Annotated in this window: 28 protein-coding genes and 2 pseudogenes; 22 read left to right on the plus strand and 8 right to left on the minus strand. The window is 70.0% G+C overall.

Going from position 1 to position 41,231, the window contains the following annotated elements; translation table 11 throughout:
• Positions 1–104, minus strand: a pseudogene (locus ACFWY9_RS15830) (metal-dependent hydrolase); the annotation flags it as partial.
• A gap of 72 nt (positions 105–176) precedes the next feature.
• On the opposite strand from ACFWY9_RS15830, the gene ACFWY9_RS15835 reads away from it, so the two are divergent.
• From ACFWY9_RS15835 to ACFWY9_RS15850, 4 genes are read left to right on the plus strand one after another with little or no spacing between them, the layout of a single operon-like run.
• Positions 177–1,112 (plus strand): hypothetical protein, encoded by a 936-nt coding sequence (locus ACFWY9_RS15835; protein WP_378339154.1) that lies wholly within the window; start codon positions 177–179, stop codon positions 1,110–1,112.
• Positions 1,113–1,153: 41 nt separating this feature from the next.
• A complete protein-coding gene (locus ACFWY9_RS15840) occupies positions 1,154–2,470 on the plus strand; it encodes a peptidoglycan-binding protein (protein ID WP_378339155.1) in 1,317 nt (438 codons plus the stop codon).
• On the plus strand, positions 2,467–3,156 hold the full coding sequence (locus tag ACFWY9_RS15845) for an ABC transporter ATP-binding protein (protein WP_378326829.1): 690 nt from the start codon (positions 2,467–2,469) through the stop codon (positions 3,154–3,156). The genes ACFWY9_RS15840 and ACFWY9_RS15845 overlap by 4 nt, the downstream gene beginning before the upstream one ends.
• Positions 3,153–4,382, plus strand: a complete 1,230-nt coding sequence (locus tag ACFWY9_RS15850; protein WP_378326828.1) for an ABC transporter permease — start codon at positions 3,153–3,155, stop codon at positions 4,380–4,382. The genes ACFWY9_RS15845 and ACFWY9_RS15850 overlap by 4 nt, the downstream gene beginning before the upstream one ends.
• Before the next feature lie 63 nt (positions 4,383–4,445).
• On the opposite strand, the gene ACFWY9_RS15855 is transcribed toward ACFWY9_RS15850, so the two are convergent.
• On the minus strand, positions 4,446–5,858 hold the full coding sequence (locus tag ACFWY9_RS15855; RefSeq protein WP_378339156.1) for an MFS transporter: 1,413 nt from the start codon (positions 5,856–5,858) through the stop codon (positions 4,446–4,448).
• Positions 5,859–6,103: 245 nt separating this feature from the next.
• Positions 6,104–6,985 (minus strand): cyclase family protein, encoded by an 882-nt coding sequence (locus ACFWY9_RS15860; protein ID WP_378339157.1) that lies wholly within the window; start codon positions 6,983–6,985, stop codon positions 6,104–6,106.
• Positions 6,986–7,198: 213 nt separating this feature from the next.
• Between ACFWY9_RS15860 and ACFWY9_RS15865 the strand changes: the two genes are divergently transcribed.
• A complete protein-coding gene (locus tag ACFWY9_RS15865) occupies positions 7,199–8,674 on the plus strand; it encodes a ketol-acid reductoisomerase (protein ID WP_378339158.1) in 1,476 nt (491 codons plus the stop codon).
• A gap of 12 nt (positions 8,675–8,686) precedes the next feature.
• Here the strand turns inward: ACFWY9_RS15865 and ACFWY9_RS15870 are convergent, their stop codons facing one another.
• Complete coding sequence (locus ACFWY9_RS15870) at positions 8,687–9,412, minus strand: alpha/beta fold hydrolase (protein WP_378326824.1); 726 nt, start codon at positions 9,410–9,412, stop codon at positions 8,687–8,689.
• A 138-nt stretch (positions 9,413–9,550) separates the two neighbouring features.
• Positions 9,551–11,140, minus strand: coding sequence for a glycoside hydrolase family 99-like domain-containing protein (locus ACFWY9_RS15875; RefSeq protein ID WP_378339159.1), 1,590 nt, complete (start codon positions 11,138–11,140; stop codon positions 9,551–9,553).
• Positions 11,141–11,411: 271 nt separating this feature from the next.
• Here ACFWY9_RS15875 and ACFWY9_RS15880 point away from each other — a divergent pair, with 271 nt between their 5' ends.
• From ACFWY9_RS15880 to ACFWY9_RS15960, 17 genes are all read left to right on the plus strand, one after another.
• Positions 11,412–12,446, plus strand: coding sequence for a pyridoxal-phosphate dependent enzyme (locus ACFWY9_RS15880; RefSeq protein WP_378339160.1), 1,035 nt, complete (start codon positions 11,412–11,414; stop codon positions 12,444–12,446).
• A 69-nt stretch (positions 12,447–12,515) separates the two neighbouring features.
• Positions 12,516–13,679, plus strand: a complete 1,164-nt coding sequence (locus ACFWY9_RS15885; protein WP_378339161.1) for an MFS transporter — start codon at positions 12,516–12,518, stop codon at positions 13,677–13,679.
• A gap of 37 nt (positions 13,680–13,716) precedes the next feature.
• Positions 13,717–14,787 (plus strand): ornithine cyclodeaminase family protein, encoded by a 1,071-nt coding sequence (locus ACFWY9_RS15890; RefSeq protein ID WP_378326820.1) that lies wholly within the window; start codon positions 13,717–13,719, stop codon positions 14,785–14,787.
• Between the two features lie 15 nt (positions 14,788–14,802).
• Positions 14,803–15,618 carry a class I SAM-dependent methyltransferase gene (locus tag ACFWY9_RS15895; protein WP_378339162.1) on the plus strand — a complete coding sequence of 272 codons (816 nt, stop codon included), beginning with the start codon at positions 14,803–14,805 and terminating at the stop codon, positions 15,616–15,618.
• Positions 15,615–18,974 (plus strand): amino acid adenylation domain-containing protein, encoded by a 3,360-nt coding sequence (locus tag ACFWY9_RS15900; RefSeq protein ID WP_378339163.1) that lies wholly within the window; start codon positions 15,615–15,617, stop codon positions 18,972–18,974. Before ACFWY9_RS15895 ends, ACFWY9_RS15900 begins: the two co-directional genes overlap by 4 nt.
• A gap of 11 nt (positions 18,975–18,985) precedes the next feature.
• Positions 18,986–20,788 (plus strand): amino acid adenylation domain-containing protein, encoded by a 1,803-nt coding sequence (locus tag ACFWY9_RS15905; RefSeq protein WP_378339164.1) that lies wholly within the window; start codon positions 18,986–18,988, stop codon positions 20,786–20,788.
• A 38-nt stretch (positions 20,789–20,826) separates the two neighbouring features.
• Positions 20,827–22,356 (plus strand): M20/M25/M40 family metallo-hydrolase, encoded by a 1,530-nt coding sequence (locus ACFWY9_RS15910; protein ID WP_378326816.1) that lies wholly within the window; start codon positions 20,827–20,829, stop codon positions 22,354–22,356.
• Positions 22,353–23,786 carry a condensation domain-containing protein gene (locus tag ACFWY9_RS15915; RefSeq protein ID WP_378326815.1) on the plus strand — a complete coding sequence of 478 codons (1,434 nt, stop codon included), beginning with the start codon at positions 22,353–22,355 and terminating at the stop codon, positions 23,784–23,786. Before ACFWY9_RS15910 ends, ACFWY9_RS15915 begins: the two co-directional genes overlap by 4 nt.
• Before the next feature lie 238 nt (positions 23,787–24,024).
• Positions 24,025–24,201, plus strand: a complete 177-nt coding sequence (locus ACFWY9_RS15920; protein ID WP_378326814.1) for a hypothetical protein — start codon at positions 24,025–24,027, stop codon at positions 24,199–24,201.
• A gap of 501 nt (positions 24,202–24,702) precedes the next feature.
• Complete coding sequence (locus tag ACFWY9_RS15925; protein ID WP_378326813.1) at positions 24,703–26,064, plus strand: amidase; 1,362 nt, start codon at positions 24,703–24,705, stop codon at positions 26,062–26,064.
• Complete coding sequence (locus tag ACFWY9_RS15930; protein ID WP_378326812.1) at positions 26,061–27,245, plus strand: MFS transporter; 1,185 nt, start codon at positions 26,061–26,063, stop codon at positions 27,243–27,245. Before ACFWY9_RS15925 ends, ACFWY9_RS15930 begins: the two co-directional genes overlap by 4 nt.
• A gap of 69 nt (positions 27,246–27,314) precedes the next feature.
• Positions 27,315–27,995: a FadR/GntR family transcriptional regulator gene (locus ACFWY9_RS15935; protein WP_378326811.1), complete on the plus strand. Its 681-nt coding sequence runs from the start codon at positions 27,315–27,317 to the stop codon at positions 27,993–27,995.
• A gap of 210 nt (positions 27,996–28,205) precedes the next feature.
• Positions 28,206–30,470, plus strand: coding sequence for an ATP-binding protein (locus ACFWY9_RS15940; RefSeq protein ID WP_378326810.1), 2,265 nt, complete (start codon positions 28,206–28,208; stop codon positions 30,468–30,470).
• Positions 30,471–30,819: 349 nt separating this feature from the next.
• Entirely contained in the window at positions 30,820–31,401 is a 582-nt protein-coding gene (locus tag ACFWY9_RS15945) for a DUF6801 domain-containing protein (protein ID WP_378326809.1), read from the plus strand.
• 79 nt (positions 31,402–31,480) lie between these two features.
• On the plus strand, positions 31,481–32,353 hold the full coding sequence (locus ACFWY9_RS15950; RefSeq protein ID WP_378326808.1) for an alpha/beta hydrolase: 873 nt from the start codon (positions 31,481–31,483) through the stop codon (positions 32,351–32,353).
• A gap of 65 nt (positions 32,354–32,418) precedes the next feature.
• Positions 32,419–34,443: an oxygenase MpaB family protein gene (locus tag ACFWY9_RS15955; RefSeq protein ID WP_378326807.1), complete on the plus strand. Its 2,025-nt coding sequence runs from the start codon at positions 32,419–32,421 to the stop codon at positions 34,441–34,443.
• A gap of 133 nt (positions 34,444–34,576) precedes the next feature.
• Positions 34,577–37,729, plus strand: a complete 3,153-nt coding sequence (locus ACFWY9_RS15960; RefSeq protein ID WP_378339165.1) for a GH92 family glycosyl hydrolase — start codon at positions 34,577–34,579, stop codon at positions 37,727–37,729.
• Positions 37,730–37,762: 33 nt separating this feature from the next.
• Here ACFWY9_RS15960 and ACFWY9_RS15965 read toward each other — a convergent pair whose 3' ends face one another.
• The 3 genes and pseudogenes from ACFWY9_RS15965 to ACFWY9_RS15975 all read right to left on the minus strand — a co-directional run.
• A complete protein-coding gene (locus ACFWY9_RS15965; RefSeq protein ID WP_378326805.1) occupies positions 37,763–39,403 on the minus strand; it encodes an amidohydrolase in 1,641 nt (546 codons plus the stop codon).
• A complete protein-coding gene (locus ACFWY9_RS15970; RefSeq protein ID WP_378326804.1) occupies positions 39,403–40,866 on the minus strand; it encodes a purine-cytosine permease family protein in 1,464 nt (487 codons plus the stop codon). Before ACFWY9_RS15970 ends, ACFWY9_RS15965 begins: the two co-directional genes overlap by 1 nt.
• Before the next feature lie 37 nt (positions 40,867–40,903).
• A pseudogene (locus ACFWY9_RS15975) lies at positions 40,904–41,231 on the minus strand (hypothetical protein); the annotation flags it as partial.

Genomic DNA, 41,231 nt, shown 5'->3' on the forward strand with positions numbered 1-41,231 from the left:
GTGAGCGCGTCTCCCAGGCAATGGGTGATGCACCCTGCCGCCACCGCAAAACCCAGCCAGCCCGAGATCTCCTGCAGTTGTGCGGCGTGGTCGGGGGGGGGGGGGCCGACCCCCCCCGCGCCCGCCGCCCCCCCCCCCCCTCCGCCCGGCCGAAAACACACGAATCGGGGGAGGCCGTGAAAGAACGAGGGAAACGACCGCACGTCTGGCTCATCGGCGGAAGCCTCGCGCTCGTCGGCGCGACGGGCTGCGGGGCGCCCGGTCACGAAGCCGCCGAGCCCGCGATCGTCACGGTGCCGGTCGCCACGGGCACGCTGCTCGACCAGCCGTTGATGGCCTACATCCTCACGCCAGGCCAGTTCGACTTGATCTCCGAGGCGAAGAACATGCTGCAAGCTCAGTGCGTCCGGCGGTTCGGGCTGGAATGGCAGCCGCCGGCGGCGGATCGGACGCCGGACCCGGACCGTCCCGATACCAACCGGCATCGGCCGGACGTCTATGTGTTCCTCGACGAAACGCGGGCGCGGGAATTCGGCTACCAGCCGACACCGGAAGAGCGGCAACAGAAACTCGCGCGGGAGCAACGAGCGAAAGCCGCGGAACGGTCACGCCCGAAGGTGAGCCCTGAGGTGCGTACCGCGCTCACCGGCGAAGGAACCAGCTCGCTCAACGGCCAGCCGGTTCCCCTGAAGGGCTGTATCAGCGAAGCGGATCGGAAACTCCACGAGGGAACCGATCCCGGGTGGGACGCGAACTACCCCAGCACCCTGGCCATCAACCTGCAGCCGAAGATCGAACACGACCGCCGGGTGATGGCCAGGGTCGACCAGTGGGGCGCGTGCATGAAACAGGCGGGCTTCACCTACCGGACACCCCAGGACGCCGAAGGGGATCCGCGGTGGAAGGCGACGGAAACGGCCTCCCCGGAGGAGAAGGCCGTCGCGGTGGCCGAGGCCCGTTGTGGCAGGGAGACCGACCTCGCCGCCCTCGAGAACGCCGTCGAGATCGGTTACCAGAAGCAGGAGATAGAAGCGAAGTCCGCGGAGCTGGCCTCGTTCCAGCAGGGGAAGGAAACCGTGCTCCGTTCCGTCTCGGCGATCCTCGGCAGGTAGCCATGCGCCAGGAGAACACCAGCCCCCGCCAGGGCCGTTCGATGCGGTCGAGACGGCGCGTGCTCGCCGGGTGGACGTTCGGCGCGGCCGCGCTCATCGCGGCGGGGTTCGTCACGGGGTCGTGGATCAGGTCGCCGCAGCAGGTCGCGGCCGACGCGGCGGGCCCGGGCCCGACCACGCTGACCGCCACGGTCGAGCGGCGCGTGCTGACCTCGACGGTCGTCCTGCGCGGGGATGTCGCCGCGGCGCGGCAGGTCGACGTGACGCCGTCGGTCTCGGCACAGTCCGGCTCGGCGAAGGCGCTGGTCACCGGGATCCGGAAGAAGCAGGGCGAAACGATCCGGCCGGGCGAGGTGTTCCTGGAGGTCTCCGGCAGGCCGTTGTTCGCGCTGCCGGGCGACAAGCCGGCCTACCGGGATCTCCGGCCCGGGGCCGAAGGCGCGGACGTCGCCCAGCTCCAGGAGGCGCTGAAGACCGTCGGGCACGATCCGCGAGAACACGACGGCAGGTTGGGCACCGGGACCAAGGCGGCCCTCGCGGCGTTCTACGCGTCGACCGGATACTCGGCACCCAGCGCGGGTGAGAACGATCAACAGACACTCGCCGCGGCCCGCGACCGGATCCAGGCGGCCGAGCGTGCGCTGGAAGACGCGAAGAGCGCCGGGAAGGCGGGGCCCGATCCTCAGGCGCAACGCCTCACCGTGGGCAGGGCCGAGCAGGATCTGAATCAGGCCAGGAAGAACCTCACCGATGTCGAGTCCAGGAGCGGACCGATGCTCCCGCTCGGCGAGGTCGTCTTCCTGCCCGCCTTCCCTGCTCGCGTCGGCGCCGCCAAAGCCGAACTGGGCGCCGAGGTCAAAGGGGCGCTGATGACACTTTCCTCGGGGCCGCTCCTGATCTACGGCAGGCTCAACCCCGGTCAGCGCGGCCTGGTCCGTACCGGCCAGCAGGTGCGGATCACCTCGGAGAACCTCGGGCTGTCCGCCGACGGCACAGTGACCTCGATCGGCGAGCTCACCACCGACCAGGGCACGGGCGCCACCGGGCATCCCGTCGTGATCACGCCCACCGCGCCGCTGGATCCGCGACTTGCCGGGACGAACGTCCGGCTGGGCGTCGCCGCCGCGTCGACCGACGGCGAGGTCCTGGTCGTCCCGGTGTCGGCCCTGTTCGCCACGGCGGGGGGTGGCGCCGCCGTGATCCGGCAGGCCGCGGGCGGCAAGCAGGACACCGTGCCGGTTTCGCCCGGCCTGTCCGCGGACGGCCTTCTCGCGGTGGCGCCCGCCGGCGAAGCACTGCGGCCCGGCGATCAGGTCGTCATCTCCGAGGCCAACGTTCCCGCGCGGAAAACCGGATGACCGCGCCCGCCGTGGTGGAGTTCGACGGCGTCGGCCTGACCTACCCGGCGTCGCCGCCGGTCCACGCCGTCCGGGACTGCGGGCTGGTCGTGCGCCGGGGCGAGCACGTGGCGATCGCCGGCCCGTCCGGATCGGGCAAGTCGTCGCTGCTGAACGTGGTCGGGCTGCTCGACCGGCCGACCGCCGGCCGCTACCTGCTGGACGGCGTGGACACCACCGGGCTCGGGGACGGCGCGCGGACGGCGTTGCGCGCCAACCGGATCGGGTTCGTCTTCCAGGCGTTCCACCTGTTGCCCTACCGCACCGCTCTGGAGAACGTCATGCTCGGCCTGCTCTACCTCGGCACGTCCCGGCGGGCGCGACTGGCCGCGGCCACGGACGCGCTGACGCGGGTGGGGCTCGGGCACCGGTTGTCCGCCGAACCCACCACGCTGTCCGGCGGGGAACGCCAGCGCGTGGCGATCGCGCGGTCGCTGGTTGCCCAGCCTTCGCTTCTCCTGTGCGACGAACCGACCGGAAACCTCGATTCGGCGACCGCGCGGTCGGTCATGGCGCTGATCGGCGGGCTCCACGCCGACGGTGTCACCGTTCTGACGATCACCCACGATCCGGAGGTCGCGGCCGTGGCGGGCCGGGTCGCCCACATGCGCGACGGCGTGCTGAGCGATGAGGAGTCCCCGTCATGAGCCGGTCCGCCGAACGGTCGAAGATCTCTTCCGCCGACCTGCTCGGCGAAGCACTCGCCGGGGTGCTGCAGCGGCCCGGCCGGTCCGCGCTCACGATGCTGGGCGCGGTGCTCGGAGTCGCGACGGTGGTCGCGGTACTGGGGCTGACCGCCAGCGCCGCCGGGCAGGTCTCGCACCGGTTCACCGCGCTCACCTCCACCGAGGTGCAGGTCGAGGAGGCGCCGCTCCCCGCGGGCAGCGGCGCGAACTCGCTGAGCTTCCCTGCCGACGCCGACAGCCGCGCGGGCCGGATCCGCGGCGTCCGCAGCGCCGGGGTCTACTGGCAACTCGCGGCCGGTCGCACCGGCGACGTGACCGGTGTGATCATCCCGGGAGCTCGAAGCCAAGCCGTTCCCGTCTTCGCCGCGTCACCGGGTGTGCTCCCCGCCCTCCGGCCGACGCTGGGCAGCGGGCGGCTGTTCGACGCCGCACTGGACAACCGGGGCGAGCTCGTCGTGGTGCTCGGCGAAGCCGCGGCCCACCGGCTCGGAGTGTCCCGTGTGGACACTCGCCCCGTGGTGTTCCTCGGCGGGACGCCGATGACGGTGATCGGCATCCTCGCCGACGTCGAGCGCAAGGCCGAGCTGCTCTCCTCGATCATCGTGCCTCGCGGGACGGCCGAACGGATCTGGGGCGCGCCGAGCGGACAGGACCAGCCGCCGCGCATGATCGTCGACACCGACCTCGGCGCCGCGCCGACCGTGGCGGGCCGGATCGCCCTGGCGCTGCGCCCCGACGATCCGGGCACCTTCCACGTGATCGCCCCGCCCGACCCGCGCGCCCTGCGAGACGGCGTTTCGACCGATCTCGGCAGCCTCTTCGTCCTCCTCGCCGGCGTATGCCTGGCCATCGGCGCCGTGGGAATCGCGAACACCACGCTGGTTTCGGTTCTCGAGAGGACCGGCGAGATCGGGTTGCGACGGGCACTCGGCGCGGGCAGGCGCCATGTCGCCTGCCAGTTCCTCGTCGAGAGCGGCGTGCTCGGCACAGTGGGCGGTGTCGTCGGCGCGAGCATCGGGGTCATCACCACCGTGGTGGTCGCGCTGGCCCAGCGGTGGACCGCGATCCTGCCGGTCACGCCCGCCCTCGCCGCGCCGTTGATCGGCACCGTGACCGGCCTCCTGGCCGGCGTGTACCCGGCGATCCGCGCGACGAGAATCGAGCCCGCGGACGCGTTCCGGCGCTGACGCCCTGTCCGGCAGGGGCACCCGCTTCCGGGTGTTCGCGGCGCTGTCGCGGCTCGAACGGGTTCAGGGGACCGCCGGTTCGGTGACCTTCGTGGTGGGCGAGGGTTTGGCCACCTGTCGCGCGCTGCCCGGAACGAAGCGGACGATCGCGAGCGGGAGCAGGACGAGTGCCGCGGACAGCAGGAAACCGGCCTGGAAACCTTGCTCGGTGGGAAGATGCGTGCGGGGACTGGTCCCCGCGGAGATGATCGCGGCGGCGATCTGGACCCCGAGTGATGCCCCGATCCCGCGGCTGATGGCGCTGATGGCGGTCGCCACGCCGGTGTCCGCGCGCTCCACCGAGTCGATGACCCCGGTGTAGAGGGCGGTGGAGGCGGCGCCCATGCCGAGACCGATCGTCAGGAGCAGGCTGAGCACGACGTGCCAGGGCGCGCTGTGCCACAGCGTCGCCATCAGGCCGCCCGACGCGGTCAGGAGCAGCCCGCCCGCGACAACCACGCGGGAACCGGCCCTGCGCACGAGCAGCCCGGTCAGCGGGCCGACCGCGATCGCCACGGCGATTCCGGGGAACAGGTACAGGCTGATGGCACTGGACGACGCGCCGAAGCCGAACCCGGCCACCGCCGGCGGCATCGCCAGCAGCTGGGGGAACAGGAAGTAGGGGACGGTGTAGCCCGCCCCGAGCATCCCGGCGACCACACTGGAACTCCAGACGCCCCGCCTGCCCAGCATGCGCAGGTCCACCATGGGATCGGCGGCGCGCCGTTCGACCAGTACCCACGCGGTGCCGAACACGACGGTCAGGACGAGCAGGGCGACGGTGGTGAAGGAAAACCACCCGTTCCGCGGAAGCCAGGACAGGTTCAGCATGATGGTCGCGAGCGTCGCCGCCAGCAGGACGCCACCCGGCCAGTCCAGCCGCGCCGATCGTCCCTTGTGGACGGTCCGGCGCGGGAGCGTGAGGTGCGCGACGACAGCGAGCGCCGCCACGATCAGCGTCGGCAGCAGGAACATCCAGCGCCGGGACAGCGCGTCCGCGAGCGGCCCCGCGGCCAGGACCCCGACACCGCCGCCGATGGTGAAGCACCCGGTGATCACCCCGACCGCCACCGACATCCGCTCCGGGAACAACTCACGCAGTACGACGAACGTCGCCGGGACGATGGCGGCTCCGAGCCCCTGCATGAACTGGCCGAAGAGCATCACCGGCAGCGAGCCGGCGAACGCGGAGAACGCTCCGCCGACCACGATGCACCAGGCGAGCGCGAGGAGCGTTCGCTGCCCGCCGCGGGCGTCGGCGAGCTTGGCGATGGTCGGCATGGTCACCGAGCCGGTGAGCAGCAAAGTGGTGGCCAGCAGGGCGGCCTGGGCCGGATTCAACCCCAGCTCTCGCTGGATGAGCGGGAGAGCGGGCAGCGGCATGCTCTCCAGGGCGCCGATCGCCACGACGAGGGCGGCCAGCACGGCGACGGTCACCGGTGTGGATCGGGCGCGGGCGGAATCCGGGCTGTGCTCAGGTACTCCGGGTCCCGGCGCGCGACCGGGCTCCCGCGACAGGTTCGCGCAGCTCTCGCCTGCCGCTCGGGCCGGCGCTTCGTTCGTGGATTCTCCCAGCACCTGTCCATGACTACGGCCCGGTAATCGACGATCGATGGAGAGCTGATGTCGAGCAGCGGGGCACCGTCGTGGCGATGGCAGCTGCCCGGCACTGTTGCCGCGAATCAGAACACGGCGATGGGGTTGACCGCGATGCCGGTCAGGCCGTGAATGCGTGGCGGGGCAACGGTGAGCAGGAAGCTGTAGCGCCGCAGTTCCACGCACAGGGCCGCGAGGTCGTCGAGCTGCGACCCGTCGATCAGCGGCATCGCCATCCGGCCCAGCGCGACGCCGTGCAGCGGGGATGGTCCAGTAGGGTCGAGTGCCGGGTAGGCGTCGCCCCGGTCGCCCGTGTAGAGCGCGACCCCGCGGCGGTGCATCCAGCGCACCGCGTCGAGGCTGATTCCCGGAGTCGGCCTGCCCGGGAGGAGGGGGTCGGCGGGCCAGCCGAACCGTACGGCCAGCGCGTCGCCGGACCGTACTTCGACGCCCTGCCGCTGCTCGGCGTCCTCGAAGTCACGCGAGGTCACCGCGTGTCCGGACGGGAGCGGTTCCTCGATCGCCAGATCGAGCAGAACCCCGCGCGTCACGATTCCGGCGGCGAAGGCCGTCGTCGAGGCGAAGGTGACGCCTTCGGCTGTCACGACCTCGTTCCTCGGACGACCCGGGTAGACCTCGTCGCCGGTCGACCAGTGCGCCAGCGCGTCGATGTGCGTCGACTTCGCGTGATGGTTCGTGATCAGCATCAGGTCGGCCGCCACGCCCATTCCGGTGTGGGACATCATCTGCTGCACGGGAGAGACGTCCACTGTGGTCGGCGCGAACGGGCTGCTGACCATCGGGTTGGGCGTGATCGGCTGCGCCAGCGACACCCATCGACCGGTCCGCACCTCCGCGGCGGCCTTCGCGCGCACGTCGTCGGTGATGAGGTTGAGTGTGCCGAGCTCGTCGTCGGATCCCCACCGGCCCCAGTTGCCGGGCAGGTCGAGGTCAGTCGGATCTACCACGTGGCCATGATCGCGGACGAGGATCCCGAGGGGAAGCGCATCGGGCATGTTCGGGACTTTTGGCCACCATGACGTCACTCGCAGGGCACACCTCGATGGGAATTCTCGTTCGGCGTCGACGGCATCTGAGCGGTTTGCATTGTTGATCAGCGTGGATTGGCTTCTTGGACAAGTGAGTTGTCGTCGTGCTCGGTGCTATTCCAGAATGAGACGGTGACCGTGGATCTGGATTTCGACACGAAGGTGTTCGACAAGGAGTACATCGCCGTCGCCGACCGGCGGGAGCCGATCGTGCGCGGGGGCAGGCATCTGTTCGACCGGTTGCCTGCGGCCTTCGACGGCGTGCGCCAGGTCGGTGTGATCGGCTGGGGTCCGCAGGGCTCGGCTCAGGCGCGGAACTTGCGGGACTCGCTGGGCGGCGCGGTACGGGTGACCGTCGGGTTGCGCCGGGACTCGGGGTCGTGGGACGCCGCGGTGCGGGCGGGCTTCACGCCGGAGGAGGGCACTCTCGGCGAGATGTACGACGTGATCAGTGGTTCGGACATGGTGATCCTGCTGATCTCGGACGGCGCGATGGCCGAGACGTACCGGGAGGTCTTCGCGGCGCTGCGGCCGGGCACGACGCTCGGGTTGTCGCACGGCTTCCTGCTCGGCCACCTGGACCTGGTCGGCGACGAGTTCCCTGCCGACGTCGACGTGATCGCCGTCTGTCCTAAAGGGATGGGCGCCTCGGTCCGCGCACTTTACTTGCAGGGCAAGGAAATCAACGGTGCCGGGATCAACGCGAGCTTCGCCGTGCACCAGGACGTCTCCGGCCGGGCGGTCGAGCGTGCGTTGGGCTGGTCGGTGGCGCTCGGCGCGCCGTACACGTTCCGTACGACGCTGCGGTCGGAGTATCTTTCGGATCTGTCGGGCGAGCGCGGCATCCTGGCCGGTGCGCTGCACGGCATCGTGGAGAGTCTCTACCGGCGGTTCCGCGATCAGGGCAGGAGTGCCGAGGACGCGTTCCGGCACTCGGCCGAGTCGGTCACCGGCCCGATCTCGCGGGTGATCTCCCGGGACGGCCTGCTCGGTGTCCACCGGCTGCTCGACGCCGGGAGCCGGCGGGTTTTCGCCGAGGCGTACTCCGTCAGTTATCCGGTCGGGCTGGAGCTGATGCACGAGATCTACGACGAGGTGCGCTCCGGCGACGAGCTGCGCAGCGTGGTGCTGGCGGGCAGGCGGCTGGCCCGGTTTCCGATGGGCAGGATCGACCAGGCGGACATGTGGCGGGTCGGCCAGAAGGTGCGCGCGGACCGGGTTCCGGAGGGGATCCCGCTCGATCCGTTCACCGCGGGTGTGTTCGTCGGCGTGATGATGGCGCAGATCGACACGTTGCGGGAGTTCGGTCATCCGTACTCGGAGATCGCGAACGAGTCGGTCATCGAGGCCGTCGACTCGCTCAACCCGTACATGCACGCCCGCGGGATCGCCTACCTGGTGGACAACTGCTCCGTCACGGCCCGGCTCGGCGCGCGCAAGTGGGCGCCGCGGTTCGACTACGCGCTGACGCAGCGTGCCTACCCGGTCATCGACGACGAACGGCCCGTCGACGTCGAAGTCTTCGGCGCCTTCGAGAATCACGTCGTGCACGAGGTGCTGCGAGTCTGCGCGGAAATGCGGCCGTCGGTCGACATTTTCGTCGAATGACGCCGGGCGGCATCAGTCCCTTCCGGCGAGCACGATCTTCTCGGCGAGCAGCCGGGGGTTGGTGAAGACGACCTCGTGGCTGCCGGGCAGTTGCACCAGGCGGTGCAGGCCGAGCCGCCCGGACATCCGCGGGTGCCAGCCCCACTCGCCGGGGGGAAGCGCGGTGTCGTCGGTGCAGTTCAGGTAGCTCTTGGCGATTTCCAGCCGGGAGAACCTCGACAGGTCGAGCCGGTCCAGGAAGGGCTGGTACGGCGTCGGTGACAGCTGCTGGTAGGTGGCGGTCGCCCGGTCGAGGCCGGCGTCCTGGATGAACGCCTCCCGCCAGATCGGGAACGGCACCATCACCGTGTTGTCGTCCGACTCACCCGCCAGGCGCGCGAACAATTCGCGATAGTGGGGCGGGAGATCGTCGTCGACGCTGGTACCCGGTAGCGGCACGAAAGCGTTCCAGAAGACCAGGCGACGCAGCCGTTGCGGGATCTCTTCGGCGACCCGCGCGATCACCGTTCCGCCGAAGCTGTGGCCGACCAGCACCACGTCCGCGAGATCGTGGTCCACGATGAACCGCTGGATCGACCACACGCAGTCGTCGTGCCCGACCGCCTTGTCCACTTCCTTGCCGTGACCGGCGATCGTCGGGCTGTGGGCGACGTGACCGAGTTGTTCCAGCTCGGGGACGACAGCGTCCCAGGCCGAGCCGTCGTGCCAGGAACCGTGCACGAGAACGAACGTGATCATGACCGGACCTCCGTTTCCCGGGGAGGGTAATACCGGCCCCGGGGGAGCGGTCCCGGTCTGGATGCTGCACGGGACACCTGCCGCGGACAGCTCCCTGGCGGAGGTGTCGATTTCGCCAAGGCTCGGCTTCGGCGGGCCTTAACGAGCGGGCAGCCGGAATGTCCGCTGGATCGTGTCGAGGTAGTACTTCCCGTCGCGCACGTTCGGCTCGATGATGCCGCCCTCGTGCCATTCGTTCCACGCGTACATCGTCAGGTAGTTGTCGATCGGGCTCGCCGGCTGGCTCTTCATGCTGTTCAGCGTCATCGTCATGGCTGCCGGGAACTGGGCCCTCGCGTCGTCCTTGAAGTACCGGACATCCTGCTTGGCCTCCCAGAAGCCGGTGCGCGGCGCCTCGTCGAAGCCGCTCATACCGCACCGCAGCATCGGCTTGCCCTTGGTGTCCACGTTCGCGAAGTACGCCGGCGCGTTCTGCACGTACTGGCTGTAGCTGCCCGCTTGGATGTACTGGCCGATGTTCAGGCAGCCGAAGGCGTCGCCGTTCACCTGGAACGCGGTCGGGTGCTCGCTGTGGTTGACGATGTAGGCGTCCTTGCCGGTCTTCGCCCCGATCTTCTGCTTCAGCAGGCCGATGAACGCGTTCTGGTCGGCCGCGCTGCCGTTCCCGATCCCGCCGCCGTCTTCGATGAACACGATCGGGCGATCCTCCTGCGTCATCAGGTAGTTGGCCTTGGTCAGGTAGCCCGAGTAGTTCTCGGCCGCGGCGTCGAACTGCGCGGCCGGCAGCATGAGGTGCTGTGGGTCGTCCTTCGCGTAGGGAATGACGATGCTCAGCATGAACTGCAGGCGGTTCGTGTTGGCGGCCCGCAGGAAGGTCTTCAGAGCGACGTCGCCGGTCGCGGTGCCCTTCTGGTTGTTCCAGTAGTCGTAGAACGAGAAGAAGCCGAGCCCGGCGTTCGCCGCCTGGTCGATCTGGGCCTCGAGTGTGGCCGTGCTGCTGTCGTCGTAGTAGCCGATGGACGGCTTCAGGTGACTCCAGTCGCCCGGCCAGCCCTGGGTGTTCCGCGCGACCGGGCCCCACGGGCTGTCCGGGTCGCCGTGGAAGTCGCGCACTCCGCCCCACGGGTCGGGGAAGCGGCCGAACGCGTTCTTCACCGCCTGGAGGAACAGGTCGTCCGGGTTGGCCGCGTCGTAGGCGCCGAAGTAGTACGCGCCGACCTGATAGTACTCGGGCAGTACGTAGCCGACGGGGCCGTCGAGCGTGTAACCGGCGGGCTGGTCATACGCGAGCCGCCAGCCTTTGCCGTTGGTGTAGCGGTTGAGCTGCTTCGCGCCGTTCACCGGCGACGTGTAGACGTACCCGGTGCGGCCTTCGAGCGTGAAGCCGTGCGAGGTCAGGTAGTCGATCTCGTCCTGGTCGGTACTGATGATCCAGTTGCCGGTCGCCGTCTGCTTGAGGCGGTGGATCGGCTTGGTCGACTCCCCGGAGTTCGCGAAGACGTATCCGAGCGGCCGCGGCGAGGGCATCTTCATATCGAAGCTCTTCTGCGCCGAGACGACTTCTCCCCAGTTCGCGCTGTAGAGGTACTTCTGGCCCGGCTGGTCGTACAGCTCGCGCAGCGGAAGCGGTTTCAGCTGGTTCACCGGCGTGGCGGCGTCCGCGGCCGGAGTGACCACAATGGACAGTGCGAATACGGCGACGACCGCGGCGATGGCGCGCAGTGGCATGATCCCTCCCTTGATCGAACTCAGACTAGCAAGCAGAGGAATTGACGCTTCCCGTCGCCAGTGCCGCCCACCGTTTCGGCCAGGTCCCGGCCGCGCCGGACACCGCATCCGGATCGGCCGGGTCTAGCTGCGCCATTCGGTGCATTCTGGCCGATCGCGTTGACCAGTGCGGCCGGGCTGGGGCACAGTCGAAGACGAGAGGGTTTGCGCACGTTCGAATGCCGGTCATGGGGGCCCGTGCGCGATCTTCAGGCTGTGCTGGGGGTAAAAAATGATGGGGAGTTCCTTTCTGCGGGTCGAGCAGGCTTTCGAAAGGGTCCTGCGTCGTACTCCACTGCGTCGAATCCAGATGTCACTACGGGGCCGCGCGGTGAGTTTTGGCCTCAAGCTGGAAGAATGCGGTACTGCCAGGTCCGTCAAGAGCCGTACCGCGGTGGGCTTGTTGAGCGACCTGCATCGTGAAAGCCCTCTCGTGCCGGGTACCGTGGTCGTCGAATCCACCTCGGGAAACCTTGGCCTGGCCATGGTTCACCTCCTCGCGGGTATCGGCTGCGGTTTTCTGGCCGTCGTGGATCCGAAGACCCCACAGGCCACCCGGCGAGCGCTGCTCGAGCAGGGAGCCCGGCTCGTCGTCGTGGAGGAACCCGACGAGCAGGGTGGCTACCTGTCGCGGAGACTCGAAGCCGTGCGCCGAATTCTTGACGAGCACCCGGACTACCGCTGGCCGAACCAATACGAGAACCCGGCGAATCCCGAGGCGCATCGGATCAGTACGGGGCCCGAGATCACCGAACAGGCAGGCGCGGATCTGGGTGCCGTTTACGTACCGGTATCGACCGGGGGAACATTGGCGGGAATCGCGGCCCATCTGCGCGCCCACCGTCCGGACGTCAGATGTGTTGCCGTCGACGTCACCGGTTCGGTGGCTCTGGGCGGCGCCGGCGGCAGACGTCTCATTTCCGGGATCGGTGCGGGTAGGCGCTCGGTTTTCCTGCGCGGCGACGAATACGACCACGCGGTGCACGTCGATGATGCCGAGGCCATTGCGGTCTGCCGCATGGTCAGGGAAGACCTCGGCCGCACGGTCGGCGGATCCACCGGTTGTGTCCTGCGCGCACTGCTCGACGACGTCACCGTGGGCTCGGTCGCCGGTTTTCCCGTTTGCCTGGCCGCGGACGGCGGGACCAAATACGCCGACACCATTTTCTCCGACGACTGGGCGAGGGAACAGGGCATCCACGCGGACATCGGCGCCGCGGTGAGGCGATGGCGCGCGGCCGGGCTGACTTTCCGGGTTTCGGGGTGAGCGCGGGTTCGAATGTTTGCCACGCGGACCCGGATCACATCTTACCTGCCGGCGATTCAATTGCTGGCGATGGTGGAGTGGACGGGGACAGGCCTCTTCCTGGCTGTGTCGACCATCTACTTCGTGAAGGTCGTCGGGTTGGGCACCGCGTCGGTGGGCGCCGGGATGAGCGTCGCGGGCGGGCTGGCGATGCTGGCAGCGGTTCCGATCGCCCGGCTGTCGGAGCGCTTCGGTCCCCGCCCGCTGCTGGTCGCGCTCAACCTGGTCCGCGCCGTCGCGACCATCGCGTACCTCCGAGTCGACGGCTGGGGCGGCTTCCTGGTGATCGCGACGGTGGTCGCGGTCACCGAACAGTCGCTGCCACCGCTTGTCCAGGCGTACGTCGGCAGCCGTGCCCGGCAAGATCTGCGCGGCAGGGTGATGGCACTGCAGCGCACGGTCGTCAACGTGGGCATCAGCTTCGGCGGCCTGATCGCGGGCGTGGTGCTCGGTGCCGACAGCCGTTCCGCCTTTCACTGGTTGCTGGTCGGCGGTGCGGTGGCCTACCTGGCCGTCGCCCTTCTCCTGCTCGGTATGCGCGACGAGGGCGGGAAAGCGGGATCCCGGCCGGCGATCCGTGCCCTGCTCACGGATCGCCGCTTGCTGAGCCTCACCGCCTACCACGCCGTGCTGTCCCTGTGGACGCCCATTCTCAACGTCGCGTTCCCACTCTGGCTGGTGACCCGTACGGACGTGTCCGACCGCTTCGTGGGCTTTCTCTATGCGGTGAACACCGTCGGCTGCATCGCGCTGCAGTACCCGTTGAACGGTTTGTACGGCACCGTCCGGCGTTCCTGGCTGGCCTGCGGTATCGCCGGTGGACTACTCGCCGTCTCGTGTGCCGGATTCGCCGTGGCGCCGGGGTTCCCGGCCGCCGGTGCGATAGCGATCTTCGCCGGCACCATCGTCGTGCTGACCTTCGCCGAAGTGCTGCAAGTAGGTGCCTCATGGACGCTGTCGTACGAGTTCGCCCCGGACAACGCGCGCAGCGCCTACCTGGTGCTGTTCAACCTGGGGCGCACCACGGCCAACCGGGTGGCGGGCCCGTTGCTCATGACCGGAGTCGTCATCGCTCTCGGCACGACGGGCTGGATAGCGCTCGGCGTGGTCTTCGTCCTCACCGCGCTCGTCCCCGTCCTCGTGCTCCGCACCCACCGAACCGGAAAACGGTCCGTCGCGCGAGCGAGCGGCTAAGCCGATGTTCCCTCGTCAGTCCCGGAGGTCTGGTCCTGTGGATTTCGAACGCTATCCCGAGCACGCGTTCCGCTATCTGACGCGGGCGGATGTCATCGAGGCGGTCCACGGTGTGGACATCGTCGAGACCGTGGCCGAAGCCGTTGTCCTGCATGGCGAAGGCCGGTCGATCCTCCCGGAGGAGGCCTATCTCGGCTGGACCACGTCCGACGGCGCCGCCGCTCGCTGCCTGGCCATGCCGGGAGCGCTCACCGCGGGCGCGCGACCGGTGATCGGGCTCAAGACGATCAACGCGAGCCTGGCCAACCCCGACCGCGGTATTCCCCGTTCCCAGGGCGTCACCCTGCTCCTCGATCCGGACACGGCCCGGCCCGTCGCGATGATGGAGGCCGCGTACATCAGCGCGATGCGTACCGCGGGCGTCACCGCCCTCGCCGTGCGGCACCTGGCCGTCGAGTCGCCCCGCACCCTCGCGCTGCTGGGCTGCGGCACGCTGGCGAAGGCGCACGCGTGGCTGCTCCTCGACACGGCGCCCACCATCGACGCGGTCGTCGTCTACGACACCACGCCGGTCCGGGCGCAGGCGTTCCGGGAGTTCGTCGCCGGGCTCCCCGGCGGAGACCGCGTCACCGTGAAGGCCGCGGGCGGTCCGATGGAGTGCGTGTCGGGGGCCGATCTTGTCGTCTCGGTGACGACCGTCACGGAAGGGTACATCGAGCCGGACTGGCTGAAGCCCGGCGCGCTGGTCGCCCACGTCTCGCTCGACGACCTCACCGAAGCGGCTGTGCTGGCCGCGGACCTCCTCGTGGTGGACGACTGGGGCCTGGTGCGCGACGATCCCCGGCGGCTGCTCGGTCGCATGCACCGCGCGGGAACGCTGCTGGGCCCGGACGGCGAGTCGCGCGCCGGGGTGACCCCGCACCCGGATGCCCGCCGGGTCGACGCGTCGCTGGGCGACGTCGTGACGGGGCGCCACCCCGGCCGGCGCAGGGACACCGACATCGTCATCAGCAACTCCTTCGGCATGTCGATTCTCGACATCGCCGTCGCCGACCGCATCCGTGCACGGGCCGAGACCACGGGCATCGGCAGCCTGCTCAACCTCTGAAGGAGAGGAGACACCATGCCCACCGATCAGGACCTCCGGGAGGTCAATCGCACGATGTGGTCGTACGGCGAGTACCGCCACGTCGCCGACCTGCTCCGGCCGGGAGCCGTCGAACTGGTCGACCGGCTCGCCCCCGAACCCGGTACGCCTCACCTGGACGTGGCGACCGGCAACGGCAACGTCGCCATCCTGTCGGCGCTGCGTGGGGCGCACGTCCAGGGACTCGACCTGACCGACGAGTTCTTCCCGGACGCCCGCGAGCGCGCGGCGGCGGCCGGTGTCGAGATCGAGTTCCACCTTGGCGACGCGGAGGATCTCCCGTTCCCGGACGACTCGTTCTCGCTCGTCACCTCCACCTACGGTGTGCAGTTCGCCGGCAACCACGACGCCGCGGCCGGCGAGCTGGCGCGGGTATGCCGCCCAGGGGGCCGGATCGGCCTGTGCAACTGGACCAGTCGCAGTTGGACGGCGCACTTCCAGGAGATCCTCTCCGCCTACTTTCCTTTTCCGACAGGGCATCAGGGTCAGCCCATGCTCTGGGGCCGCGAGGATTACCTGCGCGACCTCTTCGGGGCGCGGTTCACGCTGGTCACCGAGCGCCGTTGGCTGTGGTACCCGTTCACGGAGGCCGAGGCCCTCGTCGCGTTCTTCGAGTCCTGTTTCGGTCCGTGCATCGCCGCCCGCAACGCCATTTCCCCGCCCAGCCGATGGGCCGATCTGCGCGCCGAAATGGTGGAGATGACCGAGCGTTTCGTCACCACCGACGACCGGGGCACCGGCGTGCCGGTCGAGTACCTGCTGGTGATCGCGGAAAAGGAGAGCCGCCGATGACCGGACAACGCCCGCTCGTCGCGCCTGCTGATTTCCCGCTGCTGCCCATCGCCGACGGCCAGCGAAAGGAAGCGATCGCGAACGCCCTGTCCCGGGTCGAGCCGTACGACCGCACCGATGCGGTGATCACGCATGTGATGCGGCACGCGACCCGGCGGCCCGAGCAGCCGGCGGTGACGGAGGCGGGTCGCACCGTCGGCTACGGCGAACTCGCCGACCGGGCGTGGCGCGCGGCCGCGGTGCTCGCGGCCCGAGGGGCCGGCCCTGGTCAGGTCGTCGCCGTGGGCGGTGAGCGCGGGGTCGAGGTCGTGACGGCCTTTCTGGCCCTGGAGTTGCTGGGCGCGGTGTACCTCCCGGTGGACCCGGGGTGGCCGGCGGCCCGCATCGAGGGCGTACTCGCCGACAGCGCGGCGGCGCTCCTGATCACCACCGGGCGGACGGACAGCTGGGCGTCCCTCCAGGCAGGCGCCGGCGCGGCGGACTGCCCCACGATGCCGCTGACCCTGGCCGAGAACGAGGCCTTCGCCGTGGCCCGGCCGCTGCCACCGGCTCCCGGCGAAATCCGGTACGTCCTCTACACCTCGGGGTCCACCGGGCGGCCCAAGGGCGCGCTCGTCGAACACCAGGGGATGCTCAACCACCTGTGGGCGAAGGTCCAGGACCTCGGACTCGGCGCGGGCGATCGGCTCGCCCAGACCGCGCCACTGGGTTTCGACATCTCCGTCTGGCAGATGCTGGCCCCGCTCCTGGTGGGTGCCACGGTCCAGGTCTACGGCGACGACGAAGCCCGCGAAGGCGAGGTCCTGCTGGACGCTGTCGCCGGCCGCGGCACGACCGTCCTCGAGGTCGTCCCCACGCTGATCCGCCTGCTGCTGGATGCCCATGACACCCGCGCGGAACCCGCGGACCTGGCGGGACTCCGGTGGCTGATCGCCACCGGCGAGGAACTTCCGCCTGCCTTGGCCACGCGCTGGTTCGCCACGTTCCCCGCGGTCGGTCTGCTGAACGCGTACGGCCCGACGGAGTGCTCCGACGACGTGACGCACGCTCGGCTGAGCCCGCCGGACTCCGAGGTGCGCCATCTGCCGATCGGCGGCCCCATCGGCAACGTCACGCTGTACGTCCTGCGTAAGGAAGACAACGCCTGGGCGGCTTGCCGGCGGGGCGAGGCCGGCGAACTGTTCGTCGGTGGCGTCGCCGTCGGCCGTGGCTATCTCGGTGATCCCCGGCGCACGGCAGGCAGCTTCTACCGTGATCCCTTCACCGGGCACGGCCGGGTCTACCGGACCGGCGACGCCGTGCGCGTGCTGCCGTCCGGTGAGCTGGAGTACCTGGGCCGCGTCGACCGGCAGGTGAAGATCGGTGGTGTCCGGACGGAACTCGGCGAGATCGAGGCGGTCCTCGGCGCGCATCCGGCGGTGGCCGCGTGCGCGGTGACGGTGCACACCGCGGCGCCGGACCCCGCACTCGTCGCCAGGGAGACGGGCCTGACGACTTCGGCAGGGCCGGCCCGTCTCGTCGCCTACGTGGTGCCCGCGCGCACACCGCTGTCCGCGGACGGGTTGCGTGCGCACCTCGCGGAGCGGCTGCCCACGGCCATGGTGCCGCGTACGTTCGTCGAACTCGCCGACCTGCCGCTCACCCGCAACGGCAAGACGGACTACCCGGCCCTGCCCGCGCCGCCACGCCGGGAACGGTCGGTGGACCGTTCCCTCAGTCCACCGAAGAACCCCGCGGAGCGGCACATCGCGGAAGTCGTGGCCGAACTGCTCGATGTCGACGCGGTCGGCCGGGACGACACTTTTCTCGAACTGGGCGGCGATTCCCTGCTGGCCATGCGCCTGCTGTCCCGGCTCCGATCCGGCGGATCGACGGCCGTCCTGCGCGACGTCCTGAGCGACGGCAGTCCGGCCGCACTCGCCGCACTGGCCACCTCGGCTCCGGTCGCGCGCTCCGGCGCGGTGCCGGAGCCGATGGGGGCGCGTACCCGGCCACTGACACCGCAGCAGGAAGGCGTGTACTTCCACTGGCGTCTCGACCCGGACAGCCCCTACTACAGCTACCAAGGTTCGCTGCTCCTCGACGGCCCGCTCGACCTGGACCGGCTCGGCCGGGCTTGGCGACTGCTGCTGCGGGAGAACCCGCTCCTGCTCGCCCGGTTCACCGAACAGGACGGCACACCGGTCCACATCTATCCACATTGGACGGTGAGTCTTCCGGAGGCGGAGGACCTCAGGCACCTCGACACCGAAGCGCGATACCGCGAGTACCGCGAGGCGGCCGCCACCGAGGCGGCTCGCCCGTTCGACCTGGCCACGCAACCGTGCCTGCGGGCCCGGCTGTTCGTCCTCGGTGACCAGCACCACCGGCTGCTGGTCACCATGCACGAGATCCTGCTGGACGGCTGGGGCGCCACGGTGCTCTTCCAGGACCTCGCCGAGCTGTACCGGGCAGCGGCCGACCCCGGCGCCGCCGCGAACCCGGAACGCGCCGCGCGCTATGACCACTACCTCGACTTCCACGACCGGCTCCTGCGTTCCCCGAGGATCGCCGAAGCCGGTGCCTACTGGAAGCGTCAGCTCGACGGCGAACTGCCCGTGCTCGATGTGGCGCAACGCAGCCGGCCGGCCCGGCCCACGTACCGAGGCCGGATCATCGAGGCCGTCATTCCTCGGGAACTGACCGCGACGTTGCGCGAAGCCGTGGCGAGCACGAGCCGCACCCCCTTCGTCTACCTCGTCGCCGCCTACGCACTGGCGCTCACGTACTACAGCGATGCCGACGAAGTCGTGATCGGCGCCCCGATGGCCGGTCGCGACCGCCCGGAGCAGGCGGATGTGCCCGCCTTCATGCTGTCGATGCTGCCCCTGCGCATCGCGGTGGACGCGGACATCGACCTCGGTGCCTTCACCGGCCGGGTGGGCGAGGTGGTGCTGGACGGCTATGCCGCGGCCGACTACCCCTTCGGCTGGATGCTGCGGGACCTGCCCGCGGCGGCTCGGAGCTCCGCCACCACACCGGTGTTCCAGACCATGCTCAACATGCCCGCCTACCCGGTCCGCCACGCCACCGCGGCCGGGGTCCGGTTCCGGTTCGTGGAGCTGGACACCGGCTACACCAAGTACGACTGCGCGCTCTACGCCCAGCACCACGGACCGAGGGAACTCCTCCTGCAGTTCGCCTACCAGGACGAGCTGCTGTCCGCGGACGCGGCCCGCCGCGTGCTGGAGAGCGTGCTGATCGCCCTGCGCGCGCTCGTCGAGACGCCGCACGTCAGGGTTCGGGCGCTGGACCTGTTGCCCGACCCGAGGCACCACCACCTCGTCACCGCACTCGTCACGGGAGGCATTCACTGATGCTGTCCGACATGGCCGGAACCGGCACAACCACAACCGGCACAACCACAACCGGCACAACCACAACCGACGACCGTGCCGCGTGTCTGGCGAGACTGTTCACCGACCGCGTAGCGCTCACACCCGACGCCGTCGCCGCGAAAAGCGGTGAGCAGGTCGTGACCTACCGGGAACTGGACGAGTGGAGCGGTCGCCTCGCGGCCCGGCTCGCCGACCGCGGTGTGGGCCCCGGCAGCGTCGTGGCCCTCGCGGCCGACCGGGGACCGCGGGCGCTCGTCGGTGTGCTCGCCGTCCTGCGTACCGGCGGCGGCTACCTGGGGCTCGACCCGGCGATCCCGGCCCGCCGCCAGCGCCGGATGGTGGAGGAGACGGCGCCCGACTGCGTCCTCGCCGCGCCGGGACTCGATCAGTTCCCGATCCTCGACGCGCCCCGGGTGCGTCTGGACGAGGTCGCGGACGGGCCGGTGCTCGCGCCTCGGGATATCGACGACTCCGCCTCACGCGTGTTTCATGTCGTCTACACCTCCGGTACCACCGGAGACCCCAAAGGCGTGCGCATCAGCCACCTCGCGGTCCTCAACCGGCTGCGCTGGATGTGGCGTGACCACCCCTTCCCGCCCGGCTCGGTGCTGGCGGTCCACAAGCCCGTTTCCCTGGTCGCTTCGCCCTGGGAGTTGCTCGGTGGCCTGCTGGAGGGTGTGCCGTCGGTCTACCTGAGCCAGGACGAGGTGCTGGACCCCGCGCTCCTCGCCGACGCGCTCGAACGGGAGCGCCTCACGCATCTGTACCTCACCCCGCACCTCATCGCCGGACTGGTCGACGAGGTGGGCAGTAGAGGCGGTCCGGCACATCTGCCGACCCTCGTCACCAGCGGGGCGGACGCGCTGCCGGTGAGCACCGTGCGGAAGTTCCGCGAAGCCTTCCCCGGAACCACGCTGCTCAACCTCTACGGCATGACGGAAACGGCGTCGAACGTCGCGGCCTTTGACACTTCCGCGCTCGAGGCGGACGCCGACCGGGTGCCGGTGGGCAGGCCGGTGGCAGGCGCCTCCCTCACGGTGCACGACCGGTTCGGCCGGCGGCTGCCGCCCGAAGTGGTCGGCGAGGTGTGGGTGGCGGGGCCGCCGCTCGCGCTCGGCTACGTCGGCGACGGCGATGATGACCGGTTCGTCACCGGGGACGATGGTGTCCGGCGCTACCGGACAGGGGACCGAGGCCGGATCACGGGCGGTGGTGACCTGGAGATCGCCGGGCGGACCGACAACCAGGTGAAGATCCGCGGTTACCGGGTGGAGCTCGAGGAAGTCGAGGCCACGCTGCGCGGGGCCCCGTCCGTCGCGGACGCGGGCGTCTACGTCTCCGACGAACGAGGTGATCCTCGTTTGGTGGGGTGTGTCACCGAAAACGAGGAGACCGATCCACTGGTCCTGCGCGCCTATGTCCGGGACCGGTTGCCGGACTACATGCTGCCGGCGCGGATCGTCGTGCTGCCCGGCTTGCCGTTGGGCGCCAACGGAAAGCTCGACCGCGTCGCACTCGCCCGGCTCGCCGGCCACGCCGCAGGGAACCGGAGCGAACGCCTCACGCCGTCCGACGACACCGAGCGCACCGTGCTCGGGATCTGGGAGCAGCTGCTCGGTGCCGCCCCGGCCACGGCGGAGGACAACTTCTTCGAGGCAGGCGGCCACTCCCTGCTGGCCGTCCGGTTCGCCACCAAGCTGGAGAAGGCTTTCGGCCACCGCGTCGCCTTGCGCAAGCTGCTCGGTTCCCCGACTTTCGCGGGGATCGTCAAGCTCGTTCACCGAGTGGGCTGATCGGCTCCCGGCCGCGAACTATCCAGAAAGGACAGATCGTGACGAATCCACGGCACCCGAGCGGCCTTTCTCGCCGGCGAGCGCTCGGCCTCGGCACCGCCACAGCCGGTGCGCTGCTCGGCGGGACCGGCCGCGGCGCCGCGACGGGGAGCCCGGCCTTGCCGGCGGTACCCGGTGGGCTGGATGCCACCGATCCCGTCGAGCTGGCCCGCGCCATGGTCCGCCAGGACACGTCCAACGCCGGCGGTGGCGCCGTCACCCTTCCCTACGCTCTGCTGCTGCGGGACCTGTGGCGGGCGGCCGGGGTCGCCGGCGAGGTCATTCCCACGCCCACCCCGGACAATGTTCACTTCGTCGCCAGGGTCACCGGACAGGGCGCCAAAGCGCCACTGCTGTTCATGGGCCACTCCGATGTGGTGCCACCCGGCCCGCAGCAATGGAGCGTGAACCCCTTCGGTGGTGAGCTGCGTGACGGATGGCTCTACGGCCGAGGCGCACTGGACATGAAGGGGACCAACGCGATCTTCATGTCGGCCCTGCTCCGCCATGTTCGCGAGCGCGCCGTCTTCGACCGCGACATCATCTTCCTCTCCGACTGCGACGAGGAAAACGGCCAGTACGGGGTGGCTTGGCTGGCCGACCACCACTACGACAAGATCGCCGCCGGGGTCGCCATTACCGAAGGCGGTTGGTTTCTCGCCCAGCGCGATCAGCGGAGCCCGATGCTCGCGTCACTGACCTGCGCAGACCGCAGGGGTGTCTCGGTCGCCCTCGTCGCCGATCGGTTCGCCACACACAGTTCCCGGCCCTACCCGAACCAGGCCGCCGTCCTGGTGGGACGCGCGCTCGGCCGCCTTGACGACTTCCCCCGGCATGTCCGCCCCAACGCGTTGGTGCGGGCGTACTTCGCCGAGCTGGCCACGAGCACGCACGACGAGCACTTCGCGAGCGCCATCCGGGCGATGCTGAACGCCGGGGACCAGTCCACCCGCGATCGCGCGGGCAGGATGATCGTCGCGCGCAGCGATTACCCCTGGTTGCACGACGCCCTGCTCCGGACCACGGTGTCCGTGATGTCTGCGAGCGCCGGGGACTATCCCAGCGTCATACCCAGCCACGCCGCCGCGCAGCTGCGCATCGTGTTCCAGCCCGGCGGCGACAACCCTCGCGAGGTCATCGCCGCGCTGCGCCGCTTCCTCGACGGCTCGGGCGTGTCGGTCGACGTCCTCGGCGAGCCGGGAGCGACCGAGGAACAGACGCTCTCGCGGCTCGAAGCCGACCTCGCCCTGCCACCGTCCACAACGGACACCGACGTCTTCCGGATGTGGCGCGACGCGGTGCACGAGACCTACCCCGGCGCCGGCGCCGCGGCCACCCAGTTCGAGGCCAGGACGAGCGCGGGTCCCCTGCGGGCCCGAGGCGTTCCCGTCTACGGGATCTACCCACACCTGATCGACAACGAGAGCCTCAACCGGATGCACGGCACCGACGAACGGGTCGGCGCGGCAGCGTTGCGCCAGGGCGCCGAGATGATCTACCGCATGCTGTCCGCGATGCGAGTCCGATGAGCGCGCGACCGGGGGACCCGCCACACCACGACCGCGCCGACGAGGAAGCCGGCTATCCGCTGCGCGGCGACCAGCTGGAACGATGGACACAGGCAACGGGCGGTGCCACGCGCAACGCGGACCAGATCTCCACCACCTACCTGCTCACGGGACCGCTCGACACGAGCGTCCTCCAGCGCGCCTTCTGCCTGTTGCCGAGCAGGCACGACGCTCTCCGGCTGCGCATCGTGAACGAGCACGGCCGGCCGAGGAGCGTGCTTCGCCCCGCCCCCGGACACTTTCCCCTTCCCATCATCGAGATGTCCAATGTGGACGAAGACGTCGCGGTGTCGATCTGCGAGCTCTACCGGGCACGCGAGGCGGCGATCCCGCTGGACCTGTCGGTGGACGCCCCGCTGCGGGCGATGCTGCTCCGCCTGGCACCGGACCGGCATGTGCTGCTGCTGACAGTGAGCCACCTCGTCGCCGACGGCTGGAGTTGCGGCGCGCTCGTCCGTGACCTGCAACGGTGCTACCGCCACGCGTCCGGTGGGCCTGTCCCGCGGCCGGTGGCACCCTATGCCGAGTTCATCGCCGAGGATGCGGCAAGCGGGACATCGGCCATGGCCAGGGAGGACCATTCGTGGTGGTTGAACCACCTCGCCGGCGCGCCATGGCGCGTGCCGCTCGCCCGCGCCGGCGTGGACCGGGCCGACAACGGGTACGACACCTTCAACATCGAGTTCGTGCTTCCCGGGCCTCTCGGCCGGGCGGCCCGCGCACTGGCATCGGGCACCGGCACCACCGTGTACTGCGTATGCCTCGCCGCGCTGGCACTCTGCCTCGCCCAGTGGACCGGCAGGCGGGAAACGATGATCAACGCCACCTATGCCGGCCGCGACGAGGAGAAGTACGACGACACCGTCGGCCTGATGAGCAACCGGCTCCCCCTTCGCATCCCGGTGCGCCCCGGCGGCACCGTCGCCGAACTGGTGCGGGAAGTGGGGGAGATCGTGCTGGACGCGATAGAACACCGCCACGCCCCCTTCGACGCCGTGCTCCGAGCGTTGCGGGAACGCGGCGACAGCCCGGAACTCCAGACGACTCTCCAGGTCTACCCCCGGGCCATGTGCGAGGCACGCGCCCAGCGGCCGGGCGACCTCGACCTGCGCCTGCTCGATTTCCGCGCGGCCGGGCTGCACTACGACGTGGCGTTGTTCCTCGTCGAACCCGACGACGAGCCTTTCACGGGAGTCGCGACCCTGCGCACCCGCACCTTCGGTATCGCGGACGCCCGCGAATTTCTCGCCCGCTATCAGCAGATTCTTGCCGACACCACGCGAGACGCGGATGCCCCGGTCACCGAACTGCTCCACCGCGTGCGCCCGGCCCGGCTCATCGGCACCGATCTGACCTGGCCGACCGGCCTCACCGACATCCCGTTCCCTTGATGGCCCCGATGCCCCAGGGGTCCCGCCGTCCACCGGCTGGCCAGCTGACTATCCACAAAGGACGTACGGGCTCGGCCCTCGGCGCTACTCCGCTGCCTCGGTGCGGGACCCGTCCTGTGGCGGTACCACCGGAACCGAAGTCGCCCTAGGCTGCGACCGCCCGCCCGAAGCCCGCTGACGCGGCGGCGTCCGCACCGTCGCCGTCCGCACCGTCGCCGTCCGGATGTGAAGGGACGCCATGTTCGCCATCGCCGCCGCCGTGCTCTTCGCGCTCGCCTTGCTCCTGGAGCTGATCGACACCAGTCTGGGACGCCTCGTCACGACCACCACACTCACGACCGCGGGGCTGCTGTGTCTCGCACTGCACCTGTCCGGCGTCGCCGCCGACCGCAGGGCCTGGCGCAGACGCCGGTAGGGCGCAACCAAGGTCCGCCTCGAGTCCCGGCCACTCGAAGCGCGACCTGTGCTGACGTTTCCGCGGCCTGGGCTGGTACCGCCGCGACGGTGGGCCGCACTGAGGTTTCTCGGTAAGGGGTGGGAGTCTGGCTTCGCTGGGGGTGTTTTCCCGAGGTGGTCGGGTGGTGTCGGTGGCTGGTGGGGTGGGGTTGCGGTGGTGTCGGTGTCTCGGAAGCTCCGTTGGGGACGGTGAACGTCCTGAACGACGCGTTCGGGGCAGGGGGCCTCGGCACTGGAGTGTCGCGGATGCGACATTGACGGCATTGAACGTCCCCCATGTCCCATTCGCGACAGTGCTGACCAGGACGCAAGCCCGCGACAGCCGTCGCCCGTATCGAACGCAACCGACCACTACTGAGAAAACCTCACTGCGCGGGTGCCCGGACGAAGCTTAATTAGGATTGCCTAACACCGCGTGCTCGGCTACCGTGCAAGTCCTCAGATGACATGAGGAGTTGAGATGGCAGATCTGACGCTCGTGGAGCAGGCGGCCGCGGTGCGGACACGCGAGGTGTCCCCGGTGGAGCTCACCGAGGAGTACCTGGGCCGGATCGATCGCGACAACGACGGGGTGGGTGCCTACCTCACCGTGGACCACGAGGGTGCGCTCGCGGCCGCCCGCGAGGCGGAGGCGCTGGTCGTGTCCGGCACGCGGGACCTGCCGCCGCTGTGCGGGGTGCCGGTCTCGGTGAAGGACACGTGGCCGGTGAAGGGGCTGCGGTACACCGCCGGATCGAAGGTCTTCGCCGACCGGGTGGCCGAGGTGGACGCGGCGGTGGTGACGCAGTTGCGCCGGGCGGGCATGGTGGTGCTGGGCAAGACCAACGCGGCCGAGTTCGGGTGCTCCTCCTACACCGAGACGGTGTTCGGTCCGGCCCGCAATCCGCACGACCTCACCCGCATCGCGGGCGGATCCAGCGGCGGGGCCGCCGCCTCGGTCGCGGCGGGACTCGCCCCGGCGGCGCACGGCAGCGACGGTGGCGGCTCGGTGCGGATCCCGGCCGCGTGCTGCGGACTGGTGGGGATCAAGCCGACCAGGGGCAGGGTGAGCCCGGCACCCGGCCCGGACTCGGCCGGGCTGGCCACCGCCGGTCCGATCGCCCGCACGGTCGCGGATGCCGCGCTGCTGCTGGACGTCATGAGTACCGCCCGTCCCGGCGACGCCCATCAGCTGCCGCCGATGCCGCCCGGACACTTCCTGGACAGCGCGAAGCGCGATCCGGGCCGCCTGCGGATCGGCGTGATCCGGGGACCCGAGAGCGATGCCCCGCCGTGCCGGAAGGCGTGCGAGGACACCGCCGAACTGCTCGCGGAGCTGGGCCATGACATAGCGGAGGCCCCGCCGGCAGGCCCCGGCGACTATCGCGCGGAGTTCACCGTCGTGTGGTCACTGCTCGCCGGGTCGGTGCCGGTCCCCGCCGGGCGGGAGCAGGACCTGCTGCCGCTGACCCGGTGGCTGCGGGAGAAGGCACGGGGCTACGACGCGCTCACCTTCATGTCGGCGCTGGTGTCGCTGCAGGCCACCGCTCGCCGGATCGCCGGCCGCTACGACCGGTTCGACGTCGTCCTCGGCTCCGCCACGGCCCGGCTGCCACCGCTGGTGGGTGGCCTTGTCGATGCCGATCCCGCGCGGACCTTCGAGAACATGCTGGAGTTCCACCCGCTCACCCCGCTGGCCAACATCACCGGTCAGCCGTCGGTGACCGTCCCGATGCACCGGACGCCGGACGGGCTGCCCGCCGGCGTGCTGCTCACCGGCCGCCACGGTGCCGAGACGACCCTTATTTCCGTTGCGGCACAACTGGAGCAGGCGAAGCGATGAGAAAGGCTCAACTGGGTTTCCTGACCGGAACCCATGTCGTCAACGATCTGTACCAGGGCTCGGTGCCGGCGTTGCTGCCGTTCATGATGAGCGAGCGACACTACAGCTATGCGGCGGTGTCCGGAATCGCCTTGGCCGCAACGGGTTTGTCCAGTGTGGTGCAGCCGGTGTTCGGGATGATCGTGGACCGGTCCCAGCGGAACTGGCTGGCACCCCTGGGTTTCCTCGTGGCCGCCGGCGGGATCGCCGGTGCCGGCTTCGCGCACGGCTACCTGCTCACGTGGATCTGCGTTGCCGTGGCGGGAATCGGCGTGGCCGCCTACCATCCGCCTGCCACCAATCAGGCTCGCGCGGTGGGCGGCAGGTCGCAGCAGGCGATGAGCCTGTTCTCGGTGGGCGGCACGCTGGGCAGTTCATTGGCTCCCGCCCTGGTCACCGTGGTCGTCGGATCGTTCGGCCTGTCGGGAACCTCCCTGCTGGCGGTCCCGGCAGTGGTGATGGCGTTGCTGTGGCTGCTCAATCGTCGCAACGTCCCCGCCCTGGTCAACAGCGGAAGCGCGGCTGGAAAGTCCACTGTGGACATCTCGGATGACTGGCGCGCCTTCGGCAGGCTGGTCGCGGCGACCATCGGCTGGTCGATCCCTTATGTGACAGTCAGTTCGCTGCTGTCGTTGTACGCGCTTCGTGAGCTGCACACCTCGGCCGCGGCCGCGGCGGTCACGCTGACCTCGTTCACGCTGGCCGGCGCCGCGGGTACCGTGCTCGGCGGTTGGCTGGGTGATCGGCGCGGCCGCCTGGTGCCGATCAGGGCGGGGTATCTGCTGGGCATTCCGGCGCTGGCGGGGGTGGTGTTCAGCCCGAACCATCTCGTACTGGAACTCGGCGCCGTGCTGTTCGGTCTGGCCATGTTCCTGCCGTTCGCCAATCAGGTGACCCTCGCTCAGGACTATCTGCCCACCCGTCCCGGTACCGCCAGCGGGTTGACCCTCGGCCTGGCGATGTCGGTCGGCGGGCTGAGCTCGCCGCTGTTCGGCTGGCTGGCCGACACCGAGGGCCTGCGGTTCACGCTCGGTGTGGTGCTCGTGGTGTTCGGTGTCGCCGTGCTGTTCGGTACCCGGCTGCGCGACCGCGTCCTGCCCGCTCAGCCGTCGGAAAAGCCCTCTGAGGAGCTGGTGACCTGATACATTGCCCGGGACGTACGCCGTGGTCCGCGGACCCGACCAGGGCTTCGACGGGGAGAGGAACACGACATGACGGTCCGGGCGGTGCAACGCACCTCACTGGTCGACGCGGCGACGGCCGAACTACGCCGGCTGCTCGGCGAGGGCGAGTGGCCGGTCGGCGCCAAGCTGCCCAACGAGATCGAACTGAGCAGGCTGCTCGGGGTCGGACGGTCCACCGCGAGGGAGGCCGTCCGCGCCCTGATCTCCGCCGGTCAGTTGTACTCCCAGCAGGGCTCGGGTACCTACGTCGCCTCCGCGACCCCACTGTCCGATTTGGACCGCAAGCTGCGCAGGGCCGCGGTGATCGACGTGTACGAGGTCCGCGTCGCACTGGAGGTCGAGGCCGGCAGCCTGGCCGCGGCCCGTCGCACCACCGCCGACCTCAAGGCGCTCCGCACAGCGCTGGCGGCCAGCGACCGGGCCGGCTCACTGCCCGAACTGCTCGACGCCGACGTCGCCTTCCACCGGGCGGTCGTGGTGGCGGCCCACAATCCGGTGCTGACCGAGGTGTTCGACTCCTTCCTGGACGCCATGCGCGCCGTGGCCACCAGCGTCACCACCCTGGACACCGACGAGGAAACCACGCACGATCACCAGCGGGCCCACCACGACCTCCTCGCCGCGATCGAGGCAGGCGACGCGGACGCCGCCGCACAGGCCACCCGCCGCAACGTCGAACACACCCTGACCCAGCTCCGCCAGGGCTAGTACCGCGACCGCGCTCACCGGCGTCAGCGGTTTCCGGGTTCTGCCGTACTTCCGGTTATCCTGTGCGGAGTTGCCCGGTCTCTGGAGAGAGCGCGTAGCCGCAGTGCTCGGCGTCGGTCCGCATGGTCGCATGTGGACCTGTAGGTCGCAGGGGGACGGAGGGGAGCGCGGGAACCGGTGCAGCGTCGAACGCCGGGTCTTCCGGCCGAAATGGCGAGTTATGTGGGGCGCCGGCACGAGCTGGTGAAGGTGCGGGGGTTGCTGGCGTCGGGCCGCGTCGTGACGTTGACGGGCACGGGCGGCGTGGGCAAGACGCGGCTGGCGGTGCGCGTCGCCGCAAGCGTGCGGGAGTGGTTCCCCGGAGGCGTGGTGTTCGTCAAGCTGGCGGAGCTGCAGGACGCCAGGTTGGTGGCCGCACTGGTCGGCGGCGAGCTGGGGTTGCGGCACCTGTCCCGGCGCTCCGCGCTGGACGCGGTGGCCGAGCATCTCCGGGAGCGTCGGCTGTTGCTGGTACTGGACAATTGTGAGCATCTGGCTTCGGCGTGCGCGGAGTTCGCGGACGCGGTGCGGGCGCGGTGCGCCGACGTGGTCGTGCTGGCCACCAGCAGGCACCCCTTGGGTGTGTGCGGAGAGTCTGTACTGCAGGTACCGCCCTTGCGCGTTCCAGGGGCCGGTGAGGTGCGGTCGCCGTCGGAGTTGAAGCGGTACGACGCGGCGCGGTTGTTCGTGGACCGGGCGCGCGCTGTGCTGCCGTCGTTCGAGGTGACCGAGGAGAACTATTCCGACATCGCGCTGGTGTGTCGGCAGGTGGAAGGGCTGCCGCTGGCGATAGAGCTGGCCGCCGCGCGTGTTCGGGTGCTCTCGGTGTCCCAGCTGGCGCGGCGGTTGTCGACGCGATTGGGGCTGCTGACGACCGGGCCACGGGTGGCGCCGGAGCGGCACCGGACACTGCGGGCGACCCTCGACTGGAGTTACGGGCTGTGTTCGGAAGCCGAGCAGCGGGTGTGGACGCGGGTGTCGGTGTTCTCCGGGAGCTTCGACCGGGTGGCGGCGGAACATGTCTGCGGGGCGGGCGCGGCCGAGGTGCTCGACGGGCTGGTCGACAAGTCGGTACTCGCCAGGGAGGAGCAGGGCGAGAGCCGGTACCGCATGACGGAAGTGCTGCGGGAATACGGTCAGGATCTGCTCGAAGAGTCCGGCGACCGACAGCGGGTCGCCCGGCGGCACCGGGATTTCTACGCGGCGTTGTGCGGGCGGTTCGAAGCGGAATGGTCGGGGCCCGAGCAGGTCACGTGGCTGGGCAGGATCCAGCGCGACTACGCCAACATTCGCGCCGCGTTCGATTTCTGCCTGACCGAACCCGCGGAAGCCGCCACCGCGCTCGAAATGGATCGAAGTCTGCAGGATTTCCTCGCCGTCCAGGGCTACGGCGCCGAAGTGTTCATCAGGCTCGATCGCGCGCTGCGGTTGGTACCCGACGACGAGCCGCTGCGGGTCACGGGTCTTCGCCGGAAGGCTTCGTTCGCTCTTTTCCTGGGGGACGCCGACGCGACCATTGCCGAACTGGTCCGGGCCGGCGTGCTGGCCGAACGGCTTCACCACGAGGTCGAGGCCGCCTATGTGGCGGCCCTGTGGGGGCTCGCGGCCCTGATCACCGGTAATCCGGGCCCGGCGGTACCGCTTTTCGAAAACGCTCTGAAAACCTTCCGCGCGCGGGGAGTGGTGCGCGGCGAGTTCTTCACACAATGTTGTTACGGGCTGGTGATCGGCCTTTCCGGGGAGCGCGACCGTGGCCGCGACGTCATCCAGGAGGAAATCGCCCGTTGTGTCGCGTGTGGTGACATCTACTGGCAGGCGTGGTCGTGGTTCGCGCTCGCTTTTCTCGACGTCTACCTCGGCGAAACGGCGGCGGCGGAGGACGCCGGACAGCACGCCCTGCGGCTCATGCGCGACATCGACAACGTGCTGGTCAAGGCGCTCACCAACGAGGTGCTCGCCATCGCCGCGGGAGAGCGGGGCGAGCATACGCGCGCGGTGATGTTGCTGGGCATCGCCGATGCCCTGTGGGCCAAGATGGGCGAGCTGCCGAAACGGACCACAGCCGGTGTGCGGCTCCACCACAGGTACCGCGGACGCGCTCGCCTGGCCCTGGCCGGCGCCCAGCGAATCCTGGGCGACGCCGTTTTCGCCACGACCTTCGCCGAAGGCCGGGCACTGGCCGGCGACCTCGCACTGCGGTACGCGCTCGGGGAGAACCACGCGGCTTCAGGGGACGCCGAGACCCGGCAGCTGACCAGGCGAGAGGCCGAGGTCGCCGCGCTCATCGCGCAGGGGCTGACCAACCGGGAGATCGCCGGGCGCCTGGTGATCGCCCAGCGGACCGCCGAGGTCCACGTGCAGCGCATCCTCGCCAAGCTCGGCTTCACGACCCGGGCCCAGATCGCCGCCTGGCACAGCCGCACATCGCCCGGTTGACGGCTCGCTCCAGACGCCTCGCGCCCGGCGGGCGTGTTCCGGTTTTGTCATGTCGATCATACAAACAACTCGCCGTCATGTTCCCGGCGGCAGAAAAATTCGAACATCCCGACGACCGGACTCCGAATAAGTATATCTCGGTATGTAGCTCACCCGGCTTCCTCGCTAACGTCACAATCTGCATCGAACGGACTACGAGCCGAGACGGTGCGGAGCCCGGCCGAACCCCCGGTAATCGTCGAGATGTGGGTCGCTGTTTCCGAGCGCGCTGCCGGTCTCCTTGCTGTTTTTCTGTGTTCATTCAACGACGAAGAGGGTGCGAGAAATGACAGCGACAACGGTACGACCGATGGTGCGCAGAGCCGGCCGTCTCGGCGTTCTGGCCACGCTGACGGCGGTCGCGGCGGGTGTTCTGGGCGCCGGCCCGGCGAACGCGGCGGACAAGGAGGTGACCTGGAAGGCCGGGTTCCCGATCATCGGCGACCAGCAGGTGAAGTCGGTCATCCACACGGAAATCCCGGCGACGGTCAAGATCGGCGAGACCGTTTCGGTGCCGTTCACCATCGACGCCGACGCGGGCGACGTCGCGGCAGACGGTCTCCGGCTCGTGGGCGGAACGAAGATCTCCGGGGCGATTCGCGGGTCGGTGGTCCTGACCGTCAGCAGCGGCCAGAGCCTGCCACTGGCCATCAACGTGCCCATTCCGGAGACCCCGGTGCCGCCGCAGGGTCCGTTGAAGTTCACGGCGAGCGGCAAGGTCGAGCTCACCATCCCGAAGGGTGTCCCGACAGGACCGGCGAAGTCGGCAGTGGGCCCGAAGGCGACCTCGCACGTCGTGACGGACAGCGGCCTCGGCGAGTTCGACGTCGACCTCGCCCTCGACCCGCCGACGCAGGACACGCTCCTGGGCACCACCACCGTCCAGGGCTGATCGCCACGCGGATCGGGCCGGGTCCCGGCCCGATCCGTTTCACCGTCGAAAACCATTCCGCCCGAGGAGCCTGAAGACCATGCGAACACGGCACAAGATGATGTCCGCGGTGGCCACGGCCGCCACGATCGCGGTGATCGGAGCGGGCCAGGTGTCCGCCGCCCCCGTGGCGTACGCCGGCAATCCCTACCAGCGTGGCCCGGACCCCACGATGACGAGCATCGAGGCGGAAAGGGGTCCCTTCGCGGTGACCCAGGCGTCGATCCCGGCCGGGAACGGGTTCGGCGGCGGGACCGTGACCTACCCGAACGACACCAGCCAGGGCACCTTCGGCGCGATCGCGATCGCCCCCGGCTTCCTCGAGCCGGAGGCCCTGCTCGGCTGGTTCGGCCCCCGGCTGGCCTCGCAGGGCTTCGTCGTGCTGACCTTCGGCACCAACTCGCCGACCGATTTCCCTGCCGCACGGGCTGATCAGTTGCTGGCCGGGCTGAAGTTCCTGGTGGAGAAGAGCCCGGCCAAGGACCGCATCGACGCCTCGCGGCTCGCGGTGATGGGCATCTCGATGGGCGGCGGCGGAACCCTGGAGGCGGCGGCGCGCAAGCATGACCTCAAGGCAGCCGTCCCGATCGTCCCGTGGGACATCGGCGGGGACTTCTCGGGCATCCGCACGCCGACGCTGGTCATCGCCGGCGAAGGCGATCTGATCGCGCCGACCCCGATCCACGCGAAAGCGTTCTACGACAAGCTTTCCCCGGGACTGAACAAGGCCTATGTCGAGGTTGCGGGCGGCGGCCACATCGGACCGGCGCTCCCGAACGTCACCGTCGCCAAGTACGGCATCTCCTGGCTCAAACGCTTCGTGGACGACGACGTCCGGTACGAACGGTTCCTCTGCCCCATCCCGAAGGACCCCAAAACGTCGGCCTTCCAGGGAAACTGCCCGCACACCTGACGCCGGAGCACGACCACCGGAACCGATGAATATTCCTAGGCGGCTCAACGAAGAGGACTAGCACGATGGAGCATTTCGACAGTCGGCTGCGCGTACCGGAGCCGCCGGGCAAGGCGCTGGCCTCCGCAGTGCGGGACGGTTTGTTCGGGCCGCTCGTAGTGGTCTGCGGGGGATTGTTCCTCGTGCTGTACGTGGGCAGCGGCGCGACGGATGTCTGGTTCGCGTGGACGGTGGCGAACCCGCTCACGGCCACGACGATGGGTGCCGGTTTCGGTGCCGCCTTCGTGTTGTTCCTGCTCGCCGCGCTGGAGCCAGGCTGGACGAACGCCCGGATCGCCGGTTTCGCGCCGCTCGTCCTGGCCGGGGGCAGCCTGTTCACCACCGAACTGCACGACGGGGACCTGAACCCGTCTCGCGGAGTCACCGTCGCCGGGATGTCCTTCAGCGTGCCCGTCGCGGGCGTGTGGCTGTTCGTCACCGGGCTCACGCTGCTGCTCGCGATCCTGACGCTGCCTGCCCAGCTCACCCGCCGAGCGGACAACGATCTCGACAGCCGCGTTCGCACCGCGCCGATGCCGGTGTGGGCACGCCTCGCCGCCGGGATCGAGGGGACCGGGCTGGTGGCCGCCGGGGTGGTGTTCTTCGCCCGCCCCGAGCGGTTCCGGACGTGGTGGCCCTGGCCGGTGAGTCCGCTGGACCTGCGCGAGCTGTGCGTCTGGATGATCACCATCGGCGTGCTCGTCCTCTGGGCCACCATCGACGGCGATCTGCGGCGCGTCGCGATCGGCCTGACGGCGCTGGCCGACTTCGGGCTGCTCGCACTGGCCGGCGTGCTCCGTTACCCCGGCGACGTGCACTGGAATCTGCCCTCGGCCTGGGTCTTCCTCGCGGTGGTGGTGGTCCTGCTCGGCACCGGCGCGATCGGCCTGGTACTGCTCGGCCTGCTGCGGGTGGTGCTGCCGGTACTGGCCTCGGTGACCGGCGCCGAGCCCGATGGGCCACCCTCGGCCGGACGCGTGCTGCGGCTCGCGCGCGGCGCCCGCTCGGCGATCGCGCCGCATGCCGACCACGGCTTCTTCGGCCCCGGCTCGGTGACATGGAAGGTCTGGTCGTATCCGACCTCGCTCACTGTGGGTTTCCAGCGCGCGGTCGTCGTCGAGGAGCTCGACCCCGGCCTGGTGGCGTCCGTCGACGCGACCCAGCAGATCCGCACCCGCCCGCGTACTCGCTATGACCGTACGTTGCGGTACTTCGCGATGGTCGCCTTCGGCGGCACCTACGGCACCATGAAAGCCGCCGACGTGCTGGTCAAGGTCCACTCGGTGGGCATCGGTATCGAGCCGGGCAGCGGCAACCGGTACGACGCCAACGATCCCGGGTCGCAGTTGTGGATCCACCTGACCGCCTGGCACTCGATCCTCTACGCCTACGAGAAGTACGGGCCTGGCAGGCTCAGCGCGGAGGACGAGGCCCGCTACTGGGCGGACTGCGCCACCGCGGCCGAGTTGCAGACATGCGATCCCGCCGAGGTACCCCGTGACCGTGAGGGCGTCCGCGCGTATTTCGAGGAGATACGCTCCCAGTTGGCGGGTTCCGCGGTCGCTCGGTCCACAATGGACCATCTGTTGCACGCTGAGGTGATGCTGCCGCCGATGCCGCCGGTGTTCTGGCCGGGGGCGCTGGTGATGACCACCGCCCTGCGCATCGCCACCATCGCCTCGATGCCGCACTGGATGCGCGACATGGCCGGGATCCGTCAGGGCCGCCTGCTGGACACGCTGATCGTGCCGGTCATGCGCATCTCCTTCCGGCTGACCCGGATCAGCCGCTGGCTCCAGCTGAGCGCGCTGCATCTGCTGTCTCCCTCGACCACATCCGTCGTGGCGCCCGTCCTGTTCGACGTCCCGCCCGCGGCTCCGGAGACGTTCAGCCCCGCCGAAGCCCGTGAGCGTTACGGCTATCCCAAACCCGCGGAGGCGCACCTCGACCTGCGCGCCCGGCAACACCAACGCGTGTTCGCCGACCACCAGGCACCCAGCGACGTCGGTCTGGTCGAGTCCGAGCCCATCCTGGGGACACGCGGGAGCTGAGCCGGGTGACCGTGCCAGGAAACCTGACGGCCCTTGTCCGGCCAAGTCTTTGTCAAAGTGTTGACCGCGGGGCGGCGGCACCGGAAAGTCCAGGAGGAGGAAACGTCCGTCGGCTCGGCCCTGGGAGGCACCGGTGCGGCAGAGGTTGATGATGACGATGCTCGCGGTGGCGGTCATCGGGGTGCCCGGCGTCGCTTCGGCGACTCCGACAACGATGTCATCGGAGTCCGCGCTGGTCGGTGACCCGGCGGCGTACGTCGATCCGCTGATCGGGACCGGGCGCGGTGGCAGTTCGGTGGGGGAGATCAACAACTTCCCCGGTCCGGCGGCGCCGTTCGGGATGATGCAGTTCTCGCCGGACACCAAGGGCGCCTACGCCGGGTACCAGTACCACAGCGACCAGATCCGGGGGTTCAGTCTTGACCACGCCTCGGTCGGCTGCACCGCGTTCGGGGACGTGCCGATCCTGCCGGTCGCCGGGGACGTCGGCGCGGCGCCGTGGGACCGGGTCGAGCACTTCACCCACGACGGCGAAAAGGCCGAGCCCGGTTATTACGCGGTGACGCTCGCCGATTCGAAGGTCCGTGCCGAGCTGACCGCGACCACGCGCAGCGGTCTGGCCGCGTTCACCTTCCCGGCCGGTGCCACCGCGCAGGTGCTGGTCAAGGGCGGTGCCAGCCTGGCGGGGAACTCGCACGCGGACCTGAAGATCACCGGTGATCGTGAGGTCAGCGGGTCGGCGACCACCGGCGGATTCTGTGGTAAGCCGAACAAGTACACGGTGTACTACTCCATCGCCTTCGACAAGCCGTTCACCGCGCACGGCACCTGGGACGGCTCGGCGGTGAAGCCGGGCACCGGCAGTGTCGACTCGCCCAAGGCGGGCGCGTACCTGACTTTCGGTGCGGAAACCTTGGTGCACGCCAAGGTTTCGATGTCGTATGTGGGTGTCGGCGGCGCGAAGGCCAACATGGCGGCGGAGATCCCGGGCTGGGACTTCGGGGCGGTCCGTAAGTCCACAAAGGACAAGTGGACGGCGGCCCTTGGCAGGATCCGCGTCGCGGGCAAGGACACCGCGCAACTCAAGACGTTCTACACCGCGCTGTACCACTCGCTGATGCATCCCAACACCTTCAACGACGCCGACGGCCGCTACATCGGCTTCGACGACCAGATCCGTACTCTGCCCAAGGGGCACGACCAGTACGCGAACTTCTCCGACTGGGACACCTACCGTTCGCTCGCGCCGTTGCACGCCATGCTGTTCCCGAAGGAAGCGAGTGACATGGCGCAGTCGCTGACCAACGACGCGGTGCAGGGCGGCTGGTGGCCGCGCTGGCCGTTGGCCAACGACTACACCGGCCAGATGACCGGGGACAGCTCGGTCGCGCTGCTGTCGAATCTGTACGCGTTCGGCGCGCGGGACTTCGACGTCAAAACCGCGTTGAAGTACCTGGTGAAGGGCGCGACGTCGGTCGACAACACGCCCGGCGCCTATCAGGAACGGCGGGGGATCGCGGACTACGTGGCCCGCGGGTACTTGCCGAACAACGACGCCTCGGGCGGTGACCATGCCCGCGTCGGGGCGTCGAGCACCCTGGAATGGGCGATCGACGACTTCGCCATCGCGCGGTTCGCCCAGGGGATCGGTGACCGCGATGTCGCTCGCGAGTTCACCAAACGCGGCCAGAACTGGCAGAACATCTTCAACCCGGCCACCGGGTACCTGCAGCCGCGCGGTCAGGACGGCCGGTTCCCGGACGGACCCGCCTATGTGCCCCCGCCGCCAGGGAAGTTCGGTCAGGACGGCTTCGACGAGGGCAACGCCGCGCAGTACACCTGGCTGGTGCCGCAGGACTCCGCCGGACTGGTGACGGCGATGGGCGGGCAGGCGGCGGTCGCGCGGCGGCTCGACACGTTCTTCCAGAAGCTGAACGTCGGCCCGAACGAGCCGTACATGTGGGCGGGCAACGAACCCGATTTCGGCGTGCCGTGGCTGTACAACCACGTCGGGCAGCCCTGGAAGACCCAGCAGGTGGTCCGCAAGATCGCGACGACGCTGTTCAGCGCGACGCCGGACGGTGAACCCGGCAACGACGATCTCGGCGCGCAGTCGTCCTGGTACGTCTGGGCCGCGCTCGGCCTCTACCCGGCCACGCCGGGAACGCCGGACCTGGTCGTGCACAGCCCGCTCTTCGAACGCGCGGAGCTGGCTCTGCCGAACGGGCGCACCATCGACCTTCGCGCGCCGAAGGCGTCGGCCGATACGCCCTACGTACACGGCCTGCGGCTGAACGGCCGGGACTGGGACCGCACATACCTGCCGCAGAACATCGCGCGGGACGGCGGGCGGCTCGACTTCGACCTCGCCGCGCAGCCCGACAAGCGGTGGGCCGCCGACACCGCGCCACCGTCCTATCGCGACAGTGAACGCCCGTTCCTCGCCTCGGTCGCGAACCAGGTCACCGTGGCGCCCGGCGGCGCGGGCGAGGTCACGGTGAGCGCGCAGCGGCTCGGTGGCCACGACCGCGTGCTCGACGTCGTCGCGAATCCGCCCGCCGGGCTCACGGTGTCCGGCCCGCGTCGGCTCGAACTCGACGGCCGCACCGGCGGCGGCAGCGCGAAGCTGTCGATTTCCGTCGCCGCCGGGACCGCCGAGGGCTACTACGAGGTTCCGGTGACCGTGCGTGGCGGCGGGACGTCCCTGCCGGGTTCGGTGATCGTGCGGGTCGCGCCGAAAGACAGCCTCACCGCCGCCTACGGCAATGTCGGCGTCTCCGACGACGGCGACTCCGGCGCGGCGAACCTCGACGCCGCCGGAAACAGCTACTCACGGCAGGCGCTGGCAGCCGCCGGACTCGTCGGCGGCCGGACGTCGCAGGTTTCGGGCACGTCGTTCGTCTGGCCCGCCGCGCCCGCCGGACAGCCGGACAACGTAGTGCCCGCCGGGCAGGTGATCGGCTTGCGGGGCAGCACCGCGACGCGGCTGCTGTTCGTCGGCGCGGCCGCCAACGGCGACCACCGTGCCACCGCCACGGTCACCTTCACCGACGGCACGACCGGGCAGGCCGACCTGTCGTTCGGCGACTGGGTGTTCCCCGGCGGCGGCACGACCCCGGTGTTCGGCAACACGCTGGTCGCGCGCACCGACCATCGCAACCCGCGAGGCGGCGGAGCGTCGGTCTACGCGACGACACCGTTCGAGGCGCCCCCGGGCAAACACCTCGCCTCGGTCACGTTGCCGCGCGAGGCGAACCTCCACGTTTTCGGCATCGGGCTGGGCTGAGGCGGCTCGGTGGCCTGCCGTCGGAACCACCGATCACGGGATGGACCCCGGACGCTGCCGGGTCGTCGGTTCGCCTGCCACGACGGTCGAACGGGCACGGGCGCGCAGTAGCGAGTCGAGTCCTTCGGCGAATGGGTTGTGGTCCAGCACGACGAAATCCGCGGCGAACCCAGGGGCGAGGCGGCCCGTGTGGTTCTCGGCCCGGCACGAGTACGCGGCGTGGCGGGTGCCGTGCGCGAGGGCGTCTGCGAGTGGAAGGGCGTATTCGGGAACGTTCGGCGCGAGCCGCGGATCCACCGCCGAGCGCCGGGTCGTGGCGACGAACATGTTGGGCAGCGGTGGGTGTGGCGCGGTCGGCGCGTCGGAGCCGAACGCCACCACCGCGCCGGCGGCGGTGAACTCGGGCCACGGATAGCCGCGCAGCGTCCGGTCGTCGCCGAGCATCGCGCGCCAGTTGTCCTGGATGGCAGGATCGGCGTGCACCGGCTGCATGGAGGCGACCACGCCCAGCCGCGCCAGGCGTCGCACATTGTCTTCGGTCACGGTCTCGAGGTGCTCGATACGGTGCCTGCGGTCGCGGGGTCCGTTGACCGCGATCGCGTGCTCCAGCGCGGAAAGCGCGATATCCGATGCCTGGTCGCCGATGGCGTGCATCGCCACCTGGAGTCCGGCGGCGTCGGCTGCCGTGACCACCGGGGCGAGTGCGTCGAGGTCCCAGATGGGGCCGGGGTGGCTGCCGTCGGCGAACGGCTCCTTCATCGCCGCGGTGCAACTGTCGATCACGCCGTCGACCATCAGCTTGATGCCGGTCACCCGCAGCCACGGCCCGGCGAGCCCGCGGCTCAGCTCCGCCGCCATCGCGACCTGCGCCAGCTCCTCCTCGGGGCGCCCGGTCCGTTCGACCAGCCAGTGCGCGGCCACACGCAGCGGCAGCCTGCCACCGCCCCGCTCGGCGGCCCGTTCCAGCGCGCCGAGGTCCTCGCGGGTGAGCGCCATGTCCACCACGGTGGTGACCCCGTCGGCGAGGTAGCGGTCGAACGCGGATGCCAGCGCGGTGTCCCGCTCGGCGTCGTTCACCGTGCTGTCGAGGAATCGCCGCATCAGCCCCAGCGCGGCGGCTTCGTAGAGCATGCCGTCCGGTTCGTTCGCCGCGTCACGGCCGATGCGTCCCCCGACCGGGTCGGGAGTGTCCGCCTCGATCCCCAGCTCCCGCAGGGCGGCGCTGTTGACCCACGCCGAGTGGTGGTCGTTGGCGGTGAGATAGACCGGCCGGTCGGCCACGACCGCGTCGATCATGTGCCGATCCGGGGTATGCCCGTCGAGGGCGCCGAACAGCCAGCTGCGGCCGAGCACACGCGGCGCCGCGGGCTCGGCGGCGGCCGCCGCGCCGATCCTGGCCTGGATCTCCGCGAGGTCGGCGGCGTCGAAGAGATCCACCTGCCGCAGCGACTCACCCAGCGACAGCAGATGGGTGTGCGCGTCGATGAAACCCGGCAGCACGAACGCGCCGCCGAGCTCGACGACCCTGGCGCCCGCCGCCAGCGCGTCCGCGGACCCGGTGTCTCCGACGAATTCGATCGTGTCCCCTCGGACGAGCAGGGACTCCGCCCAAGCTGGTTCGGTGGCGGTGAAAATCCGCCCGCCGCGGTAGTGCACCAGTTCCGGTTCGCGCATCACGCCACCGCCTTTCCTGTCTCGGTCATGTCGTTCCGCGCCGCCGCGAGGCGCGGGCGCATCGCGGCCGTGTAGAGCGCCGCCGCGAGCACGATGCCCGCCGGGAGCGAAAGATCGATTCCGCCGATGGCGTCGGCCAGGAAGCCGGTGTACAGCCCCGGGATCGAGAGGAACGAACCCGCGACGACGGCCCCGGCGGCCAGTGCGGCGATGCCGATCCAGTTGACGCCGCCGACGTACCAGAACGGGCTGCCCTTCGTCTGCTCGCTGAGCACATGGCCGTCGTAGCGGTTGCGGCGCAGGACGATGTCCGCGACGTAGATCGCCATCATCGGCCCGAGCAGCACGACCATGAGCTGCAACAGATGGTTGACGGTGTCGAGGAAGTTCGACACCAGCAGCGCGTACAGGGTCAGCAGCACGCCGAGGGTGCCGTCGAGCAGGACGCTGCGGGACCGGCGCAGCCGCACGCCCATCACCTGGAGGGCGAGCCCGGAGCTGTAGACGGTCATGGCGTTGTTGGCGATCGCGCCCAGGATCACCGCGACCAGGAACACCGGGGTGAGCCAGCCGGGCAGCACCCCGGCCAGTGCCGTCTGCGGGTCCCGCATGTCCAAGGTGGTCGCCGCGAGCGCGCCGAGCAGGGTGAACAGCACGCTCGGGACGAACGCGCCCAGCGCGGTCCACCCCGCGATCGCGGCGGGGCGCGTCGACCGCGGCAGATACCGCGCGAAGTCGGCGCTGTTGTTGTACGACAGCGAGGCGGACGCGACCAGGGCGAGACCACCGGTGAGCGCCGCCCACAGCCCGGCACCGTGCAGCGGCGCCGGCGGCCGGTAGGCCCAGTCGGTGTGGCCGAGGACGTAACCGGCCAGCACCACGAAAACGACCGCGAGAACCAGGGTCAGGGGCAGGTACAGCCTCACGATCACGCCGTGGCCGTAGACGCTGATCACCAGTGTCACGGCCGCGATGCCGACGATCACCAGTACCTTGCCCACGGTGTTCAGCTCGATTCCGCACCGGGCGAACAGGCTGAACGCCGTCACCGACGCGGCAGCCCAGCTCAGCGCGACGTAACAGACCGAGACGAACCAGCCGTTGATCCCGATGACCACCCGGTTGCCGCGGACGCCGAACATCGCCCGCATGATCACCTCGCTCGGTGCCCCGGCGGCGGGCCCGCTGACCGCGACCACGCCGACCAGGACCCAGCAGAGATTCCCGGCGACGATCACCGCCAGCGCCTGCCAGAGGTTGAGCCCCATGAGCACCAGCGCTCCGCCGACCACCAGGCTGAGGTAGCTGACGTTCGGGGCGGCCCACACGCCGAACAGCTGCCGGGCGCGGCCGTGCCGTTCTTCGTCGCCGATCACGTCGATGCCGTGGGCCTCGATCCGGACGCCGCGGCCGGGCCCGCTCACGGGTACGTCGGCAGCAGGGGACAGGGGTGTCGAACTCATCGGAACCTCCGGAACAACGTTGTTCGCCGGGACGGGATCAGGAACGAGTCAGGGGTGGGGTGCGCGGTGGCGCCACGCGTCGCGTGCCGGTCGCTTCGAACGCGGCGGCCAGCCGCAGCAGTCCGGTGTCGTCGCAGGCGCGGCCCGCGATGGTGAGCCCGACGGGCATCCCGGTGTCGGCCATGACGCCCATCGGCACGGTGACCGTCGGGATACCGAGGTGCCGCGGGACGAGGTTGCCGTTGGCCACCCAGACCCCGTTGCGCCAGCCTTCGTCGGCCGACGCCGGATTGGTGTCCATGTCGGCGCGGCCGCCGTCGGCCCCGGGGGGGTCACAGTCGGCGGCGTGCCGGAGGTGGTCCAGC

The organism is Amycolatopsis sp. NPDC059027 (assembly GCF_042739735.1).
GTDB lineage: Bacteria > Actinomycetota > Actinomycetes > Mycobacteriales > Pseudonocardiaceae > Amycolatopsis.

Excerpts from the sequence above, each read along its gene's own strand:
- ACFWY9_RS15885 (WP_378339161.1), top strand. The coding sequence starts at position 12,516 with ATGGTGGAGTGGACGGGGACAGGCCTCTTCCTGGCTGTGTCGACCATC.
- ACFWY9_RS15875 (WP_378339159.1), bottom strand. The coding sequence starts at position 11,140 with ATGCCACTGCGCGCCATCGCCGCGGTCGTCGCCGTATTCGCACTGTCC.
- ACFWY9_RS15900 (WP_378339163.1), top strand. The coding sequence starts at position 15,615 with ATGACCGGACAACGCCCGCTCGTCGCGCCTGCTGATTTCCCGCTGCTG.
- ACFWY9_RS15950 (WP_378326808.1), top strand. The coding sequence starts at position 31,481 with ATGCGAACACGGCACAAGATGATGTCCGCGGTGGCCACGGCCGCCACG.
- ACFWY9_RS15930 (WP_378326812.1), top strand. The coding sequence starts at position 26,061 with ATGAGAAAGGCTCAACTGGGTTTCCTGACCGGAACCCATGTCGTCAAC.
- ACFWY9_RS15905 (WP_378339164.1), top strand. The coding sequence starts at position 18,986 with ATGGCCGGAACCGGCACAACCACAACCGGCACAACCACAACCGGCACA.
- ACFWY9_RS15840 (WP_378339155.1), top strand. The coding sequence starts at position 1,154 with ATGCGGTCGAGACGGCGCGTGCTCGCCGGGTGGACGTTCGGCGCGGCC.
- ACFWY9_RS15925 (WP_378326813.1), top strand. The coding sequence starts at position 24,703 with ATGGCAGATCTGACGCTCGTGGAGCAGGCGGCCGCGGTGCGGACACGC.
- ACFWY9_RS15940 (WP_378326810.1), top strand. The coding sequence starts at position 28,206 with ATGGCGAGTTATGTGGGGCGCCGGCACGAGCTGGTGAAGGTGCGGGGG.
- ACFWY9_RS15870 (WP_378326824.1), bottom strand. The coding sequence starts at position 9,412 with ATGATCACGTTCGTTCTCGTGCACGGTTCCTGGCACGACGGCTCGGCC.
- ACFWY9_RS15920 (WP_378326814.1), top strand. The coding sequence starts at position 24,025 with ATGTTCGCCATCGCCGCCGCCGTGCTCTTCGCGCTCGCCTTGCTCCTG.
- ACFWY9_RS15970 (WP_378326804.1), bottom strand. The coding sequence starts at position 40,866 with ATGAGTTCGACACCCCTGTCCCCTGCTGCCGACGTACCCGTGAGCGGG.
- ACFWY9_RS15915 (WP_378326815.1), top strand. The coding sequence starts at position 22,353 with ATGAGCGCGCGACCGGGGGACCCGCCACACCACGACCGCGCCGACGAG.
- ACFWY9_RS15895 (WP_378339162.1), top strand. The coding sequence starts at position 14,803 with ATGCCCACCGATCAGGACCTCCGGGAGGTCAATCGCACGATGTGGTCG.
- ACFWY9_RS15935 (WP_378326811.1), top strand. The coding sequence starts at position 27,315 with ATGACGGTCCGGGCGGTGCAACGCACCTCACTGGTCGACGCGGCGACG.
- ACFWY9_RS15850 (WP_378326828.1), top strand. The coding sequence starts at position 3,153 with ATGAGCCGGTCCGCCGAACGGTCGAAGATCTCTTCCGCCGACCTGCTC.
- ACFWY9_RS15880 (WP_378339160.1), top strand. The coding sequence starts at position 11,412 with ATGATGGGGAGTTCCTTTCTGCGGGTCGAGCAGGCTTTCGAAAGGGTC.
- ACFWY9_RS15965 (WP_378326805.1), bottom strand. The coding sequence starts at position 39,403 with ATGCGCGAACCGGAACTGGTGCACTACCGCGGCGGGCGGATTTTCACC.
- ACFWY9_RS15955 (WP_378326807.1), top strand. The coding sequence starts at position 32,419 with ATGGAGCATTTCGACAGTCGGCTGCGCGTACCGGAGCCGCCGGGCAAG.
- ACFWY9_RS15945 (WP_378326809.1), top strand. The coding sequence starts at position 30,820 with ATGGTGCGCAGAGCCGGCCGTCTCGGCGTTCTGGCCACGCTGACGGCG.
- ACFWY9_RS15845 (WP_378326829.1), top strand. The coding sequence starts at position 2,467 with ATGACCGCGCCCGCCGTGGTGGAGTTCGACGGCGTCGGCCTGACCTAC.